The sequence below is a fragment of the Hydrotalea sp. GW822-HT8A01 genome (assembly GCF_058798575.1).
In genome coordinates, this window is sequence record NZ_CM179506.1 from 1,887,501 (window position 1) to 1,945,171 (window position 57,671).

55 protein-coding genes and 2 rRNA genes (2 of these 57 cut by a window edge) are annotated in these 57,671 nt (G+C 41.6%); 31 read left to right on the top strand and 26 right to left on the bottom strand.

Annotated elements, in window-relative coordinates; genetic code table 11:
* Together AC3QLY_RS08180 and rrf are read left to right on the top strand one after the other, a co-directional pair.
* A 23S ribosomal RNA gene (locus AC3QLY_RS08180) occupies positions 1 to 1,735 on the top strand; it begins 1,068 nt to the left of the window's first position.
* A 48-nt stretch (positions 1,736 to 1,783) separates the two neighbouring features.
* Positions 1,784 to 1,897, top strand: a 5S ribosomal RNA gene (gene rrf / locus AC3QLY_RS08185).
* 155 nt (positions 1,898 to 2,052) lie between these two features.
* Here the strand turns inward: rrf and AC3QLY_RS08190 are convergent.
* The 5 genes from AC3QLY_RS08190 to AC3QLY_RS08210 all read right to left on the bottom strand — a co-directional run bounded on the left by AC3QLY_RS08190 (position 2,053) and on the right by AC3QLY_RS08210 (position 6,203).
* Complete coding sequence (locus tag AC3QLY_RS08190; protein WP_074419317.1) at positions 2,053 to 2,502, bottom strand: nucleoside deaminase; 450 nt, start codon at positions 2,500 to 2,502, stop codon at positions 2,053 to 2,055.
* A 112-nt stretch (positions 2,503 to 2,614) separates the two neighbouring features.
* Complete coding sequence (locus AC3QLY_RS08195) at positions 2,615 to 3,352, bottom strand: 3-keto-disaccharide hydrolase (protein WP_081298658.1); 738 nt, start codon at positions 3,350 to 3,352, stop codon at positions 2,615 to 2,617.
* An 82-nt stretch (positions 3,353 to 3,434) separates the two neighbouring features.
* On the bottom strand, positions 3,435 to 3,857 hold the full coding sequence (locus AC3QLY_RS08200) for a c-type cytochrome (protein ID WP_074419300.1): 423 nt from the start codon (positions 3,855 to 3,857) through the stop codon (positions 3,435 to 3,437).
* 32 nt (positions 3,858 to 3,889) lie between these two features.
* A complete protein-coding gene (locus tag AC3QLY_RS08205; protein ID WP_074419301.1) occupies positions 3,890 to 4,945 on the bottom strand; it encodes a sugar phosphate isomerase/epimerase family protein in 1,056 nt (351 codons plus the stop codon).
* Positions 4,946 to 5,036: 91 nt separating this feature from the next.
* Entirely contained in the window at positions 5,037 to 6,203 is a 1,167-nt protein-coding gene (locus tag AC3QLY_RS08210) for a Gfo/Idh/MocA family protein (protein WP_074419319.1), read from the bottom strand.
* Between the two features lie 301 nt (positions 6,204 to 6,504).
* Between AC3QLY_RS08210 and AC3QLY_RS08215 the strand changes: the two genes are divergently transcribed.
* The 13 genes from AC3QLY_RS08215 to AC3QLY_RS08275 all read left to right on the top strand — a co-directional run bounded on the left by AC3QLY_RS08215 (position 6,505) and on the right by AC3QLY_RS08275 (position 15,441).
* Positions 6,505 to 7,764: an MFS transporter gene (locus tag AC3QLY_RS08215; protein ID WP_492989610.1), complete on the top strand. Its 1,260-nt coding sequence runs from the start codon at positions 6,505 to 6,507 to the stop codon at positions 7,762 to 7,764.
* Between the two features lie 249 nt (positions 7,765 to 8,013).
* Positions 8,014 to 9,342: a site-specific integrase gene (locus tag AC3QLY_RS08220; protein WP_492989611.1), complete on the top strand. Its 1,329-nt coding sequence runs from the start codon at positions 8,014 to 8,016 to the stop codon at positions 9,340 to 9,342.
* Positions 9,343 to 9,995: 653 nt separating this feature from the next.
* Positions 9,996 to 11,069, top strand: a complete 1,074-nt coding sequence (locus tag AC3QLY_RS08225) for a DUF932 domain-containing protein (protein WP_492989612.1) — start codon at positions 9,996 to 9,998, stop codon at positions 11,067 to 11,069.
* Positions 11,070 to 11,121: 52 nt separating this feature from the next.
* Positions 11,122 to 11,592 (top strand): DUF1281 family ferredoxin-like fold protein, encoded by a 471-nt coding sequence (locus tag AC3QLY_RS08230; RefSeq protein ID WP_492989613.1) that lies wholly within the window; start codon positions 11,122 to 11,124, stop codon positions 11,590 to 11,592.
* A gap of 51 nt (positions 11,593 to 11,643) precedes the next feature.
* Positions 11,644 to 12,051: a hypothetical protein gene (locus AC3QLY_RS08235; RefSeq protein ID WP_492989614.1), complete on the top strand. Its 408-nt coding sequence runs from the start codon at positions 11,644 to 11,646 to the stop codon at positions 12,049 to 12,051.
* A gap of 3 nt (positions 12,052 to 12,054) precedes the next feature.
* On the top strand, positions 12,055 to 12,501 hold the full coding sequence (locus AC3QLY_RS08240; RefSeq protein ID WP_492989615.1) for a hypothetical protein: 447 nt from the start codon (positions 12,055 to 12,057) through the stop codon (positions 12,499 to 12,501).
* A gap of 53 nt (positions 12,502 to 12,554) precedes the next feature.
* A complete protein-coding gene (locus AC3QLY_RS08245) occupies positions 12,555 to 12,746 on the top strand; it encodes a hypothetical protein (protein ID WP_492989616.1) in 192 nt (63 codons plus the stop codon).
* 520 nt (positions 12,747 to 13,266) lie between these two features.
* Entirely contained in the window at positions 13,267 to 13,557 is a 291-nt protein-coding gene (locus tag AC3QLY_RS08250; RefSeq protein ID WP_492989617.1) for a helix-turn-helix domain-containing protein, read from the top strand.
* 2 nt (positions 13,558 to 13,559) lie between these two features.
* Complete coding sequence (locus AC3QLY_RS08255; RefSeq protein WP_492989618.1) at positions 13,560 to 13,847, top strand: helix-turn-helix domain-containing protein; 288 nt, start codon at positions 13,560 to 13,562, stop codon at positions 13,845 to 13,847.
* Between the two features lie 164 nt (positions 13,848 to 14,011).
* Positions 14,012 to 14,383, top strand: a complete 372-nt coding sequence (locus AC3QLY_RS08260; RefSeq protein WP_492989619.1) for a hypothetical protein — start codon at positions 14,012 to 14,014, stop codon at positions 14,381 to 14,383.
* 10 nt (positions 14,384 to 14,393) lie between these two features.
* A complete protein-coding gene (locus AC3QLY_RS08265) occupies positions 14,394 to 14,816 on the top strand; it encodes a response regulator (RefSeq protein ID WP_492989620.1) in 423 nt (140 codons plus the stop codon).
* A 140-nt stretch (positions 14,817 to 14,956) separates the two neighbouring features.
* Entirely contained in the window at positions 14,957 to 15,295 is a 339-nt protein-coding gene (locus tag AC3QLY_RS08270) for a hypothetical protein (protein WP_492991279.1), read from the top strand.
* Positions 15,199 to 15,441, top strand: coding sequence for a GNAT family N-acetyltransferase (locus tag AC3QLY_RS08275; RefSeq protein ID WP_492989621.1), 243 nt, complete (start codon positions 15,199 to 15,201; stop codon positions 15,439 to 15,441). The genes AC3QLY_RS08270 and AC3QLY_RS08275 overlap by 97 nt, the downstream gene beginning before the upstream one ends.
* A 63-nt stretch (positions 15,442 to 15,504) precedes the next feature.
* On the opposite strand, the gene AC3QLY_RS08280 is transcribed toward AC3QLY_RS08275, so the two are convergent.
* From AC3QLY_RS08280 to AC3QLY_RS08365, 18 genes are all read right to left on the bottom strand, one after another.
* Entirely contained in the window at positions 15,505 to 15,939 is a 435-nt protein-coding gene (locus tag AC3QLY_RS08280) for a DUF3872 domain-containing protein (RefSeq protein WP_492989622.1), read from the bottom strand.
* Positions 15,940 to 15,950: 11 nt separating this feature from the next.
* Complete coding sequence (locus AC3QLY_RS08285) at positions 15,951 to 16,508, bottom strand: conjugal transfer protein TraO (RefSeq protein ID WP_492989623.1); 558 nt, start codon at positions 16,506 to 16,508, stop codon at positions 15,951 to 15,953.
* Positions 16,509 to 16,526: 18 nt separating this feature from the next.
* Complete coding sequence (gene traN, locus AC3QLY_RS08290; RefSeq protein ID WP_492989624.1) at positions 16,527 to 17,429, bottom strand: conjugative transposon protein TraN; 903 nt, start codon at positions 17,427 to 17,429, stop codon at positions 16,527 to 16,529.
* Between the two features lie 28 nt (positions 17,430 to 17,457).
* The gene (gene traM, locus AC3QLY_RS08295; protein ID WP_492989625.1) at positions 17,458 to 18,786 is read right to left on the bottom strand and encodes a conjugative transposon protein TraM; all 1,329 of its coding nucleotides are present in this window, start codon (positions 18,784 to 18,786) and stop codon (positions 17,458 to 17,460) included.
* A complete protein-coding gene (locus tag AC3QLY_RS08300) occupies positions 18,776 to 19,051 on the bottom strand; it encodes a hypothetical protein (protein ID WP_492989626.1) in 276 nt (91 codons plus the stop codon). Before AC3QLY_RS08300 ends, traM begins: the two co-directional genes overlap by 11 nt.
* 19 nt (positions 19,052 to 19,070) lie before the next feature.
* Positions 19,071 to 19,499 carry a hypothetical protein gene (locus AC3QLY_RS08305; protein ID WP_492989627.1) on the bottom strand — a complete coding sequence of 143 codons (429 nt, stop codon included), beginning with the start codon at positions 19,497 to 19,499 and terminating at the stop codon, positions 19,071 to 19,073.
* A gap of 10 nt (positions 19,500 to 19,509) precedes the next feature.
* Positions 19,510 to 20,133 (bottom strand): conjugative transposon protein TraK, encoded by a 624-nt coding sequence (gene traK / locus AC3QLY_RS08310; protein ID WP_492989628.1) that lies wholly within the window; start codon positions 20,131 to 20,133, stop codon positions 19,510 to 19,512.
* 15 nt (positions 20,134 to 20,148) lie between these two features.
* Positions 20,149 to 21,144: a conjugative transposon protein TraJ gene (traJ, locus tag AC3QLY_RS08315; protein WP_492989629.1), complete on the bottom strand. Its 996-nt coding sequence runs from the start codon at positions 21,142 to 21,144 to the stop codon at positions 20,149 to 20,151.
* A gap of 3 nt (positions 21,145 to 21,147) precedes the next feature.
* Complete coding sequence (locus tag AC3QLY_RS08320; RefSeq protein ID WP_492989630.1) at positions 21,148 to 21,780, bottom strand: DUF4141 domain-containing protein; 633 nt, start codon at positions 21,778 to 21,780, stop codon at positions 21,148 to 21,150.
* Between the two features lie 65 nt (positions 21,781 to 21,845).
* Positions 21,846 to 22,061, bottom strand: a complete 216-nt coding sequence (locus AC3QLY_RS08325; protein WP_492989631.1) for a hypothetical protein — start codon at positions 22,059 to 22,061, stop codon at positions 21,846 to 21,848.
* Between the two features lie 20 nt (positions 22,062 to 22,081).
* Positions 22,082 to 24,589: a TraG family conjugative transposon ATPase gene (locus AC3QLY_RS08330; RefSeq protein ID WP_492989632.1), complete on the bottom strand. Its 2,508-nt coding sequence runs from the start codon at positions 24,587 to 24,589 to the stop codon at positions 22,082 to 22,084.
* Positions 24,586 to 24,918 carry a DUF4133 domain-containing protein gene (locus AC3QLY_RS08335; RefSeq protein WP_492989633.1) on the bottom strand — a complete coding sequence of 111 codons (333 nt, stop codon included), beginning with the start codon at positions 24,916 to 24,918 and terminating at the stop codon, positions 24,586 to 24,588. The genes AC3QLY_RS08330 and AC3QLY_RS08335 overlap by 4 nt, the downstream gene beginning before the upstream one ends.
* A gap of 10 nt (positions 24,919 to 24,928) precedes the next feature.
* Entirely contained in the window at positions 24,929 to 25,234 is a 306-nt protein-coding gene (locus AC3QLY_RS08340; RefSeq protein ID WP_492989634.1) for a DUF4134 domain-containing protein, read from the bottom strand.
* A 12-nt stretch (positions 25,235 to 25,246) separates the two neighbouring features.
* Positions 25,247 to 25,417 carry a hypothetical protein gene (locus AC3QLY_RS08345; RefSeq protein WP_492989635.1) on the bottom strand — a complete coding sequence of 57 codons (171 nt, stop codon included), beginning with the start codon at positions 25,415 to 25,417 and terminating at the stop codon, positions 25,247 to 25,249.
* Between the two features lie 16 nt (positions 25,418 to 25,433).
* Positions 25,434 to 25,751, bottom strand: a complete 318-nt coding sequence (locus AC3QLY_RS08350; protein WP_492989636.1) for a hypothetical protein — start codon at positions 25,749 to 25,751, stop codon at positions 25,434 to 25,436.
* 64 nt (positions 25,752 to 25,815) lie between these two features.
* Positions 25,816 to 26,454, bottom strand: a complete 639-nt coding sequence (locus AC3QLY_RS08355; protein ID WP_492989637.1) for a hypothetical protein — start codon at positions 26,452 to 26,454, stop codon at positions 25,816 to 25,818.
* 2 nt (positions 26,455 to 26,456) lie between these two features.
* Entirely contained in the window at positions 26,457 to 26,870 is a 414-nt protein-coding gene (locus AC3QLY_RS08360; protein ID WP_492989638.1) for a DUF3408 domain-containing protein, read from the bottom strand.
* Between the two features lie 5 nt (positions 26,871 to 26,875).
* Positions 26,876 to 27,643 carry a ParA family protein gene (locus AC3QLY_RS08365; RefSeq protein WP_026773219.1) on the bottom strand — a complete coding sequence of 256 codons (768 nt, stop codon included), beginning with the start codon at positions 27,641 to 27,643 and terminating at the stop codon, positions 26,876 to 26,878.
* A 689-nt stretch (positions 27,644 to 28,332) separates the two neighbouring features.
* Between AC3QLY_RS08365 and mobA the strand changes: the two genes are divergently transcribed.
* The 16 genes from mobA (at position 28,333) to AC3QLY_RS08445 (ending at position 51,244) form a co-directional block, all read left to right on the top strand.
* Complete coding sequence (mobA, locus tag AC3QLY_RS08370) at positions 28,333 to 28,770, top strand: conjugal transfer protein MobA (protein ID WP_492989639.1); 438 nt, start codon at positions 28,333 to 28,335, stop codon at positions 28,768 to 28,770.
* A complete protein-coding gene (mobB, locus tag AC3QLY_RS08375) occupies positions 28,739 to 30,070 on the top strand; it encodes a conjugal transfer protein MobB (protein ID WP_492989640.1) in 1,332 nt (443 codons plus the stop codon). The genes mobA and mobB overlap by 32 nt, the downstream gene beginning before the upstream one ends.
* A 155-nt stretch (positions 30,071 to 30,225) precedes the next feature.
* Entirely contained in the window at positions 30,226 to 32,226 is a 2,001-nt protein-coding gene (gene mobC / locus AC3QLY_RS08380) for a conjugal transfer protein MobC (protein WP_492989641.1), read from the top strand.
* Positions 32,227 to 32,374: 148 nt separating this feature from the next.
* Positions 32,375 to 33,049 (top strand): response regulator transcription factor, encoded by a 675-nt coding sequence (locus AC3QLY_RS08385; RefSeq protein ID WP_492989642.1) that lies wholly within the window; start codon positions 32,375 to 32,377, stop codon positions 33,047 to 33,049.
* Entirely contained in the window at positions 33,046 to 34,323 is a 1,278-nt protein-coding gene (locus AC3QLY_RS08390; protein ID WP_492989643.1) for a sensor histidine kinase, read from the top strand. Before AC3QLY_RS08385 ends, AC3QLY_RS08390 begins: the two co-directional genes overlap by 4 nt.
* Positions 34,324 to 34,385: 62 nt before the next feature.
* Complete coding sequence (locus tag AC3QLY_RS08395) at positions 34,386 to 35,759, top strand: TolC family protein (protein WP_492989644.1); 1,374 nt, start codon at positions 34,386 to 34,388, stop codon at positions 35,757 to 35,759.
* A 3-nt stretch (positions 35,760 to 35,762) separates the two neighbouring features.
* Complete coding sequence (locus AC3QLY_RS08400; RefSeq protein ID WP_492989645.1) at positions 35,763 to 38,909, top strand: efflux RND transporter permease subunit; 3,147 nt, start codon at positions 35,763 to 35,765, stop codon at positions 38,907 to 38,909.
* A gap of 7 nt (positions 38,910 to 38,916) precedes the next feature.
* On the top strand, positions 38,917 to 40,008 hold the full coding sequence (locus AC3QLY_RS08405; RefSeq protein ID WP_492989646.1) for an efflux RND transporter periplasmic adaptor subunit: 1,092 nt from the start codon (positions 38,917 to 38,919) through the stop codon (positions 40,006 to 40,008).
* A 4-nt stretch (positions 40,009 to 40,012) separates the two neighbouring features.
* Positions 40,013 to 40,981, top strand: a complete 969-nt coding sequence (locus AC3QLY_RS08410; RefSeq protein WP_492989647.1) for a DUF1259 domain-containing protein — start codon at positions 40,013 to 40,015, stop codon at positions 40,979 to 40,981.
* A gap of 49 nt (positions 40,982 to 41,030) precedes the next feature.
* A complete protein-coding gene (locus AC3QLY_RS08415) occupies positions 41,031 to 42,221 on the top strand; it encodes a chromate transporter (RefSeq protein ID WP_492989648.1) in 1,191 nt (396 codons plus the stop codon).
* Entirely contained in the window at positions 42,218 to 42,943 is a 726-nt protein-coding gene (locus tag AC3QLY_RS08420; RefSeq protein ID WP_492989649.1) for a Fe-Mn family superoxide dismutase, read from the top strand. The genes AC3QLY_RS08415 and AC3QLY_RS08420 overlap by 4 nt, the downstream gene beginning before the upstream one ends.
* Positions 42,944 to 43,030: 87 nt before the next feature.
* Positions 43,031 to 43,858: an RteC domain-containing protein gene (locus AC3QLY_RS08425; RefSeq protein ID WP_492989650.1), complete on the top strand. Its 828-nt coding sequence runs from the start codon at positions 43,031 to 43,033 to the stop codon at positions 43,856 to 43,858.
* A gap of 144 nt (positions 43,859 to 44,002) precedes the next feature.
* Positions 44,003 to 44,401 carry a hypothetical protein gene (locus AC3QLY_RS08430; RefSeq protein ID WP_492989651.1) on the top strand — a complete coding sequence of 133 codons (399 nt, stop codon included), beginning with the start codon at positions 44,003 to 44,005 and terminating at the stop codon, positions 44,399 to 44,401.
* 99 nt (positions 44,402 to 44,500) lie between these two features.
* A complete protein-coding gene (locus AC3QLY_RS08435; protein WP_492989652.1) occupies positions 44,501 to 48,853 on the top strand; it encodes a CusA/CzcA family heavy metal efflux RND transporter in 4,353 nt (1,450 codons plus the stop codon).
* A gap of 9 nt (positions 48,854 to 48,862) precedes the next feature.
* Positions 48,863 to 50,101 carry an MFS transporter gene (locus AC3QLY_RS08440; RefSeq protein WP_492989653.1) on the top strand — a complete coding sequence of 413 codons (1,239 nt, stop codon included), beginning with the start codon at positions 48,863 to 48,865 and terminating at the stop codon, positions 50,099 to 50,101.
* Between the two features lie 12 nt (positions 50,102 to 50,113).
* Positions 50,114 to 51,244 (top strand): efflux RND transporter periplasmic adaptor subunit, encoded by a 1,131-nt coding sequence (locus AC3QLY_RS08445; RefSeq protein ID WP_492989654.1) that lies wholly within the window; start codon positions 50,114 to 50,116, stop codon positions 51,242 to 51,244.
* Between the two features lie 299 nt (positions 51,245 to 51,543).
* Here the strand turns inward: AC3QLY_RS08445 and AC3QLY_RS08450 are convergent, their stop codons facing one another.
* The 3 genes from AC3QLY_RS08450 to AC3QLY_RS08460 form a co-directional block, all read right to left on the bottom strand.
* Entirely contained in the window at positions 51,544 to 57,048 is a 5,505-nt protein-coding gene (locus AC3QLY_RS08450) for a helicase-like domain-containing protein (RefSeq protein ID WP_492989655.1), read from the bottom strand.
* The gene (locus AC3QLY_RS08455) at positions 57,038 to 57,472 is read right to left on the bottom strand and encodes a DUF1896 domain-containing protein (protein WP_492989656.1); all 435 of its coding nucleotides are present in this window, start codon (positions 57,470 to 57,472) and stop codon (positions 57,038 to 57,040) included. The genes AC3QLY_RS08450 and AC3QLY_RS08455 overlap by 11 nt, the downstream gene beginning before the upstream one ends.
* A 137-nt stretch (positions 57,473 to 57,609) precedes the next feature.
* Positions 57,610 to 57,671, bottom strand: the end of a protein-coding gene (locus tag AC3QLY_RS08460; RefSeq protein ID WP_492991281.1) for a hypothetical protein. The gene runs 610 nt beyond the window's last position; only the last 62 of its 672 coding nucleotides appear in the window; its start codon lies beyond the right edge, outside the window; its stop codon occupies positions 57,610 to 57,612.

The window sequence follows — 57,671 nt, forward strand, 5'->3', positions numbered from 1 at the left end:
TAACAGCCAGGATGTTTGCTTGGAAGCAGCAATTCATTTAAAGAGTGCGTAACAGCTCACTGGTCGAGAGGTCTTGCACGGAAAATAATCGGGCATCAAACTACGAGCCGAAGTTCTAAAATTATACTTTTAGTATAATTGGTAGGGGAGCATTGAAACCAGCGTTGAAGGTGTGGCGTGAGCCATGTTGGAGCGGTTTCAAAAGAAAATGTAGGCATAAGTAACGATAAAAGGAGTGAAAAACTCCTTCGCCGAAAGTCTAAGGTTTCCTGATCAACGTTAATCGGATCAGGGTTAGTCTGGACCTTAGGAGCACCCGAAAGGGGAATCTGATGGGAAGCGGGTTAATAATCCCGCACCTGCTATACGATGAAAGTGACGCAGTGACGTGGTGGTTGCGAACAGACGGATGTTCGCCTGAGAGGAATCTTCGGAGGAATCGAAACCATAAAATTGCTGCCAAGAAAAGCGAGTATAGCAGCCAGTACCGCAAACCGACACAGGTAGACGGGATGAGTATTCTAAGGCGCTCGGGTGAGCCGTGGAGAAGGAACTAGGCAAATTGACGCTGTAACTTCGGGATAAAGCGTACCGCTGCGAAGCGGTCTCAGTAAAATGGTTCAACCAACTGTTTAACAAAAACACAGGGCCCTGCAAAATCGTAAGATGACGTATAGAGCCTGATACCTGCCCGGTGCCGGAAGGTTAAGGAAGGGGGTTAGGATTAAACCGAAGCTCTTGACTGAAGCCCCGGTAAACGGCGGCCGTAACTATAACGGTCCTAAGGTAGCGAAATTCCTTGTCGGGTAAGTTCCGACCTGCACGAATGGTCTAATGAGTTGAACACTGTCTCCTCCACGAGCCCGGTGAAATTGTAGTATCGGTGAAGATGCCGGTTACCCGCCACGGGACGGAAAGACCCCGTGAACCTTCACTACAACTTTGCATTGATTTTGAGCAACAAATGTGTAGGATAGTTGGGAGACTATGAAGTAGTGTCGCCAGGCATTATGGAGTCAACGTTGAAATACCAACCTTTTGTTGCTTAGAACCTAATCCCGCCAGAGGCGGGAGACATTGCATGGTGGGTAGTTTGACTGGGGTGGTCGCCTCCTAAAAAGTAACGGAGGCTCGCAAAGGTACCCTCAGTACGGTTGGTAATCGTACGCAGAGCGCATTAGTAGAAGGGTGCTTGACTGTGAGGCAGACAAGCCGAGCAGGTGCGAAAGCAGGCTAAAGTGATCCGGTGGTTCTGTATGGAAGGGCCATCGCTCAAAGGATAAAAGGTACTCCGGGGATAACAGGCTGATCTTACCCAAGAGCTCATATCGACGGTAAGGTTTGGCACCTCGATGTCGGTTCGTCACATCCTGGGGCTGGAGAAGGTCCCAAGGGTTCGGCTGTTCGCCGATTAAAGTGGCACGTGAACTGGGTTCAGAACGTCGCAAGACAGTTCGGTCCCTATCTGTGGTGGGCGTTAGTAAATTGAGTGGACGTGACCTTAGTACGAGAGGACCGGGTTGCATGTACCGCTGGTGTATCAGTTGTGCCGCCAGGTGCAATGCTGAGTAGCTATGTACAGCCAGGATAAACGCTGAAAGCATCTAAGCGTGAAACCTTCCACAAGATGAGTTTACTTTTAAGGGTCGTCAGAGACGATGACGTTGATAGGCTACAGATGTACAGCTGGTAACAGCAAAGTCGAGTAGTACTAATTACCCGTAAGCTTTATTTTTTTTATTTACACAAAACACTTCCCAATATGTTAACTTATTGAAGAGTTTATGGTGGTTATACCGAGGGTGTTCACCTCTTCCCATTCCGAACAGAGAAGTTAAGTCCCTCATGGCCAATGGTACTTGGGCCTTGTCCCTGGGAGAGTAGGTAGCTGCCGTATTTATCTTAAAGCCGGCTTAGATAATACTAAGCTGGCTTTTTTTATGCTGTAAAACTAAAAAATTAGATAAGTTATAAATAGGTAAAACACCATTTCTCAAGTCTTTGATTACACCATTGAATCCTTAAAAAACACGGATCAATCTTTTTGTACATTCACCTTTTTCTTCTAAAAAATGCCTTCATTAAAAAAGCAGCTTCATCTGCCAATACACCTTGTGTAAGGGTGGTTTTGGGATGAAAAGGATATTGTTGAGGAAAGTACCGGCTATAACCATTTTTTTCGTCGGCTGCGCCATATACAATCCGCCCAATTTTACTCCAATACAAAGCACCGGCACACATCAGGCAAGGCTCTAAGGTAACATACAGTGTGGCTTCCGGTAAATACTTCGAACCCAATGCGCCAAATGCCGTTGTTAATGCAATAATTTCTGCATGTGCTGTGGCATCTTTCAATAACTCCACCTGGTTATATCCACGTGCTATAATTTCATTGTGCTGTACAATAATGGCCCCAACAGGCACTTCATCTGCATCAAAGGCTAATTCAGCCTGCTCTAATGCCTTTCGCATATAATAAGCATCATCTTTTAATATATCCATAAAAAAAATTGAATGATACCATTGTTTTGTTATTTCCCAAATGCAAAGTAGCGTATAAAAAAACAAACCCTCGTAAAAGGGTTTGAAGTAATACAATGACTGATTTAATGGTTTAAGGTAATTGTCTGATTTGAATATTTCTAAACCAAACATCATTTCCGTGATCCTGTAGGGCAATATGGCCTTTTTTAAACATCCCAAAGCCCGGCATGTTTTTAAATTTGCTATGGGCAATCATGTCTTGCCAGTTATTGTCCCATAAGGTTGTTTTTACTACAACTGTACCATTTAAAATAAGTTGTAATGTACTGTGGTTGGCAATAATTTCTACTTTATTCCATTCACCAACGGGTTTAACCGTTTCTTTACTACAGGCAATTAAGTCATACAAATCGCCGGCACGATGTTTATGAATTTTGCCATCGGGGTGGCCATCATTATCTAAAACCTGCATTTCTAATCCCGTATTCCATGTTTCGTTGTATTTGGCCGGATTGTCTTGAACAAAAAATAAAATACCGCTGTTGCCATCTTTCGATATTTTCCACTCAGCTTTAAAATCGAAATTAGTAAAGGCTTTATTGGTAACCAAATCGCCACCACCTTCTGTTTGATAGCTTTTTTTATCGGCAGCATTTAAATGAATTGCCCCATCCTCAATTTTCCAGGCATTACCTACAGTGGTTTTGCCATAACTATGCCAACCGTTAAAGGTTTTGCCATCAAATAAAGACACCCATCCATGTTGAGCATTTAGGATGGGTATCTCAAAAGTTTTCTTTGTAAACGCAAAAGAAACAAACAATGCGCTCATGATAATCAGCGCCGCAGTTAATTTTTTTGGTAGCATATAATATATTTTAAATGATGAATTGCTTATCGGCATATCGGCACTGCACATTTCTTTATACGTCAATACAAATACGTTATTATTATTTTTTCAATAACAAAATATATTTAACCATTTGTTCTGCATCGGCAACAGATAAATTAGGATGTGGTGTCATAGGTACCTGGCCCCAAACACCTGACCCACCTTTAATAATTTTTGCGGCCAGCATAGGTATATCTTTATCGGTATATTTATTGGCAACATCGCGGTAAGCAGGGCCAATTAATTTTTCGTCTACTTTATGGCAGGTTAAACAATCATTTTTTGCTATCAGTGCCAAGCCTTTTTTATAATCTGGATTGTCTGATAAATCGGTTGATGCAGTTGCGGGTGCAGGTGAAGCTGCTTCAGTTTGTGGGGTAGAAGTGCTTGCAGCGGCTGACTGATCGCCACTATTCTGATTGCTGTTTCCACAGGCATAGGCCAGAAAAGCCATGCTGATTACGATTGACATTTTTTTCATAAAAAATAAATTTTTTAAATAATGGTGCAAAGTTATTTCAATCCCAATACCGAACGGTTAAAATCTTCTGAAGCAGCAGTGCCTGCAAAATCATCAAATGCTTTTTCGGTAACATGAATAATATGGTTACTGATAAAAGGAGCTCCTTCTTTGGCACCATCTGTTGCGTTTTTAATACAACATTCCCATTCTAATACTGCCCATCCTTTATAATCGTAAGTAGCTAATTTGCTGAAAATAGATTTAAAATTTATCTGCCCGTCGCCAAGCGATCTAAACCTGCCGGCACGGTTTACCCAGCTTTGAAAACCACCATATACGCCCTGTTTTCCGGTTGGATTAAATTCTGCATCTTTTACATGAAAAGCCCGTATGCGTTCATGGTAGTAATCAATATAAGTTAAATAATCCAGACATTGCAGTAACAAATGAGATGGGTCATATAACAAACATGCTCTGCGGTGTTGTTCAACTGCATCTAAAAACATTTCGTAGCTAACACCATCGTGCAAATCTTCGCCGGGGTGTATTTCATAACAAATATCCACATCACACTCATCAAAATAACGCAATATGGGCAACCAACGGTTTGCCAGTTCTGTAAAGGCTGTTTCAACCAAACCTATCGGTCTTTGTGGCCAGGGATACATCATTGGCCAGGCCAATGCACCGCTAAAAGTAGCATGGGCACTCAATCCTAAGTGTTGCGATGCTTTGGCTGCATAGCGCAGTTGTTGGGCTGCCCATTCGGTGCGTGCCTTGCTATTGCCATGTACTTCGGCAGGTGCAAAGCCATCAAACAAAGCATCATAAGCAGGATGCACGGCCATTAACTGCCCTTGTAAATGCGTGGATAGCTCGGTAATAGCCAGGCCATAACTGTTTACCAATCCTTTCAATTCATCGGCATAGGTTTTACTTTCGGCAGCTAATTGTAAATTAATGCAGCGGGCATCCCAAGTAGGTATTTGAATGCCTTTATAACCCAATCCGGCGGCCCATTCGCAAATAGCAGGCAGGCTGTTAAAGGGAGGTTCATTACCCATGAACTGTGCTAAAAAAATTCCGGGCCCTTTTATTGTTTGCATGGTGATATTTTTTTTGTAGTCAGCAATTGTACAAGTATGGGACTGTTGTTGCGTCGCACACTTGTACGTTCGGTAATACTATTCGTCAATACTACTCCGTAAATAGCGTCCATTTTTCCGATGAATGAGCAGAGGCTATCACACTGTCAATAAATGCCATACCTCTAACTCCTTCGGCAACTGAAGGAAAATCAAGCATTTCAGGTGTAGGTGTTTCGCCTTGTTGTTCTGCTAAAAGTGTGCGTGCAAAATTTCGGTAAATATTGCCAAATGCTTCTAAGTAGCCTTCGGGATGCCCACCCGGAGTGCGGCAATTTTGTGTAGCAAAAGAAGAGAGGCGCTCGGTATAATTGCTGCCTGCCCTCAATATTTGTGTAGGTGCATCTAACCACTTTACCATTAAGGTATTGGGTTCCTGTTGTGCCCATTCAATGCCTCCTTTTTCACCATAAACCCTTATTTTCAGTGCATTTTCTTCGCCTGCAGCTACTTGCGATGCCATTAAAACTCCTGCTGCACCGTTGTTAAATTTCAATAATACATTACCATCATCATCTAATGCCCTGCCTTCTACCATTACATTCAAATCGGCACACAAATGTGTAATTTTTAAGCCGGTAATGTATTCTGCTAAATGGGCAGCATGGGTTCCAATATCGCCCATGGCACCACTTTTACCGCTCTTTTTAGGATCGGTGCGCCAGGCTGCTTGTGCATTGCCTTCGCGTTCAGATAATTTGCTAAGCCATCCCTGCGGATATTCTACCCAAACCTTTCTGATTTTACCTAAAGTATTTGCCTGAATCATGGCTTTTGCCTGCTTCACCATGGGATAACCTGAGTATGTATGTGTTAAACACAAATGCAATCCCGTTGTAGCCAGTTTTTCTTTCAGTTGCTTGGCTTCATCTAACGAAAAAGTAATGGGTTTTTCAATTACTACATGAAAGCCTAGATCCAATGCCATCATGGCGGGTGCAAAATGTGCAAAGTTGGGGGTAACAATGGTAACAAAATCTATTCGTTCATTGGCAGGCATTTTGCTTTCGGCCTGCAGCATTTCTTCGTAGGTTAAATAGGTTCTTTCTTTGGGCAAAAAAAGCATTTCCCCCGATTCAATTGCTGTTTGCGGATGAATGCTCAATGCACCGCAGCTCAGTTCAATCAATCCATCCATATTGGCTGCTATACGGTGGATGGCGCCAATAAAAGCATCTTTTCCGCCACCAATCATACCCATTCGTAATTTTCTTTTCATGATTTCTTTATTTTTTTGCTGTAAAAAATGAGCCATATTGGCCGGATATTCACGTTGTTATTCTACAAAAAGATAACTGGAAACAACAGGCAATGCAATAGGGCTGCTTGGATAAATGAAATTTGTTTTGGCAAACATTCATTTCAACTGCAATCAAATGTAAGCTTTGTGTACTATAAAAAAACACATTTACAAAGGGTTAAAAAAGAATTGATTTTTATCAAAATCCATTACAAATGCTGCTGGTTAAAAAATTACTTTTACATTTAACCTTCAAACGATTTATACCTAACGATTGATTATGCAAGCCAACATTCAAAAAAACAAATTATTTGTTGCCAGTTGTTTAGCCTTATTGGTAACATCTCTTTCCTTTGGTATTCGAGCGGGTATTTTAGATACTCTGGGGACCCAGTTTCAACTCAATAAAGCCGAGTTGGGCGCTATTGCTGCTACTGCATTCTGGGGTTTCCCACTGGCCATTATTTTTGGCGGCATTGTGGTAGATGTTATTGGCATGAAGCGTTTATTAATTCTTGCATTTGTATTTCATTTAGCAGGTATTATTTTAACCATTTATGCAGGGAAATTTGGTAGCCCTTATGCTGCTTTATTTATTTCTACTTTGTTAATTGGCCTTGCCAATGGAACTGTAGAGGCGGCATGTAATCCATTAATTACTTCGTTATACCCTGATAATAAAACTACCAAACTCAACCACTTTCATTTGTGGTTTCCAGGGGGTATCGTAATTGGTACTTTACTGGTTTTTTTATTAAATAAAATAGGTATTGGCTGGCAAATTCAAGTGGGCTTAATGATTGTACCTACATTAATATATGGTTACTTATTCAGCAAATTGCAATTCCCTGTAACTGAACGGGTGGCAAAAGGAGTTAGTACTGCAAAAATGTACCGCTCTTTATTGAACCCTTTATTCATTATTATGATTATTTTAATGTTTGGTACAGCTATTACTGAACTATTTACTGGACAATGGATTGACGTATTATTAAAAAATGTAAGTGATAACGCTATTTTGCTCTTAACCATTGAAACTGGTGTGATGGTGGTGGGCCGTGGTTTTGCCGGCCCTGTGGTGCATCGGTTGTCACCTGCAGGTGTGCTATTATTCTCGGCCATATTTTCGGCCTTGGGTTTGTATATACTGGGACATACAACCGGTAATTTATTGTTTATAGGTGCATTGGTATTTGGTTTGGGGGTGTGTTATTTTTGGCCAACCATGTTGGGTTTTGTTTCTGAAAACCTGCCTGAAACCGGTGCTGTTGGTATTAATTTAATGGGCGGTGCAGGTATGTTTGCCGTTTCGATATATACCATTTTTATGGGTAGCCATTACGACAATCTACTGGCTGCGCAATTACCGGTAAATGCCGATATTAAAGCGTTTATGGAAGCGCCTCCCGGTTCAGATATGGCCAATCAGTTAATTGAAGCCAAAAAAGCAGCAGGCCCGGCTATTATTAATACTACTTTTGTAATTCCTGTTATTTTAATTGTGGCATTTACCACATTGTTTTTTTCAAAAAAAACTTAGATAAAAGCAAAAGTAAGCAAAACGGCGAAGTCCGTTCAAACACAGTAGTTTATGAAACGTGGGACTAAAGTTGGAAGTCACTGTACTTTAGTTTTTGGGCTTAAAAAGACAGGGTTGGGTTACTAAATCGTTACTGATTACCACCTGACCAATAATGATGTAACTGATTATATTTCAGTCTTCTGCACTCCTTTTCATCTTTCCTTGTAACTCATTGAAATTTAATTTTAAACATTAAACAATTGAGTTATGGAACAGTCGAAAAGGTCAACGTTTAAGCTGCTTTTCTACCTAAAGAAAAATGAGCCTAAGAAGAACGGAGCAGTTGCTATTATGGGGCGCATTACCATTGACGGTAAGCCCGCATCTTTCAGCACCAAGCTGGAAATTCACCCTGATAATTGGGATTTGAAACACGGTCGTGTGTTGGGTAAAAGCACCCAAGCACTAAGCATCAATAAAAAGTTGGATGAAATACGCCTGCGTATTGATAAGCATTACGAGGAATTGCTCAAATACGATGGCTTTGCCACCGCACAGAAATTGAAACTGGCATTTTTAGGTGTGGGCGTTATGGAAGATGCCATCTTAAAGGTCTTCCAAGCCCACAACGATGATTTCGCCAAGATGGTGGCTAAAAAGGAACGTTCGCAAAGCACCTATGATAAATACAAAATCGTTTACAACCACCTCTCCGAATTTATCCAGCTACGGTATTTAAGAACGGATATGGCTTTCAAAGAACTCACCTCCGACTTTATCCGTGAGTTTGATTTTTACCTGCGTATAGACAAGGAATGTACCCATAACACGGTTTGGGTGTACACCATGCCCGTATTGCGAATGGTAGAGCTGGCAATGAAAAAGGGCATGATACGCAATAATCCTTTCGAGGATTACGAAATCACTATGAAAGAAAGCGACAGGGGTTTCCTATTGAAAGAAGACGTAGAAAAGATTATGCTTTGTTGTCTTCCGAAACTGAAGTATGAACTTGTACGTGACCTTTTTATTTTCAGTTGTTTTACCGGGCTTTCTTATGCGGATATTAAAAAACTGAAACGGTGCAACATTCAGAATTTCTTTGACGGACATCAATGGATTATCAGCCGGAGAAAGAAAACCGATGTTTCTTCCAATGTTAGATTATTGGAAATACCAAAGAAAATCGTTGAGAAGTATTTGGGTACAACAAAGAACGAGTTTGTTTTTCCTATTCCATCCAATAGCACTTGTAATGCTCATGTAATTAAGATTATGGAAGCCGCAGGTGTGGTAACGGAACAGAAAGTAACATTCCATACAGCCCGCCATACGTTTGCTACCATGATATTAACGGCTGGTGCATCACTCGAAAGTGTACAAAAAATGATGGGGCATACAAACATTACCACCACTCAAATCTATGCCAAGATACTTAATGAAAAAGTGGGCATGGATATGGATATTGTTGCACGGAATTTACAGGCAATGGAAGTTTCATTTAGTGCCATGCAAACAGACATTTCTTCACAGAACGAAATTGTTTCCGATGTGGTAATCGTTATGGATGCCGAAGAATTGGAACTTGCTATATAGTAATTGTTCTTCTTTCCAAATTATAGAGCAGGATTTAATCGTCCTGCTTTTTTGTTTCCCAACTTAACCCCAAAGCACATTTAATGCCCTCTGCACATATCCTTTGCCTTAAAAGAGCTTTGTCGGGTTGTTGACAAAGACTATTGAAAAACGCCTGCCCACATCCTTTACAATCATTTTCCAATATCCTTTATGTGGCTTTCGCAGCCACGTACATCAAAAATGGCTTTTAGAAATTCAGTGAGTTGGAAGTAAAATTTCTATCCCATTTAGAACCTTTTACCAATGCAATCTTCATTGCTTCCACTCATGTTTTTTTATCCAGGAAGCCTGTATGCGGTTTTGTTTTCGTTCCAAGAGCAAAGGTATGACCGTGTTCTTAACGGCGGCAAAAGGTCATGCAAGTTTGAAAAAAAATCTCCACCCTTTGGGTAGTATTTGTTTTCCAAAACCTTGTGCCGCCTAAACACTAACCTTTTATGCTCGTGAAACGAAACATAGCATACTCCGGCTCCTTAGACGAATAAAAAAAATGTCAGGTATGAAGATTAAAAGCATTGGAAAAGGTAACGAAACGAAACAGCACCTCCCCACCATACCGAATAAATCAACAAAAAAATCAATTCAAACAATCACTAAAAAAGTAAAAAATCATGGCACACAATCTTAATTTCGACAGCAGAACAGGACGTTATTCATTCTTTAGCGTAAAGGAAAAATCATGGCACAACTTAGGGCAAATCATCGAGGAATACCCAACAAGTGCGGAAGCCATCAAACATGCAGGGCTTGACTATGAAGTCGTAAAAAGTCCGTTGTTTACCACAGGCTCAAACATCATCGAAACCGCACAGGGCATCGAGATAGCCGACAGCCAGTTACACGTACCTAACTACTTCGCCAATATCAGAACCGATAACAATGCAGTATTGGGCGTGGTGGGCAAAGACTACCATATCGTACAGAACCGGGAAGCCTTTAATTTCTTTGATGCAATCGTAGGCGGTGGTGATGGTATCTTATACGAGACAGCAGGAGCATTAGGACAGGGCGAGCGTATTTTCATTACTGCAAAACTACCTGACTATATCCGTGTAGGCAACGGTGACGATGTAACCGAAAAATACATTTTCCTGACTACTTCGCATGATGGTAGCGGAAGTATTACCGCAGCGTTTACACCCATTCGCATCGTTTGCCAAAACACCTTAAACGCATCACTCCGCACTATGAGCAATGTGGTACGCATTAAGCACACAGCAGGCGCAAAACAACGCCTTGACAATGCTCATAAGGTTATGGGATTGGCGAACACCCTTAGCAATCAGTTAGAGGGCATTTTCAACCAATGGGCAAAAGTTCAGGTATCGGACAGGGAAGTTAAAAAGCTGATACAGCTTGCGCTTTGCCCAAATAAAGAAACGCTTGACCTGATTAAAAAAGGTGCGGAAGATGAAGTTTCTACCGTGTTCAAAAATACCGTAGATGATGCCTTTGCATACGCTATGACCAGCGACACGCAGCAGATGAACACCACTAAAGGCACACTGTTCGGGGCGTACAATGCTGTTACAGGCTACTTTCAGAATGTAAGAAGCTACAAAGACGATGAAGCCAAATTACAGAGCATTGTAATGGGCGGTACTGCACAGCTAAAGACCCAAAAAGCCTTTGACCTGTGTACCTCATTCGAGAAAATCGGAGCAGACGTATTTCAATTGAATTAATTAACAAAAGGCGACTGCCTGCAATGGTGGTCGCCTTTAAAAATAAACAACTATGGCAAATTGGTGCAACAACGTGGTTTGGTTTGAAGCAGACGAAACCATCATGAAAAAGATAAAGGAAGTGTTTTTGCAAATGGCGAAAGCAGAAAGAGAAACGGATTGCGGGCAGTTGCCTCCATTTATAGCAGTAGAAAACGATTGGTTTTTTGCTATACGTTGGGAAGCGGAGGACGTACTTTACTATGATACCAAATGGTCGCCCAATACCGAAATATTACAGCAGGTAGCAGAATATTTTAAAGTCGGTTTTACACATGAATATGAAGAATTGGGCAGTGCTGTTTATGGTCGGGCAACCTATGCTAACGGTATCTTAACCGACATCTATTTAGATAGCGAAGACTTTGAAGCCTATCAATCATACGAAGAAACAGACAGCTATTTTTTTGAGGGTGAAACATACGAAAGCGAATGGGAAATACTGGAGATGCTTTTGGAAAGGAAGGTAGCCAATAATAATTAACAACCATAGGCGACTGCCTGCAATAGTGGTCGCCTCTAAAAAATCAATAGAATGAAAGCATTAAACAAAATGAACAATTTGGATAAAGGAACACTACTAAGTAAACTGTTCCCCGAAGAATTACAGAACCTTCAAGCTGCAATAGAAAAGCAATGCGATTACTTTCTGCAAAATGAAACCGCCTTTCGTGAGGGCTGGTATCAAAATGGATTTTTCACCGCAGAATTTTGGTACAGGCTTGTAGAGAATGCACACAAGGCAATCGGGAAACATGACCGCCAATTATGGAAACGACCAAACTGGTTTACTGACCATTTTTTTGACGGACACAATTCATTGTTTACCGTACACTGCCTTATCGAGTATGCAGACAGCGAAAACTGTAACCCTGATTTAAAACGAGCGATACACCTGCTTTTCGGGAGTGAAAGATTATTACAAATAACCTCAAACAAATAAGCTATGAAAAATAAAATCTCATTCAGTATTGAAACCCTGCTATTTGGTATTGAAAACCCCAAAGGTGCTATTGAGCAGGTATTGTTTGCCAGCAAGATGGCAGAACATGAGGGTATGCCACATTGCAATCGCCTTGCAAAATTGACATTCACAGACCCTACCGTTAATAAGGCTTTGTCCGGTGCAGTTCCTTTAGATGAAACGCTGATACTTGGCTATGAGGGTTGGAACGATAGCACACTGCATCTATGTATAAGAAGCGGACGAAGTGTGTGTAAAATTGCAACAGGCAATTTCCCAAGCCGTGAAATAGACATATATGATGATTACCGACACGCCATCATGCTCCGTAAATTTTCTGACAAGGACATACAGGAAATTTTCAACTATATATGGGACAATATGGAGGCAATACAGCCCAACCCAAGACCCATGAGCGAGGATTGGTAATAGCAAACACGGGCGACCGCCAGTGCAGACGGTCGCCTTTAAAATCAAAGGCAATGAAAATAAGAGATAAAAAAGGAGAATGGATTGAAGTTACAGACCTTAAAAAAGCCATTCGGCAAACAGGCTGGTACAAAGGATATCAGCATGAACCGCCAGTAGAAAGTGATAAAGAACGGCAGGCATATTGGGCAGATATGCACGAGAAATTGTTAGCATTAAAGACAAAACAGTCCTGTAATACTTAGGTCGTTTCTTGCAGTCACCCAAGTTTATATTTTGTATTTTTGTTTATAGCGGAGTGGATAGTTTTTTGTAAATTAAACAGTAGAATTATGGTATCATCATTAGTCATAGGAATAATATTTTTGGTAGCAGGCTTAGGTTTGCGTTATTGGATTAATCGCAGGAGGTTTTACAGGCGTAGCCCTACCGGAGCAGAGGGTTTTTCCAGCTATGAAAAATCAGTCGCCATTAGGTTCATCGAGCGTGTAGGCAAATGGATAGCTTACGCTTTGATTATCTATGGGCTGTTATCGCTATGGGTGTATTCGAGGGAGAAAAAAGAAATAGCCTCTAAAAATACAGAGGTTCAGAAATCACGATAAATAACACGTCAATCTTATAACGGTACAGGTCTTTACAGGCTTGTACCGTTTTCTTTTGCGCCAAACCTTACCATTCAAAGCCAAACACACCCGCATTTAAAATACGCCCTAAAACCTTTCCTAATTTCCATTTCTGACGTAAAGAAGTGAGGAAAGGATTATGGAAGTAATAGCAATACCGAAGTCTGTTCTCAAAGAACTGACCGCAGAGCTGGACGAACTGTTACAGCTTACCACCGATGCAAGCAAAGCCTATGTAGGCATTTTTAACGGGGAAAGGTGGCTCGATAATCAGGAGGTGTGCCTTATGCTGGGCATTACCAAACGCACCCTGCAATCATACAAAGACAAAGGGCTTTTGCCTTTTTCAAAACTGAACCGCAAGAATTATTACAAACTTTCGGACGTACAGCGTTTGCTTGTTCCCGATGTACAAACCCCAAACAAATGAGCATGGAACTTTTTGATAATGATGCGGAAGAAATTGCCTACTACAAAAGCAAGTTTGAAGAACTCCGCACACGTCTGGAACTCATATTGAACAACTACCGTCCTGTAATGAACGGAGAGGTTTATTTATCGGGCGAAGACCTGTGCAAGCTGTTACATATCAGCAAACGCACCCTGCAACAGTACAGGGACGATAATATCCTGCCTTACGTGCAGATTGGCGGTAAAATCATCTTCAGGCAGTCTGATATATTAGAAATATTGGAACGTAATTACATAAACAAATCATAAGCAAGTAGAAAGGTAAATGATTGGTTGCGTAAAAGAGGCAACATTGTTATCTTTGCTATGTAAAATATTAAAAACTTAAAGTGTTTTTGCTTTAGGTCTCGACATTAGAAACTGGTAATTTTTAAATTCTCCGAGGCAATAAGTAAGAACGCTCATGCTATGGCGTGGGCGCTCGCTTATTCGGAGAGAGGCGTACCAGTGCCTTAATGTCGATGAGTGTGGTTGCCTGCGCCTCTTTTTTGTTTGCAGGCTCCATTACTAAAACGGATATTATGGACACTGTAAGCAATACTTATCCCGCCTTAGCATTTCCTGCCTCCGAATTGTCGGCTTTTGCAGTTACGATTGACTGCTTTATTATTTCCCTCAAAAATGGCAATGTGATACGTTTTACTCCCGATGACTTGGGGGAGTTTTATCATTGGCTTATTATCCATAACATAAGAGATATACATAAGGAAGAAATTATAAAGAAAGAACCGCCCGTTACTAATTTAGGTAATGGGTGGAAATCTTTATTCAAACAACAAAAATAAAGTAACGATTATGAGTAATGATAATACAATTCGGATAGCTGTAATAGATGATAATGCACAGCTTCGGTACAATTCCGTAAACCAATTTGAGAACTCCGGTTACATCGTACAGTTTCAGGTAAGTAATGGACAGAATGCACTTCAGAAAATACAAGAAGATGGAGAACTGCCTGACGTATGTATCGTTGAGGAAGATTTTGCAACAGCTAAATTGTTGCTCGAAAGACATCCCGATTTGAAAGTATTAATTTCAAGTACGAACGATAACAAAGAAAAAGTTACGGAGATGCTGGAAACAGGCGTATCAGGATATGTATTAAAATTTGCCGACCCTGATGAAATTGTAACTGCCGTAAAAGCATTGGGCAGGAGCAAAAAATATTTTAGCGTGGGGATTAGTAATATAGCAACGGAGTATTTTAGCAACAAGTAATTTAGAACAGTAGGACTTTTATTACTGGAACTTTTGCATTCCCTTTGATAGCCTTATTAAGTATATAATTTTGTAAATTGCTATATGCAATATTTTACATTTTTTTGGGGTTTATGGACAGCAATCAATTACAAATAGAAATGGGCACTTACACTATTCGCCAGTTACATGATGACGAAGCCCCTCTTTATAAATCAATGCGTTTGGAGGCTATACAAACGGAGCCATCTATGTTTAGATGCAGCACACCAGCCGAAGCAGACCTTACGGATGCCCAATGGCAGGAACGGGTAAAATACCCTCGTGCGGTTTTTGTTCTTATGGATAACGACATACCCATTGGTATGACCAGCATTATACGTCAGAATGATGAGGAGCATATTTGGGACAACCCTATATCAAAAAAGAATACAGAGGAAAAGGGCTGTCTTCGCTTCTTTATAAAATCAGAATGGAATGGGCATCTAAACTGCCGTTGAAAAGATTAACGGTAAGCCACCGGGAGAGCAATACAATTTCCAAAGCGGCTAATCAACGATTAGGCTTCACCTATACTCATAGGGAAACGCTCAATTGGCTTGATGGCACTACGGAAGACGTATTGTACTATGTTTTAGAACTGTAATAAAAAAGTCGCCCGACTTTTTTTGTCGGACGACTTCTGTTTTTCGATTGATGCAATCGCTTCCTAATCCTTGTTGTTAAACTGAAAACTCACTCTCTTTTCATTTCCGAAATTGTCGCTTATCCATATATCAAACGACTGCGATACGGTGGACTGTGAAGTGTAGTACAGCCGGAACTGTGTAGCGGAAAACTGGTACAAATCATTCGGCATATACGGCGGTTCGTTGTAATAGCGCAATGTACCTTGCCCGTCATATTGGAAATAGCGGATAAAGTATTTTGCATCGTTGAAATTACCGCTCCGCTCAACTGTAACCCTTATTTCAACGGTCTGTCCGTTCGATATATCTCCCGGAACGGGCATCACTTTTACCTCAAACGGATAGTTCTGCTGTATATCGAGTTCATCCTTATTGCAGGATGACAATATGGTGCAACTGGTAATGACCAGGAGAAGCAGCCACAAAAAATTATTTCTATTCAAAAATCGTTTCATTGTTGTTCTTTTTAAAAGTTAAACCTTAGCCCAACGCCTGCCGATGGACGGAACTGTTTTAAATCCGTACCCCATAAAACTTTGGTACGACCTTGCAGGAGTAGCACAAACCTGTCAGACAAATACATTTCAAAGGACAAACGCCCTCCGGCTCCGTAAACAAAATGGTCTTTGTCGAGGATTTTTGAGCCGTCAAACAGCGCCTGTTCGCTCCGGTTGATGGTTTCATACCCTGCAACGGCAGTAAGCCCCGCATTCAGCGTTATTGTCTTTCTCGCATCGCCTAAAAGCTGGAGAGCGAAACCCATTTCACCCGTGTAGGTTTCCAGCGGTATCTGTACAGTCCTGTAACCAGCAAACTGGTGGGTATATTCTGCACCCCAAATCCAGTAATTACCGCCCCTGCTGTTTACGGTCATGGTCAAATTCAGGAAGTAATTATCCTTTACTTCTTTAGACAACAACCCGGCGTTTACTTCCAGTCCCTTTTGTCCGGGTGTCATTCTTTGTGCCTGTGTAGCTGTAATGCTCAACACCGCAAGCATCACCGCAAAAATGTATTTTATCATTGTTCTTATACGTTTTGGTTAATTAATCTTTAGGTGCATGGCATTCACCAGCTTTGCGTGTACGAGGTCGGAATTTTCCACCTGTAAGGTCTGTTGCCTGCCACCGTTCTTTTCAAAAATTTCAATGACCAACACCTTATCATCGGTAATGGTAAACTGGTCGAGCAAGAACAAGTTTTGGTCAGTGGTATTGCCCGCAATTTCCGTAAGCGGTTTATACATACGCAATGGTGTCATCGGTTTTTCCTGCACTACCGTACGCTTTGCCACTTTCTTATCCACGACCTTGAAACTCACAAAGTCAATATTAAACGGCACATTGCTTGAATTGCGCAGTTCCGTATGGAAATAGAATTTGCCGTTATACACATAGATACCTTTCAATAAGAATTGAATACCGTAGCTTTTAGAAGCGATGTGCTTTACAATCCTTTTGTCCTTTTTGTAAATGGTTTCCATGAGCAACCCGGCCAGCGATGGCGAATTGCTCCCCAGTTCCTCAAACAGCACATCATTTCCGTTTTCCCTGTCCGATGCTTTCAGCATGGTGAGTAAATCGTAATTCAGCGTTGTTGGGTATGGACTGTAATAGACATTGAAGTTGTAGAAACGCCCGTCATCGGTAATCACCGAAAAATTGGTTTCTTCTGTAAAGTCCTTAACGGTGGCTTTTACACGCAGCACATTTTCGGCATCTTCTGCCTTGCCAGCTATAAGATACTCACTGCCCAAATCCACGTAACGGATAGCTGCCGGAAATATCAGATGGGAAGTTTTATTGTACGTTACCTGCATTTCGTAAGGTTCCACCTTACCCATGCTTAATTTGCTTGTATTGGATGCAACCTGCTGTGCATTCGTGGTGGCATTAAAGGCTATCAAACAAACCATTGCCAAGAGGCTTTTAAATATTGCTTTCATTTTATTTCTATTTTTTTAGTGTTGAACATTAGTTTTTGGAAACGAGGAACAATTGATGACCGGCTTTAACGGTGACTTTCGGCGTTCTTACTTTTTTGGCGAAGTAGCCTGATATGCCCTGCACCACGCCACGGGAGAGGTCGCCTGCCGCTTGCTGCCCTGCAGAGCGGGTCATCATAATTGACGTGCCGGAGGTTTGGCTCATGTTAGAAGCGATTTCCGTTAAGGCATTTACTTCAGGCGAATAAGGCACGTATAAGCCTTGTTGTCCGTCCAAATCGTACACCGTTATTTCCACAGGGATAATATTGCCCTCAAACTCGATAGACGTTACTTTTAGCTGTAACCTGCCGCCTGCGAACTTGGCGTTTGCCGTTAATACCGTTCCGGCTGGAATGGTACGGCTGGGCGTTTTTGCGGTTTCCATCAAGCGCAGGCGTACACCGCTTTCATCTGTTATGGTCTGTGTTTCCTGTACTACCGCTTTGATGCTGTTTTTGGGCTGTATTACCTGTTCATTGGTTCCGGCGGTATAAAATCCCCTGTTGCGGGTTTCGTTCCAGTTTGCTAAAAACGCACTGTCGGTCGGCTCACGGTACAAAGCAGATACGGCATTTTTCTTTATTGGCGAGAACGCTACAAAATGTTCTTTTTGCGTACCGCTTTTTGCCGGAACAGTCGTGTCAACCTTACCCGGTTGTGAAGCCGTACCAGCGGGCAGGTATTTCGCCGCCATTTGATAAGACTTCTCCATCAAAGCCATTTGGTCTTGCACGGTGGTAGTAGCAGGTACATCCTTTGCTGCCAGCTTTTCTTTGAGTTCTTCCACCTGTTTGCGGAGTTCCTGCGTTTGATAATCGTTGTTGTCATAAAACGAGCCTAACGTATTTTGGGCATTTCGGTAACTGTTTAAAGCCGGGTTGCCGCTCCGCTGCGTACCACCTCCGAAAGCAGATCCGTCTTCGTTACCCTCATCCGGAGAAACTGCTTTCTTGTCGGTGGTGCTATCCTCATTCCAATAATCGGACAGGGAGGTAAGCGCATTGCGCTTTTCCTGTTCTTTCTGTTCCAGCATTTCCTGCTCATAGGCTTTTTGCTTGTCAGCTTGCAAGCCTGCATCCGTAGCCTGCGGCACGGCATCGTTCAAACCTATATCCTGAACTTTTTTCTTGTCGGAGGACGGTTTGAAGATTAGGTACATACAGCCAAGAAATACCACCGCCATAAGCACAAAAATGATTGGCTTCTTTAGCTTTTCGGCTTTGTTCTGCGCACCGTCTTTCGGTGCTTCCTTTTGGTTATTCGGGTCGTCATCTTCGACCAGAATGCTCACTCTTTTGTTTTCATTATCTTTCATACAACTGATTTTTTAAAATACTGTCCTGCGGAGATACCGGGGACTTTTTTTGTTTGATAAGCGGGTTTTCGATATGTTCTATTTCCAGCTTGCTATCACTTACGCCAACATCATAGCACACTTTCGCTATGACGATAACGGACAATAACAGATAGCCCGCAAAGAGTAACAGCGTATAACGATGCTGCTTTTTTACAGGCAGCTCACGCCACCTGTCATCGAGCCTGTCAAACCACTTGCTGATTTTCGTTCTTAACTTTTTCATTCCTTAACTATTTTCCGTTTTAGTGCCTGAAACCCCTGCCTTTGGGAACAACCTGTTGTTGTGGTGCATCACTGACCAAAGCGATTGCTTCCCTTACTTTGGGCGCATTGACCACAGACAGGTTGGTGAGTTCCGATTGCTTTAGTAAATGCCCGTACTGGTCTTTTCTTTTCACCTCCATTTTATTGAGGAGAAATTTTCCGTTCAGGTGTTTCACCCACATACTGCATTCTACATGGGGTTTGTCTTCGCCAGCCCATTGCAAATAGCCCGTAACGAGCAGTACAGGCTTAGGGGTTCCCTCCGTACCGTTACGGCAGTTTTCGAGATATTCGCCTATGCTGTCTTTCAGCTTTCCGGGATACGCACCCTGCGTGTGGAAATAGCCGTTATATCCTTTGTCGGTAAGGATTTTGGCAAACGTGTTTAAATCTGATAATACTTCCATAGAATTGATTTTAGCGTTCGACAACCTCCACGTCTTTGTTTTCCAGCACGGCAAATTTTTCGATATTGAAACCCTGCGGATTGTTGTCTGAACGGACGGAGTTCACGAGATAGCAGGAGGTCACAAGGCTGCGCTTGGTAAGGTTGCTTGAACGGATGATAAATTGTTTTGCGTAGGTACGCACGGCATAAGGATAGGTGTCGAAGTTGCAGACCACACTGTCCACTTCGATACGTTGCTGTACGTTGCCCGAAATAATGCGGTTGAAGTAACCCTTTTCCGAAAGGTCTTTGTAATAATCAAAGGCACTTTTGTCGGCAAGGTTGAACGCCCGCTTCATATTGCTTTCGATGGCATTCTTATCCGGTGCGAGCGTAAAGAATAGTTCATGGAAACGCCTTACGTGTTCACGGGCTTCCACGGGGCGGTTAATGCTTGCATCCTGTGATAAAGCGAGCATCAACGATTTGCCGTTATCCAGTACATAAATCTTTTGCCGTTGTAACTCCGCAAAGCGGTAAGACTGCCAAACGGCATATCCTACCACACTGATGCAGAGAATGGCAAAAACAATAGCATACAGTCTTATCTGTCTAAAACTGTTTTCGATGTTTCTTAATGTTTTAAATTCCATTTTTAGATGATTAAATTATTTGTTCAATAACCTGCCGCCGATGTTGCCTACTGCGGCTCCGGTTCCGGCTCCGGCAAGGTTTCCGGTTTTTGCAGCCGTGGAGTTCACGTTACGCATGAAGTTTCCTGCACCCCCAGCCTGAATTACCCAGCCCGCTACGGTTGGGATAGTGAAATAGCCCACTATGCCAATCAGCATGAAAATGATATACACGGTATTGGAGGTGTCGGGGATATAAGTAGGGTCTGCCAGCATTGCAATGTCCCGTTCCAGTATGAGCGATTGTATTTTCGCCAGTATGGAACTGAACATATCGGATATGGGCAGCCACAGGTACACACTGATGTATCGGGTCAGCCATTGCGTAAGCGTGGACTGAAAACCGTCCCATACGCTTATCGCAAATGCTATCGGCCCGAGTATGGACAGCACGATGAGGAAGAACGTTCGTATCGTGTCTATGACCAGTGCCGCCGCCTGAAAGAGTATTTCCAGCAGGTCACGAAACCATTCCTTTAGGGCTTTCTCCATCTTGTATGCCCCTCTGTCCATATACATACCCGCCATAGTTGCCAAATCGGAGGGCGACCATCCGAGTTCATCCAGCTTCTTATCAAACTCCTCATCGCTCACGAGGTAAGCGGTTTCGGGATTGCGTACCATAGCTTCGTATTCCAGTTTGTCTTTTTGCTGTTGCAACTTGTTCAGGTCAAGTACCTGACCTTCGAGCATGGAGTGTGTGCCTTTTACCACGGGCGACATTACCGCATTGATAGTCCCCAAAACCATCGTAGGAAAAAACATAATGCAAAGCCCTATGGCGAACGGACGGAGCAAAGGGAATACGTCTATGGGTTCCGCACGGCTTAACGCCTGCCAGACTTTGAGGGCAACATAAAACAGTGCGCCCAATCCGGCGATGCCTTTTGCTATCGCAGCCATATCCGCCGTTAAAGGCATCATTTCATCATACAGGCTGCGCAGCATTTCGTGAAGATTATTCCATTCCATAGCTTACCAGTATTTTTGTTCTGCGGTTCCGTACAATTCCAATACTCTTTTGGTATCGCTCTTCTTTTTAGCCCTTAAAATGCTTACGGAGATATTTTTATTGGTGTAATAGCGTACAAGGCTGTGATAGTCCTTCACCTCCTTATAAACCTTGTCTATTACATCCATGCGCTCCTTATCATTTAAGGACAGCCCGGTGTTGGTAACAATCTGTTTGAGTTCTTTCAACAACTCTGTGCTTTCATTCAGTAGCTTGGAATAGCCAAAGGCGATTGCCGTCAATTCCTGCGGGGTGAAATTGGGGTCGTTCATCATCTTGCCGAAGTTCTTCACGTACATTTCGGACACATCGCCCACCAGCAAAACAGTTTGCTGTACCTTGCGGGCATCTTTAACCAGGTTGTTGACCGCTTTCAGTTTGTCGTAATACTCTTTGCCTTGGTCATACACCTTTTTCACCTCGTTGAAATTCTTAACCACGTTGCTCACAGTGGAGGACGTTTGAACGATTTCGTTTGCACTGTTGAGGATGCCGGAAATAAGGTTTCCGGGGTCAGTTACTACAAACTGCGCTTTAGCGGATGGTGCAGCGGCAAGCATAAATGCCGTACACACCAGTAACATTGCTTTTTTCATTGTTTCTGATTTTAAAAAATTAATAATTGCTTGATTTTCTCTTTGCCCTGTTTGGGTGGGCTGTCTTACATTTTGCGCCCCATTTTCTTAATGGGTTCAGGCGTTCTTTTCTGTTGCAGGTCATTAAGCCGTGTAAAAAAATCCTGCAAACTTTGAGGCTGTGTTGCAGATACTTCTTTACATAGTTTTGCAAAATCCTGTTCCTCTTTGTTGGCGGGGTCGGCTTCAAATACTAAAGCCTTGTTGCTGCCAATGGGTAGTGTGATTTTCTCCTTTTCCACTTGTCTTGCTTTTTTAATGATTAGAAATTGTTTGCTTTTTCACGTCTTTGAAGTGCAATGCGCTTAATGGCTTGCTCCACATTGCCGCCCAATTCGTGAGCGAGCTGCATCACTTCCAGTTTTTCGGTTTCTTCGGTGGTGTATGCGAGATATTCTTCGAGCGATACCTCTGTGGCATATACGGCGGAGTGCGTACCACCTAACCCAATCCAAACCTCTTTGTAAAGGCGGCTTGGGTCATTGTTCATGTTGATAGAAAGTACCTGTCCTTTCTCTTTGTCCGTAAGCCCCAACATCGCTTGGATGTCGTCAAACTTGTTCATGTACTTACGCTGGTCAAGCAGGATTTTACAGTCGGAGTTATTGATGATACTTTCTTTCACAATGGGCGATTGGATGATGTCGTCCACTTCCTGCGTTACGACTATCGCCTCACCGAAGAATTTCCTCACGGTCTTGAACAAATACTTAATGTATTCCGCCATGCCCTCTTTCGCTATCGCCTTCCACGCTTCTTCAATCAGTATCAGCTTACGCACACCTTTTAGCCTGCGCATCTTGTTGATGAAAACCTCCATGATAATGATGGTGACAATGGGAAACAGTATCTTGTGGTCTTTTATCGCATCAATTTCAAACACGATAAAGCGTTTGGAAAGCAGGTCTAATTGCTTGTCGGAGTTCAGCAAGTAATCATATTCCCCGCCTTTGTAATAAGGTTCCAGCACGTTCAGGAAGTTGGCAAGGTCAAAGTCTTTTTCCCTTACCTGCTTTTCTTCGATAACCTTGCGGTAGTCGCCTTTCACATACTCATAAAAACCATTGAACGAGGGATAGGCATCATCCTGTTTGATGTGTTCGATGTAACCCGAAACAGCATTGGACAACGCTACTTCTTCAGAGCGTTTGGGTGGCTCATCATCCCGCTTCCAAAGCGTGAGGATAAGCGTTTTGATACTTTCCCTTTTTTCTATATCAAACACGCCGTCATCGGTATAAAAGGGATTGAACGCAATCGGGTTGTCTTCTGTGTAAGTGAAATAAACACCGTCTTCACCTCTGGTCTTTCCTTTAATCAGTTCACACAATCCCTGATACGAGTTACCCGTATCCACCAGCAGTACGTGTGCGCCCTGTTCAAAATATTGACGTACCATGTGGTTGGTGAAAAAAGACTTACCCGAACCTGATGGCCCCAAAATGAATTTGTTGCGGTTCGTGATGATACCTTTTTTCATGGGCAAATCGGAAATATCCAAATGGATAGGTTTGCCCGTAAGCCTGTCTGCCATCTTGATACCAAAGGGCGATGGCGAACTTTGGTAATTGGTTTCTTCGGTGAAGAAGCACAGTGCAGGTTCTATGAACGTGTAAAAACTTTCTTCGCTCGGAAAGTCGCCCGCATTGCCCGGCATAGCCGCCCAATACAGCGTGGCAACGTCCACAGTATTGTGGCGTGGCTTGCATTCCATCAAAGCCAGTGCGCTACCTGTATCGTTCTTTAGCTGTTTGAGTTCGTTCGGCTCATCCGACCATGCCATGATGTTGAAGTGCGCACGGATAGAAGAAAGCCCGAAGCTGTGCGCTTCGTTCAGGTACTTTTCAATCCACTCTTTGTTGATTTGGTTAGCCCTGCTGTACCTTGCCAGCGAGTGCATATTTCGGGCAGACTTTTCAAACTTGCGCAGGTTCTCATCGCTGTTGTCCAAAAACAAATACTGGTTGTAAATGTGGTTGCAGGAAAGAAGCAGACCCACCGGAGCAGCAAAGGACAAAAGGCAATCACTTCTGTCAGTAGATAGCTTTTCATACCTCGTGTTTGCCGATACCGTTCCGGGCAAATCGTCCGTGTCTGAAAGTGTATGCAGGCACAGCCTTTTGTTACCGATGCGTACATCCTCACTTCCCAAAGCGATGTCCTGCATGGGCGTTGCGGCTTCCCTTGACAGGGTAAAATATTGCTCCAATAAACCCTGCGTGTTGTCCGTACCGATGATGTCGTCTTCTGTAAGGCGTTCCAGCTTCACAAACCCGCTATCGTTCATGATGCGCTCAAACTGTGCCACCGCTTCCATGAACCTGCGAACGGTTTCCTTATCCCTTATTTCTTTCGGAATAAGTACACCTTTGCAAAGCGATGAGAAATTGCTTTGCATACGCATCCGGTCTTTGGTGGTCTTGGTAAGGAACAGGTAACAGTAATGATTGAGAAAAGGACGTTCGTTGAAATGCTGCTGGTAGGACTTTGCTAAAAAACTCAATCCGTCCTGTGCAATATCAGGGGCATAACTTTCTTTAATAAACCAATCCTGTTTGTGGATAATGGAGTAATCCGGCAAGGTCTTGATAGCCTTGTGCCATGCTGAATGGATAGCATCGTACTCCGGCGATGCTACCGTGAACAGTTCCGGCAGGTGAACCCGAAAGCAGGCGGTAATGTCCGCATCTTTGCTAACGATGCAGTTCTGTTCCACCGACAATAAGGGAAACTTGCTTTCCAGCGTTGTGGCTTTTGCTGTGTTTCTCATAAGGCATCGGATTTACGGGTGAACTTTACATAGCGGTGTACAGACTTGCGGCAGATGATATATTTCGGATGCCTTTTCTTTGCACCCAGCTTCATCAATCCGTGTTCACCGTACTTACCGTTTAATGCGAATGTTTGCCACACAATGAGCGATGCACCACCTGCACCGATGAACAGGCAGAGGTATGAGTTTGCGCCTGCCATGTACATAATCATCACGAGGATGAGTACACCGAGCAAGCCGCCTGCGAAAATGAACAGGTACTGTGCTTTCAAACCTCTGAACTCAACTGTCCTGCCGATACCTTTGTTAATGTTGTAATTACTCATGGGCATCGGTTTACAGGAAGAATGAACGAAGAATGGTAGCAGCTACAATCAAGAAGATACACGCACCGAACCAGCTCGCCGCTGTCTTCGAGGTGTCCGGGTCGCCACTGCTGAATTTGTTGTAAACTTTCACACCTCCGATTAACCCAACCACAGCCCCAATCGCATAAATCAGTTTGGTTGCAGGGTCGAAATAAGACGTTACCATTTGCGTAGCCTCCTGAATACCAGCCGAGCCGTTCCCTTGTGCAAACACACCAAATGCCGTCAGTAGCAGAGTGCTTGTCAGCAATACTTTTTTGCTTTGTTTTTCCATAATTTGAATGAATTATTTTGTTACACGTTCCCGCCCCATGCGGGCTTTCGGGACAAAAGTGTCAGGAAAAACAAGGCACAATAACGATGTGTCTTTCAGTGGAATTACTTGGCAGTGAATGGCGTTGCAGCCCGGTTCAGGACAATAAAAAAACGCCAAAACAAAATCGTTTTGACGTTTCATAAATTTGATTTAGATGCTACATTTTTCGCCCTTTTCGTTGTTGCGGTTTGGGTATTTCGGGCTTCACATTTGCAGCCTTTTCTTCACGTACTTTAACTACCCAATCAATATAGGATTTTGCATCTTCCATGTTGTGCGGAAAGGATTTTTTACCTCCTGATAACTTGCTATCGTCAAGACCGACAATATATCCATAGTTAGGAAATTCGTTTGAACGGTAAACAATAATGAGATTGTTTACATCCTTTTCAGCAACATTGTTTTTGTGGCTGGCGATTGTATATCCCCGGTATTCCTCGAATACATAGTCAGGGTCATTCTTTGAATTAATCATAGCTGCGATATTTTAAAATGAATGTTTCTATTACCATGTTAAAAAACAAAGGGAAGCTGTCTTATCAGACAAACTCCCCAATGTCGAAACCCTCTACACTACTTTTCCGCTCATCGAAAGAACCGAAATCCGTTCCGGCAGGGAGGCTTCTATCCAACAACTCTGCAATCTTTCGTGAAGCCCCTGCTATGGAGTTTTCGAGCAGACTAAACAATTCGGTTCCCTGCATTCGCTGAACGATGTCCACCGCTTTTTGTTGAGAGGCAGCTTCCAGTACATCCTGCTGAAGCAATGCCCCCACGGTTGTCAGTTCCTCGTAGGTAACCCCTGTGGCAAACCCATTGTCGCTGTTCGGCAATCCCTGTTCTTCCCACTCCTCGTCCTCATTCTCAAAATCGGAAACAGGCACACTCCCAAAAACATCATCCAATTCCTCCGGCGGAATTTCCCTCGCAAAACCTGTTTCGTGGGTTTCTGTTTCAAAATTATCGGGTATATCTTCCTGTTTTTCTTTTTGGCGTTGTGTGGCAGTAGTTGGCACTCGGTGTCGTTCTATGGGCTTCGGCTTGCCCATTATTTCCGGTAAATCACGATTGGTCGCAGGCTGCTGTTGTTTGCTTTTCACGACTTTTTTAATGATGATTTTGTCTTTTGCCAGCAGCACAATAACAATGAGCAAACAGATGACAATTATAATTTCCATGACTATAAAATAGGTTTATACTTTTCGTTAAAACTCTTGGTGATGTCTTCGCCAAATTCCTGAAAATGGTATTCCAGCAGATTATCGAGGTAGGCGTATATGGTTATCTTATCCTCACCGATGACCTGCACGATACGGGTCAGCTTTTCGTGAAAATCGGGACGTATGTACACCGACTTTCCGTAGCGGGCATTTGTTTCCGCTCTTTTGAAAAACAGCTTTTCATAATCTGCTTCACTGGCTTTTTTAGAACGGCTCTTTTCCCTGCTCACGGGCTTGTCCGGCTCTTTCTCCGGTTCCTGTTTTTGGGACGGTTCAGGCGTTACATTCAAACCCTCCTTTTTTACACCATCGGCGATAATGTTCATCAAAAATTCTTCGTCTATCTCCGGCTGGTTTTTCTTCTTATTTTCCATAGGGCTTACAGTTTCACGGTTCTTAAAAACTCGTCCATAAACAAGTCCAGTCGGCAGGCGTTCATCAATCGTTCATCGGCGGGCAGTAAGGTGGAACGGAAGACCGTTTTTGCATCGGCTTCGCCCTCTTTGCGAAAACGCTTACTATCCGTGATACGGGTACGCATAAGGTGAATACCTAAGCTGTTGATTAAGTCCTCATAAACGCTGTACAATGCGGTTCTTTCCCTTCCGTCCACTTGGTTCCAAAACAGATTAATGCTTTGAATAGAAGTTGCGCCCTGCTTTCTTACCACATCGTTGAGGACTTGTGTAAAAATCAATGTGCTTTCCATCACTACACGGTCGGCTATGATTGGTGTAAAGATGTGGTGCATCCCAGCCAGCGTTTTCAATATCCCTGCGGAATTAACCGTACCGGGCAGGTCGAAGAAAACCACGTCCACAGCAACAGTAGTCGATTGCAGGAATTGCTCTACTTTATCCAGTACACCGTCTGCCCGATGCTGCATAACGGGATAGGCTTTTTTGTTGATACTTGTAAACTGCTTATGAGCCAGTTTTTTGTACACCTCATTACCCATAATGCTGCTCATATCTCTTGCCCTCATCTGCATAAGGCTGTGTTGCGGAAAGTCGCAGTCGAAGACGGCAACATTATAGCCCAGCCGATAATGAAGAAGACTTGCTACCAGCGTGGTAAAAGTGCTTTTTCCTACACCTCCTTTTTGAGAGGAAAAGGCGATAAACAATGGTTGTTTCTTTGTGTCCATGTGCATAATTGTTTTTAATTATCTACTTATCTATTTATACATCGCTATACCTGTATAGCTGTTTATTCATTTATGTGCAATGGTGCAAAAGCACATTCGCACATTGTTATTTGCAGGTTGTTGTATGCGAATATTTTTAACTGTATTGCGATAAATGCAACTGCGCTTTTTTACTTGTGTATCTGTATAACTGCTTACTGCATTCAATACAGGCTTGCCCACTTGCATACAACATTATTTACCTGATTGCCTGCCTGTGTATTTGCGTAGCTACGCAGCTACGTTGTTACATACTTACACAGGCAATCGCAAATGCTTACACAAAGAAATGCAGGGATATACCTGCTTTAGTAAACCTGTCCTGTATTGGCGTTCTGTGGCAGTGTTTGGCAGTGTACTACACTGCAATGCTTCGGGAAAGCTGCGCTTATTTTGTATTGGCTTCAATACAAAGAGTGAATGGAGAAATCATTTCAGATAAAAGGTAACAGGTGGAACGGCTACAAGCCGTTTTTTTCTGCTTTATCTAATCCGTCCCGCAGGGCGGATTTTCCTTTCACCCGAAAGGAGCAAGTTATGTTTTTAGCTGCTCGAAATACTTTCCGCAGCTAAAAACAACTTGCCCTTAGCAGGGGGCTGGAAAACGCACTCCGAAGTCGTGGTTTATGATAATTATAATGGATTGAGATATGGAAGACAGTAAAAGAAATCAAATAAGCAAGGTGGGTCGCAAGCCTAAAAATGACCCGGCGACACACCGTTATTCGATTAGTTTGAACGACACGGAAAATGCACAATTCCTGACGTTGTTTGAGCAATCGGGTATGAAAGTAATGGCACATTTTATTACTGCCTGCATCTTTCAGAAAACTATAAAGACCGTAAAAATTAATATGGATGCTGTGGATTTTCATACAAGGCTTACCAATTTTTACAGCCAGTTCAGAGCCGTTGGTGTGAACTATAATCAAATCGTGAAAATATTATACCGCAATTTCTCGGAAAAAAAGGCATCGGCTTACCTCTTTAAACTGGAAAAACAGACCGCAGAAATGGCTGCCCTGTGCCACAAAGTGATTGAATTAACAGCAGAGTTTGAAAAAGAACACCTGCAAAAAGACAGATAGCATGATAGCGAAGATTGGTAAAGGTGAGAATTTATACGGTGCAATTTCTTACAATCAAAAAAAGATTGACAGCGAAAACGGACAGGTTTTGTTATTGAACAAGATACCCGAAACGCTGGATAATACTTATTCGGCTAATTATCTGCACCAGTGTTTTGAACCTTATTTGTCTGCCAATATCAGGACAGAAAAGCCAGTGCGCCATATATCGCTGAACCCTGACCCAAAGGACAAGGTGAGCGATGCACAGTTTGTAGAAATGGCTCATGAGTACATGGAACGTATGGGATATGGCAAACAGCCCTATATTGTTTTTAAGCATACCGATATTGAACGCACCCACATCCATATCGTAACGGTTTGTGTAGGCATTGATGGCAAAAAGATAAGCGACAGTTACGACCATCCGCAGTCAATGGCAATTTGCAGGGATTTAGAGCAGAAGTATAATCTAACGCCCGCCACAGAAAAACAGCGCACTGGCGATGAGCAGGCATTTCGTCCGGTGGATTACAGAGCCGGAGATATTAAGAGCCAAATCGCATCGGTGGTGAGATACCTGCCGAAGTATTACCAATACCAAAGCATCGGGGCTTACAATGCTTTGCTTTCACTTTTCAATGTTACGGCAGAAGAAGTAAAAGGCGAACTGCACGGACAGCCCAAAAACGGGCTGGTGTATTTCGCCCTGAACGAGCAAGGAGAAAAAGCAAGCAATCCTTTTAAGGCTTCACGCTTTGGCAAACACGCAGGATTGGACGATCTGCAAAAGCATTTTGCAGATGCTAAGGAAAAAATGAAAATCAACCCTGCGAGAGCCGTCCTCAAAAATACAATTGAAGCAGCCATGCACACTGCCACCAATGAAACGGATTTTAAAAAGCAACTGACGGAGCAAGGTATCAATACCGTTGTACGCCGCAATGATGAGGGACGCATTTATGGTATGACATTTATAGACCACGAAAGCCGTAGTGTGTGGAACGGTTCAGCTTTAGACAAAAAACTATCTGCAAATGTCTTTAATGACTGGTGGAAAGAGGAAGCCATTGCCCAACGCCAACACACAGAACAGACAAGCAACACAGATTTACCCGCAACCGGAAAACCTAATGCTGATGAAAAGGAAGAAACACATGGGCTTTTCGATTTCCTTAATAAAGAGCAACTGACCGATGATTTTGGATTGATAGAAGGCTTGGGCGGTCTATTGCCCGAAGCACAGGGCGAGGATTACGAGGAACAGGCATTTGCCGACCGGATGAAGAAAAAGAAAAAAAGACGGGGAAGACAACGATAAAATATCCTTTAACCCACAAAGACCAGGATTAGCATCTTGGTCTTTGTGGGTTTCACAATTAATGCCAAACACTGCCACAAAAAGCCATCTTACACCGCTTTCCATAGGCGCATGCCCATAGCGGCTACACTTGCATCAAAACAAATTTTTGAACTATGCAAGGAGAAGATGATTTAAGAGGGCTTGCCAAAATAATGGCATTTATGAGGGCAGTAAGCATCATTGTTGTATTGATGCACTTCTATTGGTTTTGCTTCGGGTTCTTTGCCCAACGTGGCTGGACACTCGAAATTATAGCCAAGATACTGACCAATTTCAACCGTACCGCAGGGCTGTTTTCAAACACACTGTACACTAAGATTTTCGCTTTAGTCCTGTTAGCGTTAAGCTGCCTCGGAACTAAGGGGGTAAAGAATGAAAAGATAACATGGCGAAAGATTTACCTTGCCTTAGCTATCGGCTTTGTCCTGTTCTTCCTGAACACACCGCTTTTAAAACTGTCCGCAGGGATTGCTACTTTACTTTATATCCTCACCACCTCGTTAGGCTATATCGCTTTAATGATGGCGGGTGTATGGATGAGCCGTTTGTTGCGCAACAACCTGATGGATGATGTTTTCAATAATGAGAACGAAAGTTTCCAGCAGGAAACAAAGTGCATCGAAAATGAATATTCGGTAAACCTCCCTACCAAGTTTTATTACAAAGGGAAATGGAACAACGGTTGGGTTAATGTTGTCAATCCTTTTCGTGCCTCAATCGTGCTGGGTACTCCGGGCAGTGGAAAATCGTATGCCATCGTAAACAACTATATCAAGCAGCACATCGAGAAAGGTTTTAGTATGTACATCTACGATTTCAAGTTTGATGACCTCTCTACGATTGCCTACAACCATTTACTGAAGCATACCGATAAGTATAAGGTAAAGCCCCAATTCTTTGTCATAAACTTTGACGACCCACGCCGGAGCCACCGATGCAATCCACTCAATCCTGCTTTTATGACGGACATATCCGATGCCTACGAAGCCGCTTATACCATCATGCTGAATTTAAACAAGTCGTGGATTACGAAGCAAGGGGATTTTTTCGTGGAAAGTCCAATTATCCTGCTGGCAGCCATCATTTGGTATCTGAAAATTTATGAGAATGGCAAATATTGTACGTTCCCTCACGCCATAGAACTACTGAACAAAAAATACGCTGATGTATTCACGATACTTACTTCATATCCCGAACTGGAAAATTATTTATCTCCCTTCATGGATGCTTGGCTCGGCGGCGCACAAGACCAGTTACAGGGACAAATTGCATCGGCAAAAATTCCATTGTCAAGAATGATAAGCCCGCAGTTGTATTGGGTGATGACAGGCGATGATTTTTCATTGGATATTAATAATCCAAAAGAGCCAAAGATTTTATGCGTGGGTAATAATCCTGACCGACAAAATATTTACTCCGCAGCTTTAGGTTTATACAATTCACGCATTGTAAAACTTATCAATAAAAAGGGACAGTTAAAGAGTTCTGTTATCATTGATGAGTTGCCAACAATCTATTTTAGAGGACTGGACAACCTTATCGCTACTGCACGTAGTAATAAGGTTGCGGTTTGTTTGGGCTTTCAGGATTATTCTCAATTGACAAGGGATTACGGCGACAAGGAAAGTAAGGTAATCCAAAATACAGTTGGCAATATTTTCTCCGGTCAGGTGGTTGGCGAAACTTCTAAAAACCTTTCGGAGCGTTTCGGCAAGGTTTTGCAGAAACGCCAAAGCATGACCATTAATCGCAACGATAAATCCACTTCCATTTCCACCCAAATGGATAGCCTGATACCAGCCTCCAAAATTTCAACGCTTACACAGGGTATGTTTGTGGGTGCAGTATCGGATAACTTCGATGAACGCATCGAGCAAAAAATCTTTCACGCCGAAATTGTGGTAGACAATGAAAAGGTTGCCGCCGAAACCAAAGCCTACAAAAAGATACCGCAGATATTATCTTTTGTGGATGAAAGCGGAACCGACAATATGAAACAGGAAATTGAAAACAATTATCGTCAGATAAAAGCGGACATCCTGCATATCGTGGAAAGCGAAATGGAACGTATTAAGAACGACCCTGATTTACAGCATTTGATACAGCAGGGATAAGGTTATATTCTTGTCCATTGCACCCCTCTTTCAATATTTGTATATTTGGAATTTCTTTCAATAGACCTGCTTTTGACAAAGATGGTCAATAGTATCTCTGAAATTTCTCCAAAATTGAATTTTATTTTTGGCGCAAAAGAATTAGGACATGAAATTATTAGTTATTGAAGATGAAGTCCAATTGCTTCAGGATATTCAGGAATATTTTGAGCAGGACGATTTCTTGTGCGAGGGAGTTACCACTCGAAAAGAAGCTATTTATCGAATAGAAAGTTTTGATTATGACTGTATTATATTGGATATTAATTTACCCGATGGAAACGGACTTGAACTTTTAAAATATTTAAGGAGCGAGGGGAAAAGTGATGGTGTTATCATTATTTCTGCACGAAATTCTTTGGATGATAAAATCCAAGGGCTGGATTTTGGTGCAGATGACTATGTAACAAAACCCTTTCATCTTTCTGAACTCAATTCACGTGTCAGAGCCTTGTTGCGCAGAAAATATTCAGCAGGTGTAAATATAGTCGAATTGGGAGACCTTAAAATTAATCTCCAAGCCCGTACCGTTACTTTTGAAAACGCACAATTGCAGCTTACTAAAAACGAGTACGACTTGCTACTTTATTTATTGAACAATAAAAATAAGGTAATAAGCCGTCAAGCAATTGCCGAGCATATTTATGGCGATAGAACCGACAATATGCCCTCTTTTGATTTTGTTTATTCGCAGATTAAAAATTTAAAACGAAAGCTGAAAGATATTGGGTCAGAAATTCACGTTGAAACGATCTATGGACTTGGCTATAAAATTTCCCTATGAGCAAACGATTAATATCCCGTAATACAAGACTGCTATTGACATGGTTGCCCATAGTCCTCGGATTATGCTCCTGTATTTTCTATATCATGCTAAAAAAACATACAAACCATGCGCAAGGAAGGCTTCTACAATTAAAACAAGACAACATCCGCGAAGCATTTATCTCGTCGGGGGGTAAGTTGCCAAACTATATTTTAGGAGAATATCGTATCACGGAAAATTCCCAGCAGCCAACGATAAACACCACGCTTTTAAATGATACCATTATCTATTTCCCGGACAGAAAAGAAAGCAGACCGTTTAAGTCCTTAACCCAAAGTTTTCAATGGAATGGACAATCGTATGCACTCAGTACCTATGCTTCTGCCACAGAAATGTCCCATCTCATTTTAAAAGTATTCGTTACAGAAGCTATTATTCTCCTTTTACTAATGATAGCTATTGTACTTATAAATAAAATCAGTTCACGAAAACTTTGGAGACCCTTCTTTGATACAGTCGAGGTAGGCAGCCATTTTGATGTGGTTAAAAACAATCAAATTGAGTTGAAAAAAATAACCGGAACAACAGAATTTGACCAGTTGAACGAAATGCTCGGCGAACTTTTTACGAAAGTAAATGCAGCATATATCAATCAGAAACAGTTTGTAGAAAATGCCTCACACGAACTACAAACCCCTTTAGCCATTATCCGGACAAAGCTGGAACTTTTGATAAACCAGCCCAATATCACAGAAAAATCCGCCTTGCTTTTAGGTGATATTACCATTGCGGCAGACCGACTTAGTGAGATGAACAGAACCTTGTTGTTACTGTCAAAAATAGAAAACAATCAATTCCCCGAAATAGAAACGGTCAACGTAAGTGAAATTATCGAAAATACAATAGCGGATTATCTTCATTATAACAGCGAATGCGAATTGGTTTCCAGTTCAACAGAAAATCAAATAATAATAGTTGCCAATCGGTCACTAATAGAAATCTTGGTTTCCAATCTGGTTAACAATGCCATTGTGCATAACAACGAAACCAAACAAATAAGACTTAGTATAACTGGACAGTGTTTACAGATAGCCAATACAGGAGACCCTTTACTTATCCAGTCAGAAGAACTGTTCGAACGGTTTAAGAAAAGTTCGCACAAACAAAAGACAACCGGATTGGGACTTGCAATTGTCAAGCAGATTTGCCAGCTATATCAATTCAATATAAACCACAGTTATAAAGATGGTTGGCACCAGTTTGAAATAGTTTTTCCCGATAACAAAGGCTGACAAATTTTCTCCAAAATCACTTTTTAGTTTTGCCCTTATAAACATTAAAAGGTCAAAACGAAATGATTAAATGGTCAGTCTTTTTGAGCATCGCTTTTTTCTCCGGTACGGTAGTTACCTATGCCCAGAGCCCAGCGAAACTCAATATCAGCCTTAGAGAAGCGGTATCAAAAGCCGAGGAGAATTACCCACAACTTAAAGTGGTACGCTACGAAGCCGATGCAGCTTCAAAGCAGGTAGAAGTAGCCCGTTACAGTAAGCTTCCTACTATTGATGCTTCGCTTCAAAGTGGTCTTGCTACGGCAAATAATGTAACCGGGATGTTTTATCCCAATGGTCTGTTGCCTATTAGTGGCCCTCCTTCGTCAAGCAACTCGTATGACCCCACAGTGGGGAGTGCGGCAAGCTTACTGTTAAATTGGGATATAGTAACCTTCGGGAAAAAGAATGCACAAATCAACACAGCAATTGCAGAAGCAAAAGCCCAAAAAGCAAATTACGGGCAATTATTGTTTGAGCACAAGATAAAAGTAATCAGCACTTATCTTGACCTTTTACTTTCTTATGATTACTTACAGATTTATCAGAAAAATGTAGAAAGAACGAAAGTAAATCTTGACCAGAGCGAAGTCCTAAGCAAAAGCGGCATAAAGCCCGGCGTGGATACCGCACTGTTTTCGTCCGAATTGTCCAAATCAAAAGTAGTGTTGCAGAATGCAATCAAGGAGCAGCAGGTTCAGCAATTTTTATTGGCGAAGCTAATGGTTCTCGATGCAACTCCTGTTCCTGTTGATAGTGCTTTTATCTCCAATCTACCATTACCCGGAAATGGCAGCGGTTCTTTAGAAAATAACCCCACTATACGATATGCGGAAAGTGAGTTAGTCCTCAATAAAACTAAAGAGCAGGAGATAAAAAAATCTTTCCTTCCAAAATTGAGCCTTTGGAGTACAGCCTTTGCACGAGGTTCCGGTATCCATTATGACGGAAGTACGAACTTTTCCGATGGTTTTGCATTAAATCGGTTCAACTATGGTGTTGGCGTTCAACTCAGTTTCCCTATCATGAAATACGGCGAAAGTAGGAAACAGCTTCAGCAACAAAATCTGCTGACCGAAGCTTCCAAAGAAAAAATCAATGATAGTAAACTGACGGTAGAAACGCAATCCAAACTGGCAGACATTACGTTTGCAAACAGTATTTCAATAGCCAAAGAAACTGAACAGCAATTGAAATCTGCACAGTATGCCTTTTCCGCCATGCAGACACGGTACAAAACAGGGCTTGTCAATTACGCAGACCTTATACAAGCACATTACAATTTACTGAATGCCGAACTTGACAACAAAAAAGCCCATTGGGAAGCATGGAAAGCCCTGTTATATCAGGCAGCTGTATCGGGAGATGAAAATATTTTTATAAACGCTATACAATAATACATGAACAAATTAATTCAATTTGCATTAAAGAAGCCAATTAGCGTTATCGTTATCATACTTGGGATAACATTGGCTTCTATTATGGCTATTCGTAAATCGCCGATAGATATTCTGCCTTCTATAAATGCACCGACTATTTATGTAGCCCAAACTTACGGTGGGCTATCTCCACAGCAGATGGAGGGTTTTGTCGCATCCTACTATGAATATCACTTTTTATATATTACAGGCATAAAAGCTGTTGAAAGTAAGTCAATACAGGGATTGAGTTTAATCAAACTGCAATTCCATGAAGGTACCGACATGGCGGCGGCTATGGCAGAGGTTGTATCTTATGTAAACCGTGCCCGCTCGTTCATGCCTCCCGGAACATTGCCTCCTTTTATTATGCGTTATGATGCAGGTTCCATTCCTATCGGACAATTGGTCTTCCGTAGTGAAACCCGTCCTATCAATGAAATCCAAGACCTTGCACTCTTTAAAGTGCGACCTATGTTCGCAGCGCTCCCAGGAGTTTCTGCTCCACCACCATTTGGGGGAAACCAAAAGACCATCGTGGTAAAAGCAGACCCGGAAAGACTTCGTAGTTATAATCTTACAGCGGAAGAACTGATTACTGCTATTGCAAAAAACAATACGATTTTACCAGCAGGTAATATCCGCACGCAGGACAAAACGGTTATTACGTCATCAAACAGCGTAGTTGACAATTTCAAAGAAATTGAAAATGTAGCCGTTAAAAACGTAGGTGGTACGCCTGTTTTTGTAAGAGACCTTGCAACGGTAACGAATGGAGCGGATATTACTACAGGATATGCATTGGTAAATGGAAAGAGAACAGTGTATATACCTGTTACCAAAAGAGCCGATGCATCAACTTGGGACGTAGTCCAGTCTATCAAAAAGGCACTGCCCGAAATGCAATCGGCTATTCCGAGTGACATTAAGGTTTCTTATGAATTTGACCAATCGAGTTATGTCAGCAATTCGCTTAAAAGTGTTCTTTTTGAAGGGGCAATCGGGGCATTGTTAACAGGTCTTATGGTTTTGCTCTTTTTGAAAGATGTAAGAAGTGCCATTATAATTGTTGTCAATATCCCACTTGCTTTGTTGTCAGCGGTATTGGGATTGTATCTGTGTGGACAGACCATCAATGTGATGACACTTGGCGGATTGGCTCTTGCCGTAGGAATACTGGTGGACGAGTCCACCGTGACCATAGAGAACATACACCACCATCTTGAAACGGGTAAGCCGTTGCGGCTTGCGGTTTGGGAGGCGTGTAAAGAAATAGCTGTACCCAAATTGCTCATATTGCTTAGTATCCTTGCCGTATTTGTTCCGGCGTTGTTTATGACAGGTGTTCCAAAGTCTATGTTTATGCCTCTTTCGCTGGCAGTTGGTTTTTCTATGGTTGCTTCGTTTTTGTTATCGCAGACACTTGTCCCAATTCTATCAAACTGGTTCATCAAGAAAAATTTCAAAGAGCCTCAAAAAGACCGCCTTGAAAAACTAAAAAACAAGCTGTCTTCAACAATCCTTAAACTGAACCATTCCAAAAAGATAGTTGTTCCGGTTTTGTTCGCATTTCTTTTATTGATTGTTTGGGCAGGCTACAAGCAAAGTGGAACTGAAATCTTTCCTAAATCCAATGCAGGTCAGATGCAGGTCAGAATGCGTATGCCTGTGGGTACCCGCATCGAAAGAACAGAAGATGCTACCAAAAAAGTCCTTGCCATCATAGACAGCATTGCCGGAAAGGACAATGTATTGATTTCGTCTGCTTATGTGGGGCTTCAACCGCCTACTTATGCCATCAATCCGATATTCCTTTACACTGATGGCCCACATGAAGCGGTAACTAAAATCAATTTTTCAAAAGATACAAAGTTGGGAATGGAAGAATTGAAAGAGAAGATAAGACAGGCTGTTTCAAAAAGCATTCCGGGCGCAACGCTTTCTTTCGAGCCTGCCGATTTGGTAGACCAGGTCATGAGCATGGGGTCAAGCACTCCGATTGAAGTTGTTGTTCAAGGTAAAAACATCAAACAAAGTCAGGAAATAGCAGAGAAAATCAAAAACAATCTGCAAAGCGTAGATTATTTGCGAGATGTGCAGATTTCCCAAGCATTGGGGTATCCAACACTTCAGATTAACTATGACCGGACAAGGATGGGACAGATGAATATCTCTATCGACCAAGCAGGAAAATCTGTGACGGATGCCACATCTTCGAGCCGCTATACACAGCCCGTATATTGGCTGGACAATGCTTCAGGTAACTCTTATCAGTTACAGGTCGAGTATCCGCAGATGTTGATGAACAATGTAGGGCAACTTGAAGGTGTGCCGATTGGAAGAACCGAAGGTGTCCCTATCAACCTTAGAGATATTGCAGAAATTAAACAAGGCACTTCGGTGGGTGAATATACCCGTATCAACCAACAGCGGTTTATTTCTGTAACAGCAAATATTTACAATAAGCCTCTTGGATTAGCTATGGATGGCGTTAATGCCGCAATCAAAAAGTTGGGAGGTCTTCCCGAGGGTGTCAAAGTATATACAAGAGGTCAATCCGATATGCTTACCCAGACTATTGGCGAACTTTCTGTGGGATTGATATTGGCAGTTTTTGTCATCGTTTTGATGCTCGCTGCATTCTTTCAATCGTTTAAATTGTCGTTAACGGTACTGGTTGTGCTTCCAGGCGTTTTGGCAGGGTCGGTCATCATGATTTGGCTTACAGGAAATACACTGAACATCCAATCTTTCATGGGGGCAATCATGGCACTTGGAGTAGCCGTTTCAAATGCAATATTATTAATAACTAATGCAGAAGCTATAAGGAAGGAGCAAAACCTTAATCAATCTGTAATTGGTGCCATAGCAGCTTCCAACCGTTTCAGACCAATTATTATGACCACGCTTGCTATGGTAGTAGGTATGATACCTATGGCTATCGGCATGGGAGAAGGAGGCGAACAGACCGCACCTTTGGCGGTAGCGGTAATCGGTGGGCTGTTATTTAGCAGTATTATCAGTTTGTTCATTGTTCCGCTTGTCTATGAAATGATGATTGGAAACAAAGCAGTCCGTGATGTTTCCTTATTTCCGGAAGAACTTAATACCACTAATTCATTAAATTAATTAAATCATGAACTTCAAAATCAATATATCTGTTTTCTTCGCTATGCTTATCCTTATCTCTTGCAATCAGAATAAAAAAGGCGAAACGCAGGTAAACAGCACCCAAGAAAAAGTTGATACCGTTAATGTTTATACGGTTGCAAAAGATACTGCACATAAAAACATCGTTCTTCCCGGTAATCTATTACCGAACGAGAAAGTTGAAATCCGGGCAAAGGTGCAGGGATATATCAGCAGTATCAAAGTTGATATTGGCTCAAAAGTGTCCAAAGGGCAAATTCTGGCATTAATTGATGCCCCGGAAATCAACACTCGCCTGCAAGAGTTGATGGCTAAATCAAAATCCAACTATTCCCGTTATTTGGCAAGCAAAGACTATTACGAACGGTTAAGCCAAGCTTCAAAGTCTGACGGTGTTATCGCAGCATCCGAACTGGAAAACAGTAAAAATAAAATGTTGGCTGATGAAGAAGAATACAAAGCCTCAAATCTTGCGGCAGCTTCATACCGACAGATAGGAAATTATCTGGCTATTGTTTCCCCCTATAAAGGTATTATAACCAAAAGGAACGTAAACATCGGAACATTTGTAGGCAACGCTTCTGACCTTCCTCTATTTGAAATGGAAGACAATTCTGTCCTACGTCTGCAAGTTCCAGTACCGGAATTGTACACAAATGCACTTTTAGCCGATAATACCTGCGAGTTTGTAACCAAATCGTTCCCTGATAAAAAATACAAGGCAAAGCTTACCCGTAAATCAGGCAGTATTGATGAAGCTTCGCGAAGTGAGTTGTGGGAATTTGAAGTTCCAAATACCGATGCCGATTTAAAAGCAGGTGCGTATGTTGACATCAAATTGAACTTTGTTAGACCACAATCTTCGTTGATTGTTCCAGTATCCTCAGTAGTTTCAACATTGGAAAAAAGATTTGTCATAAAAGTAGAGCAAGGTAAAACGAAATGGGTTGATGTTAGAAACGGTTTTACGATGGATGACAAACAGGAAATATTTGGCGATTTAAAAGAGGGAGATACACTCGTGCTAAAAGCCAATGAGGAACTAAAAAGCGACAAACAAGTAATCACAAAAAAATAAAAACATGAAAAAGTCCAATAATTTGTCGGCACTCGTAGCAGTTACAGCTATGGGGCTAATGATGAGCTGTACCAACCCACAGCAAAACAGAAATGGTGCAAATGATAAAGCCGAAAAAGATGCCAAAGTAGCTCTTTGCGCTCCCACCCGTAGTTTGGACGTGAAGCAGATAGAAGCGATTACGGGAATGAAAGGCACCGAAAAAAATGGCGAATATAAAATTACGGTACCGCAGAATGACCTTAAAGTAGTGGTCGATGGGTTTAAAATAACTCCTCCGATGGGACTTGGCAGCTGGGCAGCCTTTACGCCATGTGGAGACAGTGCTATGGTGATGGGAGATATTATTTTGGCTGAAAACGATGTAAAACCTGTCCAACAAGAGGTCATTCGCCAAGGGTTTGCAATTACTGCTATACATAATCATTTTGTACGTAACAAACCGGGTGTGTTTTTCATGCACATAGGACGCACCGCAGATGTACCAACACTTGCCAAAGGCGTAAAAGCCATTTTTGGGAAAATAGCCGAAACTCGTGGAATAGACCCGGGTAAAGCCCCCGCTGATAGTGTTGTCAATACATTAGACATAAATTCTTTAGATAAAATACTCGGTTCAAAAGGAGAAATGAGCAAAGGTGTTTATAAATATACAATCGGCAGACCTGATGTACAACTTACAGAACACGGAGCTCCGGTAAGCACTTTTATGGGCTTCAATACTTGGGCTGCATGGCAAGGTACACCAGACCACGCCGCTGTGGCAGGAGACTTTGCTATGTTGGAACAAGAGGTTGCTCCGGTAATCAAAACACTGATTGAAAATGGAATTGAGGTAGTTGCCGTACACAATCACATGGTACATGAGACCCCAAAGATTTTCTTTTTACATTATTGGGGTACGGGCAACGCTATCCAGTTGGCTAAGGGACTAAAAGCAGCATTAGATTGTACAGGCAAAGAGACCAAATAATTGGTACTAAATCAAATTAACAAATGAAAATTAATAGAAGTTATAAAGAATGATTGATAAACAAGGGCTTCAAACGAATGTCAAACCCGATTATACACTGAAACAATTAATCAATTATTTCCTGAAATTAGGTGCTGTCGGATTTGGTGGCCCCGTAGCTTTGGTAAGCTATATGCACCGTGATTTAGTTGAAGAACGGAAATGGATATCGGAGGAGGAATACAAGCAAGGTGTTGCCTTGGCACAACTGGCTCCGGGCCCTTTGGCTGCACAGTTGGGAATATATTTAGGTTTCGTACACTACCGTCTTTTAGGGGCAACATTGGTCGGTTTGGCATTCGTACTACCCTCATTTATGATGGTCGTATTATTGGGTATTGCTTATAAACTTTTCGGAGGGCTATTTTGGATGCAATCCGTTTTTTATGGAGTTGGTTCAAGTGTGGTTGGCATCGTAATAATGAGTTCATTCAAGCTTACCGAAAAGTCCATTAGTAAATTTGATTTTCAATCTATCAAAGGCAATTGGCTGCTTTGGGTGTTTTTTCTATCAGGTGCAATAATTACATTCATAACAAAGCAAGAAAGTTTAATACTTTTTCTTGTTACAGGAACAATTTATATGTTGGTAAAAGCGCCGCCACGCTGGTTGAACACCAAAACTGCTAATGTGCTTATACTATTAAATACGGGATTTTGGAGTTACAAATTTTCGACCTTAGAAAAAATTGCAATCTTCTTTGGAAAGGCAGGTGCATTTGTTTTTGGTAGCGGCTTGGCAATCGTTCCATTTTTACATTCGGGAGTTGTAATAGAAAATCATTGGTTAACAGAACAGCAGTTTTTAGATGCTGTGGCTGTGGCAATGATTACACCTGGCCCCGTTATCATAACAGTAGGATTTATTGGTTATTTGGTAGCAGGATTTCCCGGCGCCGTTGTAGCAGCAATCTCTACATTTTTACCATGCTTCCTGTTTACCGTGTTACCTGCGCCTTACTTCAAAAAAATAGCCAATGATAAATCAATCAAAGCTTTTGTTGATGGAATAACGGCAGCTGTTATTGGTGCATTAGTAGGTGCGGTTGCTGTAATTGCATTACAGAGCATTGTCGATATTCCAACAGCAGCAATAGCAATACTTACAATTCTTACGCTTATATATGTTAAAAAAGTAAAAGAACCTCATATTATTTTGGTTTCTGCAATATTAGGTCTAACTATAAAATCACTACTATGAAACGAAAAGATTTTTTAAAAACTGCTGGCTTAGCGAGTGCCGCCACTCTACTAACCGGACAAAACGTCTTTGCCCAAAACCTTACCAGTAATAATACAGACAGACTGGTAGATGCAAACGGCAATTTTATACAACAAGCATTGCCATATTCCGAAAGTTTTTTGGAACCCTATATGGATAGTGAAACACTGCATTTACATTACACCTTTCACCACGGTGGGGCAGTAACGGCAGCCAACAAAGATGCGCAGATGATAAAAAAAGCATTGGAGGAGAATAATCTTGAAACCGTTGACTTCTGGACTAAAAAGCTTGCCTACCATTCTTCTTCACACATTCTGCACTCTATTTTCTGGACTAATCTAACCAATAAAAAAACAGAGCCTACCAAAGATTTGCTAAAAAGAATTGAAAAAGATTTTGGTAGTTATGATAAGCTGAAAGGCTACCTTGCTGCAACCTCAAAAAATGTTGATGGAAATGGTTGGGGCATTTTAGGTTATCAGCCATATACGGATAAATTGGTTATTCTTCAATGCGAAAATCACGAAAAATTAACACAATGGGGTGTTATTCCCTTGTTGGCTATTGATGTTTGGGAGCATTCCTATTATTTGAAATATAAAAATAAAAGAGCCGATTTTGTAGATGCATTATTTAATATTATCAATTGGGACAATGCAGCCCAAAGACTAAATGATGCTTTGAAATTTGCTAAGTAGCATACCCGTATTTGTTTGAAATTCTCAATATGTCAATTGGGAATTTTAAAAATTTCTCAATGACATCTACTCTCCAATTTTTTTTGAATGGATAAATTTTATAAAGAAACACTATATAAGTTAGAGGCGGAAATCAGCGAACTGGAAATTGAAGGTGATTGTTCGATACAACGGATTGAAACAATTATACATCTAATTGTAAATGCTCTATCTGAAATTAAAGAATATGTTTTAGTTACTGGATTTAAAACGGTGAATGAGGAAATCCGTTTTTTTAAATCTCAAAAACCCACCATTGTTGCCAAACTCATCTACTATAATACCATTTATAAAATAGAAACGAGAAAGCCTTATGGAGCAAAGCATATCAAAAAATATCTAAATAAAGAACTGAAAAAGCTCAAACGCTTCTTTGATAGCAATCTTGATTTTTATAAATATTACCGTAGCAACAATACGTTTCTTGACGAAAAGTTATTTGTAAGGGGCAAACATGATATAAAGCTATGGCTTGATACATATTATTTGCAATCTGACCAAACCTTTTGCTCATCTCACGATTATAAAGTAGCCAAAATATTGGCTAACGATTTGATACAGGTATATATCGAAGACCAGTTATACAATACCACTCATGTAGATAAACCAAGTGACATACATCAATTAAAGTGGACAGATAGTAAAGCAGCTATGATAGAACTGATATACGCCTTGCATTATCAAGGTGTTTTCAATAATGGCAACAGTGATATTCGAGAAATCGCCAAGTATTTTGAGGGCATTTTTAATATGGAATTGGGTAATTTTTACCAAACGTATTTGGAACTTAGAAATCGGAAAGTTAACCGAACTAAATTTCTTGACGGACTTCGAGAGGGGCTTATCAAAAAAATGGATGAGCAGGAAGAAAAGTAGGTAGATATAATAGAATTTGATTGTCTATCGGAAGCTTAATATACCCGTTGAGATGGTCTCTATTAATTCTAAAAGTCTCGTATTTCGAGACTTTTTCTTTGTAGTTTCATAGTTTCAGCCGATATTTTTTTTATTTTTGCATTAGTGAGAAATATTGTTGCAATATCATTTTTGTTTATTTTCCTTTCCGCAAATACTGCGTTTGGGGAGGTATTGAAACTGCCTGCACTTATACACCATTATTATCAGCACCATGATGAGGAAAATAGTGATGAACACAATATTAGTTTTTTAGCTTTTCTAAGTGAACATTATTCTGATTGTGCTTCTCATCCTAAACTACCACATCACGACCACAAGAACCTACCATTCAAAACAATTGATTGTCACGCTTCTAATATACCTGTTATTGTACCACAGCAGCCCACATTTTTTGTAAATAATGTTGTCTTTGCTGATAGTGCTAAAAAGATTTTTTACAATCAATTCTTTATTTCTTCCGCTTCACTCGGCTCTGTTTGGCAACCGCCACGTTTTATTTAATCATTTTACGGTTTTAATAAAATCCTTTCGGGGGTTTGTAGTTGTACAATTTGCTATATAGCTCAACCTGTACTTATGTTTAATGATTAACAAAAAAATATGTTCAATAAAATAATTGAGTTTTCTCTAAAAAATAAACTCATTGTAGGCATTTTTACCCTTGCCCTAATTGGTTACGGTATTTATGAAGTTACCAAATTGCCTATTGATGCAGTACCCGATATTACCGACAACCAAGTTCAGGTAATAACAATCGCACCAGCTTTGGGTGCGCCCGATGTAGAGCGTTTAATAACGTTTCCGATAGAGCAAGTAAACAACAATCTCCCCGGACTAAAATCATTACGTAGTTTCTCCCGTTTTGGTTTATCTGTTGTTACTATCGTTTTTGATGATAATACAGATATTTATTGGGCAAGGCAACAAGTATCAGAGCGTTTACAGCAAGTTCAGGAGCAAATCCCCAAAGGTTTCGGGACACCAACATTGGCACCTGTTACCACAGGGTTAGGCGAAATCTATCAATATGTCATTAGACCAAAGAAAGGTTATGAAAACAAATATAATGCTATGGAACTACGTACTATTCAAGATTGGATTGTTCGTAGGCAGCTATTAGGAGTACAAGGCGTTGCCGAAGTCAGCAGTTTTGGCGGATTGCTAAAACAATACGAAATAGCCATTGACCCTGCCAAACTAATGGCAAACAATATTACCATTAGCGATGTATTTACTTCGCTCGAAAATAATAATCAGAATACAGGCGGGGCATATATTGAGAAAGGTGCAACGGCTCTATTTATTCGAAGCGAAGGCTTGGTGGGGAGTTTTGACGACATCAATAACATTGTAGTAAAAAACCTCCCCAACGGGTTACCTCTTCTAATTCGTGATGTGGCAGAAGTTCGTTTGGGTAGTGCTACAAGATACGGAGCAATGACCTTTAACGGCGAAGAACAGGTATCGGGGGCAGTTGTAATGATGTTAAAAGGCGCAAATAGTAACCAGGTTATTAAGAACATCAAACAACGCATTGCGCAGATACAAAAAACATTGCCGGAAGGTGTTACCATTGACCCTTTCCTTGACCGTACCAAAATGGTAAATAATGCCATCTCAACCGTTACAAGAAACTTATTAGAAGGAGCATTAATCGTTGTTTTCGTATTGGTATTGTTCTTAGGCAACTTTCGTGCGGGGCTTTTGGTAGCCTCAGTAATACCGCTGTCGATGCTATTTGCTATCATCCTAATGAACTTGTTTGGAGTGAGTGGCAACCTAATGAGTTTGGGGGCTTTAGATTTTGGTTTGATTGTAGATGGTTCAGTAATCATTGTAGAAGCCGTAATGCATGGATTTTCTCATAGCAAGCATTTTCAAAATATCACTGAAATATCACAATCAGAAATGGATACGCAGGTAAAAGGTTCTGCGACAAGAATGATGAACAGTGCTGTTTTCGGGCAAATCATTATCTTGATTGTTTACTTGCCAATTTTCTCGTTAGAAGGTATTGAAGGCAAAATGTTCAAGCCTATGGCTCAAACGGTTGCTTTTGCTTTGTTAGGCGCATTTGTACTTTCGTTGACATACATTCCGATGATGAGTTCCTTGTTTTTAAGCAAAAAAATATCTCATAAGAGAAACATTTCCGACAGATTGATACAACGTTTGGAAAACTTCTATTCGAGCTATTTAATAAAAGCATTGAAAATGCCTAAAGGTATTATAGCTACCATTCTTATACTATTTGTAATTGCTGTTTTTGTACTAACAAAGTTAGGTGGTGTCTTTATTCCAAACTTGCCTGAAGGCGACTACGCAGTAGAAACAAGGGTTTTGCCGGGAAGTAATGTAAATACTTCTATTGATGCAGTATCAAAAGGCTCTAAAATACTTTTAGCAAAATTTCCTGAAATAGAAAAAATAGTAGGCAAGACTGGAAGCAGCGAAGTACCGACAGACCCCATGCCTATTGATGCTACGGATATGATGATTATACTCAAAGACCGTAAGGAATGGACTTCTGCAAAAACTTATGAAGAATTAGAAGCAAAAATGGTAAAAGAATTGGAAGCCGTTCCGGGTGTTACATTCGGTTTCCAATATCCCGTTGCAATGCGTTTCAACGAACTCATTTCTGGAGCAAGGCAAGATGTGGTTTGCAAAATCTTTGGAGAAGATTTAGACACACTTGCTTTATATGCAAACAAATTAGGTAGCATTTGTAATACGGTGCAAGGTAGTAGCGGTTTGTATGTAGAAGCTGTAACAGGTATGCCGCAAATCGTAATTAAATACAACAGGGCTGCAATAGCTCAATATGGTCTTAACATTACAGAAATTAATAGAGTAGTAAATGCGGCATTTGCAGGAGAAAGTAGCGGAACAGTGTACGAAGGTGAAAAACGTTTTGATTTGGTTGTTCGTTTAGCAAGTGAAAAACGGAAAGACCTTTCCGATGTTCAAAATCTTTTAATTGAAACACCTGCTGGTACACAAATTCCTTTAAGTCAGGTTGCTGATGTGAACATTATTGAAGGCCCAAATCAAATACAACGTGAAGACGGACAACGCAGAATTATTGTGGGCTTCAATGTTCGTGGCAGAGATGTACAAAGTATGGTAAAAGAGTTACAGGATAAAGTTGAAAAACAAATTAAACTTCCTGCGGGCTACTACATTACCTATGGAGGTGCATTTGAAAATTTGGAAGAAGCAAAAGGGAGGTTAATGATTGCTGTTCCTGTGTCGTTGGTACTTATTTTCTTGTTGTTATACTTCGCTTTCAAATCCGTAAAACAAGGCTTGTTAATTTATTCGGCAATCCCGCTTTCTGCCATTGGAGGCATATTCGCTTTGGCTTTGCGTGGCATGCCTTTTAGTATTTCCGCAGGCATCGGATTTATTGCACTATTCGGTGTAGCTGTGTTAAATGGCATCGTATTGATTGCAGAATTTAACCGACTGAAAGAAGAAGGTTTGTCAGATTTGAAGCAAATCGTTATTCAAGGTACAAGAGTTCGTTTACGACCTGTATTGATGACAGCGTTTGTTGCATCGTTAGGGTTTTTACCGATGGCATTGAGTACAGGCGAAGGAGCAGAGGTGCAAAAACCGTTGGCGACCGTTGTTATTGGCGGTTTATTGATTGCCACGTTCTTAACCCTATTTATTTTACCAATACTCTATATTATGTTTGAAAAAGGAATATCCTTTCCAAAGAAAATAAATAAAATCGGAACCTTACTTATTCTTCTCCTTGTTGTTTCGTTACAAAATGTAAATGCACAAACACCAATCTCGTTACAGAATGCCGTTGATACGGCATTGAAAAACAATTTATCTGTGAAGAATGAAAAACTTCGAGCAGAATACAGCCAACAGCTTATAAAGTCAGGTAAAAACATTCCTGCTACTAATGTAATTGCGGAGTATGGACAATTCAATAGCTATTACTTAGATACAAAAGTTGGTTTGGCTCAAACAATCAGCTTCCCGACAGTTTACACAGCCAATAAAGCATTACTTACAGAAGAATGGAAAAGTAGTTTGTTCAAAGTAGGTACAAAAGAAGTAGAATTAAAAAAGCAGGTTACACAGGCATATTGCAATTTGCTTTATTTACAACAGAAAAAGCACCTGCTTCAAAAGAATGATAGTCTGTTTGCTGAATTTTTAAATAAGGCAACACTGCGTTTCACAAAAGGCGAAAGCAATGTTTTAGAGAAAACAACAGCCGAAAATCAAAGAGGGCAAATAGCTTTGCAGCTTTCCCAGTTGCAACAGGATATGGAGTTGGTGCAGTTGCAATTTCAGCTATTGTTAAACACTGTTACTGTTTTTATTCCCCTTGAAGATGAAAAAGTTTTATTTTCTATTGCAGACATAGACAGCACACAGATTGCCGAACATCCTGTAATGCAGTATTACAAACAGCAGCAAAAAATAGCGGAAGCCAATACAAAAGTTGAACGTTCAAAACTCTTGCCCGACCTTACTCTTGGCTACAATATTACGGGAATGAAAGGTACAGGAGCGGACAACAAAACTTATAACAGCACCCCTCACTTTCAATCATTTCAGATAGGCTTGGGTATTCCCATTTTCACAGGTGGGCAAAAAGCAAAAATCAACGCTTCTAAAACCAATGAAGCCATTGCCGCTAATGAATATGAATTGACTTTAAAAAGTTTTGAAATCGAATTTCAATCAGCATTGAAACAGTACAAAAAATACGATGAGGCTGTTCAATATTTTGAAACAACGGCTCTTAAAAATGCGCAAACAATCACGACAACGGCAAAAACTCAATTTCTAAATGGCGACATTAATTATTTGGAATGGGTTATGCTCGTCAATCAGGCGACCAATATCCAAAGCGATTACATAGAAGCGGTAAAGAACAGGAACAGTTGTATTGCCGAACTCAATTCTATTATAAACAAATAAAGTAAGATAATGGAAAAGAAAGGAGTTCAGACAATATGGCAAAAACTGTCGGAGCCGTTTTTGGCATTGAGGAACAGAACTTTTGCAAAACTGTATTTAGCCCAAACTATCAGTTTAGTCGGCGATGCCATTACTTGGGTGGGCTTGGCATTGTTAGCATATCAGTTTGGCAAAGAACGTTCAGCCGTTATTTTAGCTACGGCACTTACATTAAGGGTAACGGCTTTCATTATTTTTTCGCCCTTTGCAGGTGTATTGGCAGACAAAGTACAACGAAAGAAAATACTGTATATAACACACTTTATCCGTATGGCAATAGTGTGTTCCCTGCCTTTTGTTTCGGCAGAGTGGCAATTATACGCTTTGGTGTTTTTACTCAATGTGTTTAATGCTTTTTTTACACCAACATACAGAGCAATCATTCCGCAGGTAATTGAGGGTAAATACTATCGTGAAGCTGTTGGCTTATCTACCGCCACCTATCAGTTATTGGGCATATTAAGCCCCGCATTCGCTGGTATTTTAGCCGTTTGGTTAGGAGCAAAAGAAATCTTTTTGGTGGATGGCGTTACATTCATTGTTGCGGCAATTTTAATTCTATCTATTCCTGCCATAGAACTGCAAAAAGGTGTAGTCTCAACGAAAAAGCAAAATCAAAACATGTGGGCAAATGTTTGGAAAGGCATCAATCTATTGTTCGGCAATAAAATACTTCGTTTTGCATTGAGTATTGAATTTGTATCGGCATTGGCAGGAGCAATGATTTTGGTAAACACTATTAGCCACATAAAAACAATACTGCATTTATCCGATAAGTATTACGGTTGGGTTATGGCAGCTTTTGGTATTGGTGCAGCCATAGCTGCATTTGTAGCAGGTAGTTTGGACAAGTCTAAAACAAGAGTTGTTTCGTTGATTACAGGCGTATTGTTATTGGGTTTTTCCATTGCCTTTACCAATTATGTACCATACACAATTTTATTAGTGTTTTGGCTTTTTGCAGGATTAGGACAAAGCCTTGCAGAAATGCCGTCAGAAACATTGATTGGCGAAAATATTGCATCTGCCGAACAAGGAAAAGTATATGGGACGCATTTCGCATTTTCGCATTTATGGTGGGCTATTGCTTATCCCATAGCAGGTTTTTTAGGGTCACGATTACCGCAAAAAGAATTTCTATACGGAGGCATACTAACACTTTTTGTGGCAGTCATAGCCGTTTTAATATTTAAACCTTCAATTAAGTAAAAATTCAGAAATATGAATAAATTAATAGTTTTTGCAAGTGCAGTAATGTTATTGGCTTCTTGCAGTGGCAACAAATCAGAAGAACAACAACCTGAAATAGCAACCCAAAACAATGTGGTTACACTTTCCGATGCTCAATACAAAAATGCAGGCATTGAAACAGGCATTTTATCACAACAAAACATTTCGTCCGTATTAAAAGTAAGCGGAAAGGTCGATGTCCCACCACAAAATACAGTTTCCGTAAGTGTTCCGTTAGGTGGTTATCTTAAATCTACTAAACTCCTGCCGGGAATGTACATAGGCAAAGGCGAAGTATTGGCAGTAATAGAAGACCCTCAATACATTCAGTTACAACAGGATTATTTAACTGCTAAAGTGCAATACGTATATAGTACAAGCGAATACAACCGTCAAAAGGAACTGAACGAAAGCAAGGCAACGAGCGATAAGGTGTATGAACAAACTAAAGCTGCCTATCAGACGCAAAACGTTTTGATTAACGCATTGGAACAAAAATTAAAATTGATTGGGCTTAATCCGGAAAATGTATCAGCAGGAAATATCACACGAAACATCAAGATTTATTCGCCTATATCGGGTTATGTATCTGCAATAAATGTAAACATAGGAAAATATGTCAATCCAAGTGATGTCTTGTTTGAAATTGTAAACCCCTCTGATATTCATTTGGCTTTAACCGTCTTTGAAAAAGATGTAAATAAAATTTCCATTGGGCAAAAATTGTTTGCATATACCAATGCTAATCCTACGGAGAAAATACCCTGCACAATTATTTTAATAACTAAAAATTTATCCAACCAAAACTCCGTAGAAGTGCATTGCCACTTTGAAAAGAACAATAAAACACTGCTCCCTGGAATGTTTATGAATGCCGAAATAGAAATTTCAGGAGGCAACACCACTGCTTTACCTGATGATGCTATTGTTCGTTTTGAAAATAAACAATATGCCTTTCTGCAATCAGACAAAAATAGTTTCACTATGCAGGAGGTAAAAACAGGCAATTCCATAAACGGTTATACCGAAATCATCGGGGCAGATAGTTTACTGCAAAAAACATTTGCAACCAAAGGAGCTTACAATCTCCTAATGGCTTTGAAAAATACAAGCGATGAATAAGAAAAAAATAGAATAGTTGTAATGACAAATGAACAAATAGCAATTAAAGTAGCTTATTTTAGTATAATTTGAAATACTGTTATAGTATTTTTAAAAGGTCTTTTTGGAGCAATAGGTATGCTTTGATAGAAGAAGCAATAGAAAGTATGGTAGATATTTGTGTTAAAATATACCAATAGACCAGAAGATGAAAATTTCCTTATGTATAAATTATTTTAATTAAAATTCTTTTTAGGTAATAGAAAAGCACCAACGGACTTGCAGATCCGCTGGTGCTTTTTTTATTGCCCCTTTTGAATTTACAACACCCCACGGGGTAAATGAACCCCTTTGATACGGACAATTGCCTCCGAATTATTCTGTACAGGCTTTTGCTCTTTCTCCGGTTGCTGCGCATCTGTATCGCCTTCGGGCTTGATGGACAATTGTATTTTCCTTTCAGCGGCGGCGAGTTCTGTTTTAAGGCTGCTCAAAGCCTGTTCTTTCTTCCATGTGCCGTTTACCACTTCCTGAAGAACAGGGAGGTCTTTTTGCAGTTTAGCAATTTTCTTTTGTTCCTGCTCTAAGATACCGGGTATCTTTTCCAGCGCATTTAGAAAATTGAGCGATGCCGTTTTTGCATCGGTCGCCATTTTACCGTTGTTGAACGTGTATTTGATATTGCCCTCACCCTGAACAAAGAAACGGTTATCCTTAATATCAACACCGTCCTTTTGAGAAACTTCCGTTTTTACTAAGAGCGTAAAGCCATATAGCGTACCAATTTCCTCATATTGCCCTGCGGTACGGGCTTTTTCGGAAAGCTGGTTGAGCTTTGCCCCAATCTGTTTTACATCGGCATTGGCTGATAGCCCGACAAGCTGCACAGGGTTGAGTACATCGCCTTCTTTGTTTTTCTGTATGCGCTGTTGTAGGTTTCCGAGGTCGAGGCTCATACGGTCGAAACGGGATTGTGTACTTTCCAGCGTGGCAACAGTATCTTCCAGCTTGTATTTGGAAGTGAGTTTGGAACGGTTGTGCGCCTGCCGTTCGCTTTCCAGCCCAGCTATCTGCTTTTCCAGTTTCGCTTTTTCCAAAAGGTCTGTGTTTCCCGAAAGTATTGCCACATATTCGGAGAAGTTCATACCTGTTTTTTCGTCCATGCCACCCTCATCAATGGTACGTTTACCGAGGCTGTTACTCTTTAGTTGCTCTATAAACACTTGCTTATTGTACAGGGTATTGAACTTGTAGCTATCCAGCGATTTTTGAACGGCGTAGATGAAAATATCCACCTTGTTATCGGCAAAGAATTTGGCAATATCATTGCCTTTACGGATAGCCCTGCCGTCCCGTTGGGCAAGGTCACTTGGTCGCCACGGTATATCCAAATGGTGAACGGCAACCGCCCGTTTCTGTGCATTCACGCCCGTACCCAGCATTTCGGTAGAACCGAACAACACCCGTATTTTTCCCTCGTTTACATCCCTGATAAGTTCCTTGCGCTGCTTCTCATTCTTAGCTTCCTGAATAAACCGTATTTCATGCGCAGGGATGCCGTGGTCTTCTATCAGCTTGCGCTTGATTTCCGAATAAACGTTCCATTCTGCGGGCTTATAAGTGCCGAGGTCGGAGAAAACGAACTGCGTTCCTTTTTGCCCACTGTATTTGTTGTAGTATTTGGCAATATTAGCCGCACAGTGCGAGGCTTTGTTGTCGGGGTGGTCTTCATACTTCCGGCTAATCATCCGCATATCCAGCGACATCTTACGGGCGTAATCTGTCGCAATCAGCATCTTTGCTTTTTCTTCGCTTTCACTTAGCGGAGGTCTGCCCAAAAGTTCCGCATTGCCCGTCTTGGCAAACTCCATCAACTTTTGAATAAAAACCTCCTGCTCCGGCGTGGGCGGGATATGGTATAATATCTCGTTCTTTTCCGGGCGGTCTATACCAATATCCTTTGCGGTACGGTAGTCCGTAATTTCCGAATAGAACTGTGCCAGTTCCGGCACTTTGATAAAGAAGCGGAAACGCTCTTTTGATACGATATTGTTCGCTACCGAAAATTCGTAGTCGGTGGTCTTACGGGCGTAAATAGCTGCCCACGCATCAAAACAGTTGATGCCCTGTTTTTCCATTGCTTGCGGGCGCAGATATTTAAAGAGCAAATACAGTTCTGTGAGCGAGTTGCTAATAGTCGTACCCGAAAGAAACGTTGCGCCCAGGTCTTTGCCTGTGCTCTCCTGAATGGTGCGGATAGCAAACAGCAAGTTCAATGCCTTTTGGCTTCCCGCCATATTGCCTAATCCCGCCACACGCTCATGCCTTGTATTGAACATGAGGTTTTTAAAACGGTGGCTTTCGTCCACTAAAATGTGGTCAATGCCCATCATTTTAAAGTCCACAACATCATCCTTACGGTTTTCAATATCATGCTCCAGTGTTTTTAACCTAACCTCCAAGTTCTGTTTGCGGACAATAACCCCTTTGAGCATTCCCCTTGAAACTTCCTTGCCCTGCGCTTCCAAAGCAGCAAGATTATCCTCTACGTTTTCCAGTTCAACCTCCAAAATCTGCTTTTGCATTTCGGGCGATTGCGGTATCATCCCAAACTGGTCGTGGGTTAGAATGATACAATCCCAATCATTATTTTTAATATCGCCGAAAATGCGCAAGCGTTTCTGCGGGGTAAAATCTTCCTTGCCGGGATATAATATTTTGGCGTGTGGGTAGGCTTTTCGGTAGGTTTCCGCTATCTCATGCACATTGGCTTTAAGCCCGATAATTATCGGCTTATGCGCCAACCCCAAACGTTTCATTTCCTGCGCCGCCGTACACATAATAAGCGTTTTACCTGCACCCACTTCGTGGTCGCAGATAGCACCACCGTTCATCTTTATCATCCAAACGGCATCCTTTTGGCTTGCGTACAGGTCTTCGATACCCAACGCCTTGCGGTCAAGCCCCGGAAATTCCTGATGGCTGCCGTCATACTGCGGACGTACAAAACAGTTAAAAGTATCGTTGTATTTGTCGGTCAGCCGTTGCTTAAACTCATCGTTCTGTGCAAAGAGCCAGTCCGTAAATTCCTTGCGTATCTCGTCAATTTTGCTGTTCGCCATTTGTATAGCTTCCATATCCCGCACCTTGACTTCCTTATCATCAATGATTACCTTTTTGGTAATGTCAGGCGTGGTGTTGACAAGGGCGTGCTTCAGCAGGGTAACACCGTCAAACGTCCGGCTTTCAGACTTGATAGCGTACTTTTCAGTGATATGGATATTCTTGCGGTCGCAACTGATAGAAAAGTCATCGGAACTTTCGGAATAATGAATGCGTATATCCGTATCAAAAAGGTGTGAAGCAAAACGGTTGTAGATGCCTGTTGGTATCCAGCGTTCACCGAGGTTAAAATCAAGTTCCTCAAACTCTATCCTGCGGGGCTTGGCTTCTTCAAGGGCTTTAAGGCTTACAGCAGCTTCCTTGTCTTCCGGTTGCCCGGCAAGGTATGCCTGCACTTCTCCCGCTTTTTCAATCACGTTGCCCGAAACCCATTTTTCGGCTATCTCATATTCCTTTTGTACAGGATTGTAAAAGATGCGGCCATGTAGCGCATCTTTTAAATCTTCGCCGGACATTCCGCTTATCTCCGACATATAGCCCAAATCCACCGTGCCGTACTTATTGAGCGATGCCGCCAACGCTTCATCGGGGTTGTCTGTTTCAAGCGTTGCCGTTGAAAAACTTACGGGCTGGCGGAATATATCTGCCTTATGTATCACACCGCCTACCACACGCTCTAAAAACGGTATTTCTTTACCTGCGCTGTCGGTCTTGATTAGTTTGATATTATCGGCACTATTCAGGTTGCCGTACCTTTTTTCAAAATCATCATACAGGCGGTTCAGCGTTTCCCGTTCCTGCTTATACTCGGTATGGTGTTGCGCTTCTTGATTGTAAAGCTGTTGATAGGTATCACGTAGTCCTATATAGGCTTCGGCTCGTGCTTTCTGATTGGCTGGCAATGATAGCGGGTGAAAGACCGCCGTACCGTTTGGTATATCCACTTCCCTCAAATACCCAACAAAACCTTTATCTATCACAAGGCAATCATCCCTGTGGTATGATTGCAGTTTGCCAGAGTACGGCGCAGGTTCAGGGAGTACATTGTCATTTGCAGGAACGGCAGGTTTGTCTTTGGGTATTTGTTCAATTTCACCCCGGCCGTTGATACCAACGGACGAAAACAAATCACCCATTACGGGCGCTTGCCTGTTTGTACGTGGTACGGATGGAGGCTTCGGCGTTTCTTCTTTGGGATTGCGCAAGGGTATATAATCAAATAACCCCGGCTGCTGCGGACGATTACCAGCCTTTTTCTTGGTAACGGTCGGTTTGCGTCTAACCCTTTTCGGTGGAGCAAGAACGGCAGCTTGTGGCGCACTGTTAAAGAGGTCGAACAAACTCAACTGCACTTCTTCCTGATTTGACGGCAGATCTGCTACCGCAGTCATGCCGTCCTGTGCCTTGCTCATTGCAGGTTGAGCCGCCGCAGGCGTTGTAAATAGTGAGGTTTGCGTTATTTCATCCCTTACGATGCCGGCAGCCGGCTGCGTGGGCGTAGGGTCAGGCATTACGGTAATATCCGGCTGTATTGTAGGCTCATCGGGCGGTAGCCCTTTGTAAAGATTTATATTCAGATACTCTTTAAAATCTCCATCCAGTATTTTCTTTGCTTCCTTTGCAATTTCGGTTACACCACCGTCATGCACATATACGGTATAGGGTTTGCCATACAGGTCGGTAGATTGTATGATTTGATTGAAAACAACCGTTCCATTGTAAAGCATATAGGCATTTACATGGTCGTCATGCTTCGTGAGCAGCGTATCGCAAAAGTCTTTTTCCCTTTCGGTTAGACCTTGTTTGCCCGTGTTCTTTTGTAGCACAATAAGGTCGCTTCCTACTTCCGTTCCGGCATAGTCCATAAACAGGTTGTTCGGTAGCCGTACTACCGAAACCAGGTTATGCGCTGCCATCAATGCCTCCCGTATGGGCTTATTGCCTGGGCTATCCAAAACACCCTGCGAAGTGATAAAAGCGAGAACGCCACCATCCCGTAGCGTGTCCGTTCCCTTTAGGAAAAAGTAATTGTGTATGCCCTTTGCTGCCTGCGCCCTTGCAGGGTCATTGCCCCGTGAATACGAAAGGTCAAATACCGCACTTGTGCCAAATGGAATATTGCTGGCAACTACATCATAGCTGTTCAACTCCTTTTCGGGTATCTCTTCAAAACCGCTTATGCGGATATTCCTGTCGGGATATAGCTGCTTAAGGATTTTGCCTGTAAGCAGGTCTTTTTCATAAGCCGTAACCTGCGGCACATTTTTATCTGTAAAAGACCGAATAAAGCCGCCGACCCCTGCCGATGGCTCTAAAAACTTTTGAATGGCTATGCCATTTTCTTTGAATACATCGGATAATGTATTGATGATTTCGGGCGGAGTATAAAATGCAGTAAGTACCGAACTACGCATACTGTCCACAAAGTGTTTGTACTGTCTTTCGTCTGCTGCATTTTCTTTCAGTATCCTGTGTAGTTCCTGCGTTTCTTCAAAATACGTCCGCTCATAATCTTTCCACTGCTTTATATCTGTCGGATGCTCTGCGGGATTTAAGATGAATTTTAGCCCCCCGAAACCACTGTACTGTAAAAGCTGCTGCCGTTCGGCTTCGGTAGCTTGGCGTTTTTCTTTTTCTAACCTGAACATGACCCGTAACGCCTCGATATTTTGCTTCAGGTGTTCACGTTGATTAAATGCCATAGTCTTCGATATGAATTGCTATGGTTCCCGTAATTTCCGTATAGAGCAAGTCGTGGTCGGTGGTATAGGCGAAGTCATCCGTCAGCAGATATTTGGCAAATACGGGTTCGCAGACTGGCAGCATCTTTAGAGCAAAGGGGTGCAATTCCTCGTCCAGCATAATGCTGTTAAACTCATTGCACACCACTTGAAAAACAGTGTCGAACTTGGAATAGTGAAGCCCCTCAAAGAGTATATTATCTGCGATTTGGTCGCATTCGTCAATGGGGTTGCCCGAACGAAATGCCCCCTCATAAGCATTTGCCGCCCACTTGGAACGCTGTTCGATAAACTTTTGGTCGTCCGCTTTTTCGGGGAAGCTGGTATTTAATAATTCCTGTAACCTTAACGTAAAATAAGAGAGGTCTTTTTGTTGTGTACTCATATTGATTTTGTTTAAAATTTGCAATGAGTAGCTAAAGTATTATGGCAATAAACCGCCACACCCAAAGCGGTAGTAGTTGGCTTTGGGTGGCAGTTTTTGACCGGATGACGGTCAATAATATAAGTGTGAGAATTGCTCTAAATGGCGTTCAGAAAACTAAGCATTTTGCTTGTTTCTGCGCTCATCTTGGAAAAGGCAA

Bases quoted from the DNA above. Each gene is read 5' to 3' on its own strand.
- AC3QLY_RS08190 (WP_074419317.1), bottom strand. From the start codon at position 2,502: ATGGATATATTAAAAGATGATGCTTATTATATGCGAAAGGCATTAGAG.
- AC3QLY_RS08195 (WP_081298658.1), bottom strand. From the start codon at position 3,352: ATGCTACCAAAAAAATTAACTGCGGCGCTGATTATCATGAGCGCATTG.
- AC3QLY_RS08200 (WP_074419300.1), bottom strand. From the start codon at position 3,857: ATGAAAAAAATGTCAATCGTAATCAGCATGGCTTTTCTGGCCTATGCC.
- AC3QLY_RS08205 (WP_074419301.1), bottom strand. From the start codon at position 4,945: ATGCAAACAATAAAAGGGCCCGGAATTTTTTTAGCACAGTTCATGGGT.
- AC3QLY_RS08210 (WP_074419319.1), bottom strand. From the start codon at position 6,203: ATGAAAAGAAAATTACGAATGGGTATGATTGGTGGCGGAAAAGATGCT.
- AC3QLY_RS08215 (WP_492989610.1), top strand. From the start codon at position 6,505: ATGCAAGCCAACATTCAAAAAAACAAATTATTTGTTGCCAGTTGTTTA.
- AC3QLY_RS08220 (WP_492989611.1), top strand. From the start codon at position 8,014: ATGGAACAGTCGAAAAGGTCAACGTTTAAGCTGCTTTTCTACCTAAAG.
- AC3QLY_RS08225 (WP_492989612.1), top strand. From the start codon at position 9,996: ATGGCACACAATCTTAATTTCGACAGCAGAACAGGACGTTATTCATTC.
- AC3QLY_RS08230 (WP_492989613.1), top strand. From the start codon at position 11,122: ATGGCAAATTGGTGCAACAACGTGGTTTGGTTTGAAGCAGACGAAACC.
- AC3QLY_RS08235 (WP_492989614.1), top strand. From the start codon at position 11,644: ATGAAAGCATTAAACAAAATGAACAATTTGGATAAAGGAACACTACTA.
- AC3QLY_RS08240 (WP_492989615.1), top strand. From the start codon at position 12,055: ATGAAAAATAAAATCTCATTCAGTATTGAAACCCTGCTATTTGGTATT.
- AC3QLY_RS08245 (WP_492989616.1), top strand. From the start codon at position 12,555: ATGAAAATAAGAGATAAAAAAGGAGAATGGATTGAAGTTACAGACCTT.
- AC3QLY_RS08250 (WP_492989617.1), top strand. From the start codon at position 13,267: ATGGAAGTAATAGCAATACCGAAGTCTGTTCTCAAAGAACTGACCGCA.
- AC3QLY_RS08255 (WP_492989618.1), top strand. From the start codon at position 13,560: ATGGAACTTTTTGATAATGATGCGGAAGAAATTGCCTACTACAAAAGC.
- AC3QLY_RS08265 (WP_492989620.1), top strand. From the start codon at position 14,394: ATGAGTAATGATAATACAATTCGGATAGCTGTAATAGATGATAATGCA.
- AC3QLY_RS08270 (WP_492991279.1), top strand. From the start codon at position 14,957: ATGGGCACTTACACTATTCGCCAGTTACATGATGACGAAGCCCCTCTT.
- AC3QLY_RS08280 (WP_492989622.1), bottom strand. From the start codon at position 15,939: ATGAAACGATTTTTGAATAGAAATAATTTTTTGTGGCTGCTTCTCCTG.
- AC3QLY_RS08285 (WP_492989623.1), bottom strand. From the start codon at position 16,508: ATGATAAAATACATTTTTGCGGTGATGCTTGCGGTGTTGAGCATTACA.
- traN (WP_492989624.1), bottom strand. From the start codon at position 17,429: ATGAAAGCAATATTTAAAAGCCTCTTGGCAATGGTTTGTTTGATAGCC.
- traM (WP_492989625.1), bottom strand. From the start codon at position 18,786: ATGAAAGATAATGAAAACAAAAGAGTGAGCATTCTGGTCGAAGATGAC.
- AC3QLY_RS08300 (WP_492989626.1), bottom strand. From the start codon at position 19,051: ATGAAAAAGTTAAGAACGAAAATCAGCAAGTGGTTTGACAGGCTCGAT.
- AC3QLY_RS08305 (WP_492989627.1), bottom strand. From the start codon at position 19,499: ATGGAAGTATTATCAGATTTAAACACGTTTGCCAAAATCCTTACCGAC.
- traK (WP_492989628.1), bottom strand. From the start codon at position 20,133: ATGGAATTTAAAACATTAAGAAACATCGAAAACAGTTTTAGACAGATA.
- traJ (WP_492989629.1), bottom strand. From the start codon at position 21,144: ATGGAATGGAATAATCTTCACGAAATGCTGCGCAGCCTGTATGATGAA.
- AC3QLY_RS08320 (WP_492989630.1), bottom strand. From the start codon at position 21,780: ATGAAAAAAGCAATGTTACTGGTGTGTACGGCATTTATGCTTGCCGCT.
- AC3QLY_RS08330 (WP_492989632.1), bottom strand. From the start codon at position 24,589: ATGAGAAACACAGCAAAAGCCACAACGCTGGAAAGCAAGTTTCCCTTA.
- AC3QLY_RS08335 (WP_492989633.1), bottom strand. From the start codon at position 24,918: ATGAGTAATTACAACATTAACAAAGGTATCGGCAGGACAGTTGAGTTC.
- AC3QLY_RS08340 (WP_492989634.1), bottom strand. From the start codon at position 25,234: ATGGAAAAACAAAGCAAAAAAGTATTGCTGACAAGCACTCTGCTACTG.
- AC3QLY_RS08345 (WP_492989635.1), bottom strand. From the start codon at position 25,417: ATGAAACGTCAAAACGATTTTGTTTTGGCGTTTTTTTATTGTCCTGAA.
- AC3QLY_RS08350 (WP_492989636.1), bottom strand. From the start codon at position 25,751: ATGATTAATTCAAAGAATGACCCTGACTATGTATTCGAGGAATACCGG.
- AC3QLY_RS08355 (WP_492989637.1), bottom strand. From the start codon at position 26,454: ATGGAAATTATAATTGTCATCTGTTTGCTCATTGTTATTGTGCTGCTG.
- AC3QLY_RS08360 (WP_492989638.1), bottom strand. From the start codon at position 26,870: ATGGAAAATAAGAAGAAAAACCAGCCGGAGATAGACGAAGAATTTTTG.
- AC3QLY_RS08365 (WP_026773219.1), bottom strand. From the start codon at position 27,643: ATGGACACAAAGAAACAACCATTGTTTATCGCCTTTTCCTCTCAAAAA.
- mobA (WP_492989639.1), top strand. From the start codon at position 28,333: ATGGAAGACAGTAAAAGAAATCAAATAAGCAAGGTGGGTCGCAAGCCT.
- mobC (WP_492989641.1), top strand. From the start codon at position 30,226: ATGCAAGGAGAAGATGATTTAAGAGGGCTTGCCAAAATAATGGCATTT.
- AC3QLY_RS08385 (WP_492989642.1), top strand. From the start codon at position 32,375: ATGAAATTATTAGTTATTGAAGATGAAGTCCAATTGCTTCAGGATATT.
- AC3QLY_RS08390 (WP_492989643.1), top strand. From the start codon at position 33,046: ATGAGCAAACGATTAATATCCCGTAATACAAGACTGCTATTGACATGG.
- AC3QLY_RS08395 (WP_492989644.1), top strand. From the start codon at position 34,386: ATGATTAAATGGTCAGTCTTTTTGAGCATCGCTTTTTTCTCCGGTACG.
- AC3QLY_RS08400 (WP_492989645.1), top strand. From the start codon at position 35,763: ATGAACAAATTAATTCAATTTGCATTAAAGAAGCCAATTAGCGTTATC.
- AC3QLY_RS08405 (WP_492989646.1), top strand. From the start codon at position 38,917: ATGAACTTCAAAATCAATATATCTGTTTTCTTCGCTATGCTTATCCTT.
- AC3QLY_RS08410 (WP_492989647.1), top strand. From the start codon at position 40,013: ATGAAAAAGTCCAATAATTTGTCGGCACTCGTAGCAGTTACAGCTATG.
- AC3QLY_RS08415 (WP_492989648.1), top strand. From the start codon at position 41,031: ATGATTGATAAACAAGGGCTTCAAACGAATGTCAAACCCGATTATACA.
- AC3QLY_RS08420 (WP_492989649.1), top strand. From the start codon at position 42,218: ATGAAACGAAAAGATTTTTTAAAAACTGCTGGCTTAGCGAGTGCCGCC.
- AC3QLY_RS08425 (WP_492989650.1), top strand. From the start codon at position 43,031: ATGGATAAATTTTATAAAGAAACACTATATAAGTTAGAGGCGGAAATC.
- AC3QLY_RS08435 (WP_492989652.1), top strand. From the start codon at position 44,501: ATGTTCAATAAAATAATTGAGTTTTCTCTAAAAAATAAACTCATTGTA.
- AC3QLY_RS08440 (WP_492989653.1), top strand. From the start codon at position 48,863: ATGGAAAAGAAAGGAGTTCAGACAATATGGCAAAAACTGTCGGAGCCG.
- AC3QLY_RS08445 (WP_492989654.1), top strand. From the start codon at position 50,114: ATGAATAAATTAATAGTTTTTGCAAGTGCAGTAATGTTATTGGCTTCT.
- AC3QLY_RS08450 (WP_492989655.1), bottom strand. From the start codon at position 57,048: ATGGCATTTAATCAACGTGAACACCTGAAGCAAAATATCGAGGCGTTA.
- AC3QLY_RS08455 (WP_492989656.1), bottom strand. From the start codon at position 57,472: ATGAGTACACAACAAAAAGACCTCTCTTATTTTACGTTAAGGTTACAG.